At 64.3% G+C, this 47,184-nt stretch carries 33 protein-coding genes and 2 tRNA genes; 14 read left to right on the top strand and 21 right to left on the bottom strand.

Annotated elements, in window-relative coordinates:
- The 4 genes from H7828_RS22020 to rpsL form a co-directional block, all read right to left on the bottom strand.
- A partial coding sequence (locus H7828_RS22020) for a GTP-binding protein (protein WP_240611103.1) occupies positions 1-123 on the bottom strand: 123 nt, incomplete at its 3' end.
- Positions 124-212: 89 nt separating this feature from the next.
- Positions 213-2,330 carry an elongation factor G gene (fusA, locus tag H7828_RS22015; RefSeq protein ID WP_226783229.1) on the bottom strand — a complete coding sequence of 706 codons (2,118 nt, stop codon included), beginning with the start codon at positions 2,328-2,330 and terminating at the stop codon, positions 213-215.
- Between the two features lie 63 nt (positions 2,331-2,393).
- Complete coding sequence (rpsG, locus tag H7828_RS22010) at positions 2,394-2,864, bottom strand: 30S ribosomal protein S7 (RefSeq protein WP_226783228.1); 471 nt, start codon at positions 2,862-2,864, stop codon at positions 2,394-2,396.
- Positions 2,865-2,876: 12 nt separating this feature from the next.
- Positions 2,877-3,248 carry a 30S ribosomal protein S12 gene (gene rpsL, locus H7828_RS22005; protein WP_099826128.1) on the bottom strand — a complete coding sequence of 124 codons (372 nt, stop codon included), beginning with the start codon at positions 3,246-3,248 and terminating at the stop codon, positions 2,877-2,879.
- A 493-nt stretch (positions 3,249-3,741) separates the two neighbouring features.
- Between rpsL and H7828_RS22000 the strand changes: the two genes are divergently transcribed.
- Positions 3,742-4,899, top strand: a complete 1,158-nt coding sequence (locus H7828_RS22000; protein WP_226783227.1) for a Hint domain-containing protein — start codon at positions 3,742-3,744, stop codon at positions 4,897-4,899.
- On the opposite strand, the gene H7828_RS21995 is transcribed toward H7828_RS22000, so the two are convergent.
- The 12 genes from H7828_RS21995 to H7828_RS21940 form a co-directional block, all read right to left on the bottom strand.
- On the bottom strand, positions 4,896-5,789 hold the full coding sequence (locus H7828_RS21995) for a DMT family transporter (protein ID WP_226783226.1): 894 nt from the start codon (positions 5,787-5,789) through the stop codon (positions 4,896-4,898). The genes H7828_RS22000 and H7828_RS21995 overlap by 4 nt on opposite strands.
- Positions 5,790-5,833: 44 nt before the next feature.
- Positions 5,834-7,315: a Na+/H+ antiporter NhaC gene (gene nhaC / locus H7828_RS21990; protein ID WP_226783225.1), complete on the bottom strand. Its 1,482-nt coding sequence runs from the start codon at positions 7,313-7,315 to the stop codon at positions 5,834-5,836.
- Positions 7,316-7,518: 203 nt separating this feature from the next.
- Positions 7,519-11,760 carry a DNA-directed RNA polymerase subunit beta' gene (rpoC, locus tag H7828_RS21985; RefSeq protein WP_226783224.1) on the bottom strand — a complete coding sequence of 1,414 codons (4,242 nt, stop codon included), beginning with the start codon at positions 11,758-11,760 and terminating at the stop codon, positions 7,519-7,521.
- Entirely contained in the window at positions 11,757-12,035 is a 279-nt protein-coding gene (locus tag H7828_RS21980; protein WP_226783223.1) for a hypothetical protein, read from the bottom strand. The genes rpoC and H7828_RS21980 overlap by 4 nt, the downstream gene beginning before the upstream one ends.
- Positions 12,032-16,174, bottom strand: coding sequence for a DNA-directed RNA polymerase subunit beta (gene rpoB / locus H7828_RS21975; RefSeq protein ID WP_226783222.1), 4,143 nt, complete (start codon positions 16,172-16,174; stop codon positions 12,032-12,034). The genes H7828_RS21980 and rpoB overlap by 4 nt, the downstream gene beginning before the upstream one ends.
- 237 nt (positions 16,175-16,411) lie before the next feature.
- On the bottom strand, positions 16,412-16,792 hold the full coding sequence (gene rplL / locus H7828_RS21970; RefSeq protein WP_226783221.1) for a 50S ribosomal protein L7/L12: 381 nt from the start codon (positions 16,790-16,792) through the stop codon (positions 16,412-16,414).
- Positions 16,793-16,888: 96 nt separating this feature from the next.
- Complete coding sequence (rplJ, locus tag H7828_RS21965) at positions 16,889-17,407, bottom strand: 50S ribosomal protein L10 (protein WP_226783220.1); 519 nt, start codon at positions 17,405-17,407, stop codon at positions 16,889-16,891.
- Between the two features lie 394 nt (positions 17,408-17,801).
- Positions 17,802-18,500, bottom strand: coding sequence for a 50S ribosomal protein L1 (gene rplA / locus H7828_RS21960; RefSeq protein ID WP_226783219.1), 699 nt, complete (start codon positions 18,498-18,500; stop codon positions 17,802-17,804).
- Position 18,501: 1 nt separating this feature from the next.
- Positions 18,502-18,951 (bottom strand): 50S ribosomal protein L11, encoded by a 450-nt coding sequence (gene rplK / locus H7828_RS21955; RefSeq protein WP_226783218.1) that lies wholly within the window; start codon positions 18,949-18,951, stop codon positions 18,502-18,504.
- Between the two features lie 124 nt (positions 18,952-19,075).
- Complete coding sequence (nusG, locus tag H7828_RS21950) at positions 19,076-19,609, bottom strand: transcription termination/antitermination protein NusG (RefSeq protein ID WP_226783217.1); 534 nt, start codon at positions 19,607-19,609, stop codon at positions 19,076-19,078.
- A gap of 168 nt (positions 19,610-19,777) precedes the next feature.
- Complete coding sequence (gene secE / locus H7828_RS21945; protein WP_226783216.1) at positions 19,778-19,978, bottom strand: preprotein translocase subunit SecE; 201 nt, start codon at positions 19,976-19,978, stop codon at positions 19,778-19,780.
- 132 nt (positions 19,979-20,110) lie between these two features.
- A complete protein-coding gene (locus H7828_RS21940; protein WP_226783215.1) occupies positions 20,111-20,995 on the bottom strand; it encodes a hypothetical protein in 885 nt (294 codons plus the stop codon).
- A 65-nt stretch (positions 20,996-21,060) separates the two neighbouring features.
- On the opposite strand from H7828_RS21940, the gene H7828_RS21935 reads away from it, so the two are divergent.
- A tRNA-Trp gene (locus tag H7828_RS21935) sits at positions 21,061-21,136 on the top strand.
- A 222-nt stretch (positions 21,137-21,358) separates the two neighbouring features.
- The gene (locus H7828_RS21930) at positions 21,359-22,168 is read left to right on the top strand and encodes a division plane positioning ATPase MipZ (protein WP_226783214.1); all 810 of its coding nucleotides are present in this window, start codon (positions 21,359-21,361) and stop codon (positions 22,166-22,168) included.
- Between the two features lie 2 nt (positions 22,169-22,170).
- On the opposite strand, the gene H7828_RS21925 is transcribed toward H7828_RS21930, so the two are convergent.
- Entirely contained in the window at positions 22,171-23,022 is an 852-nt protein-coding gene (locus H7828_RS21925) for a hypothetical protein (protein WP_226783213.1), read from the bottom strand.
- Between the two features lie 173 nt (positions 23,023-23,195).
- On the opposite strand from H7828_RS21925, the gene H7828_RS21920 reads away from it, so the two are divergent.
- Positions 23,196-23,272: transfer RNA gene (locus H7828_RS21920), tRNA-Met, on the top strand.
- A gap of 58 nt (positions 23,273-23,330) precedes the next feature.
- Positions 23,331-23,759 (top strand): NUDIX hydrolase, encoded by a 429-nt coding sequence (locus H7828_RS21915; RefSeq protein WP_226783212.1) that lies wholly within the window; start codon positions 23,331-23,333, stop codon positions 23,757-23,759.
- A 64-nt stretch (positions 23,760-23,823) separates the two neighbouring features.
- On the opposite strand, the gene H7828_RS21910 is transcribed toward H7828_RS21915, so the two are convergent.
- On the bottom strand, positions 23,824-26,355 hold the full coding sequence (locus H7828_RS21910) for an ABC transporter permease (RefSeq protein WP_226783211.1): 2,532 nt from the start codon (positions 26,353-26,355) through the stop codon (positions 23,824-23,826).
- Positions 26,356-26,485: 130 nt separating this feature from the next.
- Positions 26,486-28,972: a PAS domain-containing protein gene (locus H7828_RS21905; RefSeq protein WP_226783210.1), complete on the bottom strand. Its 2,487-nt coding sequence runs from the start codon at positions 28,970-28,972 to the stop codon at positions 26,486-26,488.
- 286 nt (positions 28,973-29,258) lie between these two features.
- Here H7828_RS21905 and H7828_RS21900 point away from each other — a divergent pair, with 286 nt between their 5' ends.
- Genes H7828_RS21900 through H7828_RS21885 form a run of 4 tightly spaced genes read left to right on the top strand, consistent with a single transcriptional unit; the run spans position 29,259 to position 36,691 of the window.
- A complete protein-coding gene (locus H7828_RS21900) occupies positions 29,259-31,508 on the top strand; it encodes an acyl-CoA dehydrogenase (RefSeq protein ID WP_226783209.1) in 2,250 nt (749 codons plus the stop codon).
- On the top strand, positions 31,505-32,800 hold the full coding sequence (locus tag H7828_RS21895) for an acetyl-CoA C-acetyltransferase (RefSeq protein ID WP_226783208.1): 1,296 nt from the start codon (positions 31,505-31,507) through the stop codon (positions 32,798-32,800). Before H7828_RS21900 ends, H7828_RS21895 begins: the two co-directional genes overlap by 4 nt.
- Entirely contained in the window at positions 32,800-34,872 is a 2,073-nt protein-coding gene (locus H7828_RS21890) for a 3-hydroxyacyl-CoA dehydrogenase NAD-binding domain-containing protein (RefSeq protein ID WP_226783207.1), read from the top strand. Before H7828_RS21895 ends, H7828_RS21890 begins: the two co-directional genes overlap by 1 nt.
- On the top strand, positions 34,865-36,691 hold the full coding sequence (locus tag H7828_RS21885; protein WP_226783206.1) for an acetyl-CoA hydrolase/transferase C-terminal domain-containing protein: 1,827 nt from the start codon (positions 34,865-34,867) through the stop codon (positions 36,689-36,691). Before H7828_RS21890 ends, H7828_RS21885 begins: the two co-directional genes overlap by 8 nt.
- A gap of 23 nt (positions 36,692-36,714) precedes the next feature.
- Here H7828_RS21885 and H7828_RS21880 read toward each other — a convergent pair whose 3' ends face one another.
- Together H7828_RS21880 and H7828_RS21875 are read right to left on the bottom strand one after the other, a co-directional pair.
- Positions 36,715-37,791, bottom strand: coding sequence for a hypothetical protein (locus H7828_RS21880; protein WP_226783205.1), 1,077 nt, complete (start codon positions 37,789-37,791; stop codon positions 36,715-36,717).
- Positions 37,778-38,512: a viral aspartic protease gene (locus H7828_RS21875; protein WP_226783204.1), complete on the bottom strand. Its 735-nt coding sequence runs from the start codon at positions 38,510-38,512 to the stop codon at positions 37,778-37,780. The genes H7828_RS21880 and H7828_RS21875 overlap by 14 nt, the downstream gene beginning before the upstream one ends.
- 661 nt (positions 38,513-39,173) lie before the next feature.
- Here H7828_RS21875 and H7828_RS21870 point away from each other — a divergent pair.
- The 5 genes from H7828_RS21870 to H7828_RS21850 are packed head-to-tail and all read left to right on the top strand — an operon-like array spanning position 39,174 to position 46,858.
- On the top strand, positions 39,174-39,749 hold the full coding sequence (locus tag H7828_RS21870; protein ID WP_226783203.1) for a hypothetical protein: 576 nt from the start codon (positions 39,174-39,176) through the stop codon (positions 39,747-39,749).
- Entirely contained in the window at positions 39,746-42,106 is a 2,361-nt protein-coding gene (gene bcsA, locus H7828_RS21865) for a UDP-forming cellulose synthase catalytic subunit (RefSeq protein WP_226783202.1), read from the top strand. The genes H7828_RS21870 and bcsA overlap by 4 nt, the downstream gene beginning before the upstream one ends.
- A 5-nt stretch (positions 42,107-42,111) precedes the next feature.
- Complete coding sequence (locus tag H7828_RS21860; protein ID WP_226783201.1) at positions 42,112-44,337, top strand: cellulose biosynthesis cyclic di-GMP-binding regulatory protein BcsB; 2,226 nt, start codon at positions 42,112-42,114, stop codon at positions 44,335-44,337.
- Positions 44,334-45,410 (top strand): family 8 glycosyl hydrolase, encoded by a 1,077-nt coding sequence (locus tag H7828_RS21855; RefSeq protein WP_226783200.1) that lies wholly within the window; start codon positions 44,334-44,336, stop codon positions 45,408-45,410. The genes H7828_RS21860 and H7828_RS21855 overlap by 4 nt, the downstream gene beginning before the upstream one ends.
- Positions 45,407-46,858, top strand: a complete 1,452-nt coding sequence (locus H7828_RS21850; RefSeq protein WP_226783199.1) for an outer membrane protein assembly factor BamD — start codon at positions 45,407-45,409, stop codon at positions 46,856-46,858. Before H7828_RS21855 ends, H7828_RS21850 begins: the two co-directional genes overlap by 4 nt.
- Positions 46,859-47,184 lie beyond the last annotated feature (326 nt).

Below are 47,184 nucleotides of genomic sequence, written 5' to 3'. Positions count from 1 at the left end.
GGCCTGGAAATCGCCGAAATACTTCGTGATCGCAGCCGTCAGCGTCGTCTTGCCGTGGTCAACGTGACCGATCGTGCCGATGTTCACGTGCGGTTTGTTACGTTCAAACTTTGCCTTTGCCATGGTGTGGCTCCTTCTTTTCGTGTGGGTGCGGCAGGGAGGCCCCTGCCCTACGGATGGTGGGTAGGGCGGGGTTCACCCCGCCGCCCCGCTTAAGCGTACTTGCTCTGGATCTCTTCGCTGATGTTCTGCGGCACGGGTTCGTAGTGGTCGAACTGCATGGTGAAGTTCGCACGGCCCGAGGACATCGAACGCAGGGTATTGATGTAGCCGAACATGTTGGCCAGCGGCACGAAGGCGTCGATCGCGATGGCGTTGCCGCGCGTATCCTGCCCCTGCACCTGGCCACGACGCGAGGTCAGGTCACCGATGATGCCACCGGTGTATTCCTCGGGCGTCACCACCTCGACCTTCATGATCGGCTCGAGCAGCTTGGCGCCGGCCTTCTTCATGGCTTCGCGCATCCACTGACGTGCTGCGATCTCGAACGCCAGAACCGAGGAGTCAACATCGTGGAACTTGCCGTCGATCAGCTGAACCTTGAAGTCGATGACCGGGAAGCCCGCCAGCGGACCGGAGTCCATGACCGATTTCACGCCCTTCTCGACGCCGGGGATGTATTCCTTCGGCACCGCACCACCGACGATCTTGCTTTCGAACGAGTAACCTTCGCCCGGCTCGGTCGGGGTGATGATCATCTTCACCTCGGCGAACTGACCCGAACCACCCGACTGCTTCTTGTGGGTGTAGGTATGCTCGGTCTCGCGCGAGATCGTCTCGCGGTAAGCCACCTGCGGCGCACCGATGTTGGCTTCGACCTTGAATTCGCGCTTCAGGCGATCCACCAGGATGTCGAGGTGAAGTTCGCCCATGCCCTTCATGATCGTCTGACCCGATTCCAGGTCGGTCTCGACGCGGAACGACGGATCTTCGGCAGCCAGACGGGCCAGGCCCATCGACATCTTTTCCTGGTCGGCTTTGGTCTTGGGCTCGACGGCGATCTCGATGACCGGATCCGGGAAGCTCATGGTTTCCAGGACCACCGGGTCGTTGACCGCCGACAGCGTGTCACCGGTCGTGGTGTTCTTCAGACCGGCCAGGGCGATGATGTCACCGGCCCAGGCTTCCGAAATCTCGTCCTGCTTGTTGGAGTGCATCATCACCATGCGGCCGATGCGTTCCTTGGTGCCCTTGGTCGAGTTCAGGAGCGTGTCGCCCTTCTCCATCTTGCCCGAATAGATGCGGGTGAAGGTCAGGGTGCCCATGTAGGGGTCGTTCATGATCTTGAACGCCAGCCCCGAGAACGGCATGTCGTCATCGGCGCGGCGCGCGATGTTGCGGGTCTCGGTTTCGTCGCCCGGCTTGAAGCCCATGTAGTCGACCACGTCCAGCGGGCTGGGCAGGTAATCGATCACGGCGTTCAGCAGCGGCTGCATGCCCTTGTTCTTGAAGGCCGAACCGGCAAGGATCGGAACGAAGGTCATGCTGAGCGTGCCCTTGCGGATCAGCTTGCGCAGGGTTTCCACGTCGGGCTCTTCGCCTTCGAGATAGGCCTCCATGACATCGTCGTCCATTTCGACGGCCATTTCGATCATCTCGTTGCGCATCTCGGCGGCCTTGTCGGCCAGCTCGGCGCGGATCTCGCGCTGCTCCCAGGAGGCGCCCAGGTCTTCACCGGCCCAGACCCATTCCTGCATGGTCACCAGATCGATGATGCCTTCAAGCTCGTTCTCCGAACCGATGGGCATCTGGACCGGGCAAGGACGCGCACCGGTGCGGTCCTTGATCATGCGAACGCAGTTGAAGAAGTCGGCGCCGATCTTGTCCATCTTGTTGACAAAGACGATGCGCGGAACCTTGTAGCGGTCGGCCTGGCGCCAGACGGTTTCGGTCTGCGGTTCGACACCGGCGTTGGCGTCCAGAACGGCGATGGCGCCATCCAGAACGGCCAGCGAACGTTCGACTTCGATGGTGAAGTCGACGTGGCCGGGGGTGTCGATGATGTTCATGCGGTGCTTCTTGGAATCGGGCTCGACGCCGTTTTCGGTCCGCTCCCAGAAGGTGGTCGTGGCGGCAGAGGTGATCGTGATGCCACGCTCCTGCTCCTGCTCCATCCAATCCATGGTGGCAGCGCCATCGTGCACTTCGCCGATGTTGTGCGATTTGCCCGTGTAAAACAGGATGCGCTCGGAACAGGTGGTCTTGCCGGCGTCGATATGCGCCATGATCCCGAAGTTACGGTAGCGCTCGAGAGGATAGTCGCGTGCCATTTGGGGCTGCTCCTGGAGAGTTTGGATGTCGCGCAGCGCGCCCGTATGGCGCGCCGCAGAATGTTACCAGCGGTAGTGGCTGAATGCCTTGTTGGCGTCGGCCATCTTGTGGGTGTCTTCGCGCTTTTTCACGGCGGAACCGCGGCCGTTGACGGCATCGGCCAGTTCACCGGCAAGGCGTTCTTCCATGGTGTTCTCGTTGCGCTTCTTGGACGCATCGATCAGCCAGCGAATCGCCAGGGCTTCGCGGCGCTCGGGGCGCACTTCGACCGGCACCTGGTAGGTGGCACCACCCACGCGGCGCGAGCGGACCTCGACGGCGGGCTTGATGTTGTCCAGGCACTCGTGAAACACCTCGACGGGCGACTTCTTGAGCTTGGCTTCGACCCGGTCGAACGCGTTGTAGACAATACGCTCGGCGACGGATTTCTTGCCGTCGATCATCAGGTTGTTCATGAACTTGGTCAGAACGCGGTCACCATACTTGGCGTCCGGCAGAACTTCGCGTTTTTCGGCGGCGTGGCGGCGTGACATGCTGAAATCCTCTTATTTCGGACGCTTCGCGCCATACTTGGAGCGGCGCTGTTTACGGTTCTTGACGCCCTGGGTATCCAGAACACCACGCAGGATGTGATAACGCACACCGGGAAGGTCTTTCACACGGCCGCCACGGATCAGGACCACCGAGTGCTCCTGAAGGTTGTGCGATTCGCCGCCGATGTAGCTGATCACCTCAAAGCCATTGGTCAGGCGCACCTTGGCAACCTTACGCATGGCCGAGTTCGGCTTCTTCGGCGTGGTCGTGTAAACACGCGTGCAGACACCCCGCTTCTGGGGGCAGCCCTGCAGGTGCATGGATTTCGAGCTTCGTACTTTCGGCTGCCGCGGCTTGCGGATCAGCTGTTGGATCGTTGGCATTCCGGTCTTATCCCCGTGTTGCAACACATTTAATTACGCGCCCCACTGGGACGACAATGCTTCGCCCGCATCGACCGGGCCTGGTGGGGCGCGCGCCCCGGTGAATTCTCATGCGCCTCACGCGTCCGCAAAACACAAAAACCGCTCTGCTCGCCCTTGCGGGGAACACGCGGTGGGTTTCCAGAGGATCGGGCCGCAAGGGCCGGATCGTGACCACATCAGTTCTGTAAAGCGCAGGCGAAAAACGTAGTTCACCTGCCTTGGTGGGCGCCGTATAGGCCGAGTCTCGGGGGGTGTCAACAGGCTGCGCAACCTCGGCCCGGCGCATGGGCCGACGATGACCCCACGACGCGCGCCACGTTTGCGCCACATTGCATACGCATTGGCGCCGCATTTGCCCCCTAGGCTTGGGCCAAGGCACCGACTGCGGGCAAACCGTGGCGGGCCGGCCCGACAGAACGGGCACCACCCGGGGCAGTTGGGGCGATATCCGATGGCAGATACACTCGCAAGCGGGTTGTTCATCAGCGAAATTCTGGCCGACAACGCCGGGAGCACCGCGATTGACACCGATGGCGACGGCGGCAAGACCAAGGGCGACGAATTCATCGAGTTCCAGAACGCCAGCGCCAGCACCGCTTCGCTGGAGGGGCTTCAGGTCTGGTCACAGAAGAACGGGCTTCTCTATACCTTCGGGCCGGGCGCGGCCCTGGCCCCCGGCGAAACCGCCACGCTTGTCGGCGAATATACCGGCCCCCCGCCCCCGGGGTTCTATAGCGCGGGCATCGCCAACAACGGCAATTTCCTGCCCGATGGCGAGAATTCCAAGTTCGATACGCTCTATCTCTACGATCCGGGCAACAACACCTATATTGCCCTGTCCTATGGCGCCCCGCCCCGCGATGCGACGCCGCCCGCCGGTTTCCCCTCGGGCGCAACCCAGTCGGGCAGCGGCGAATCGATCAACTCGGACGCGCCGAACGGGCGCGCCTTCAGCCGCAACAGCGACGGCAATTTCGTCGAATCCGATCCGACGCCCGGCACCAGTGATGTGGTCTGCCTGGTTGCGGGCACGCAGATCGCGGTTCCCGGCGGAACGGTTGCAGTCGAAGATCTGCAGCCCGGCCAGAAGGTCTGTGTCAAGGACGGACCGGCGCAGGTGCTGCGGGCCGTCGGGCGCACCCATCTGTCGGCGCAGATCCTGGCGCGCCTGCCGATGCTGGCGCCCGTCACCCTGCCCGTCGGTGCCGTGGGCAACGACCGCGCGCTTGCCCTGTCACCGAACCATCGGGTGGCCGTCTCCGGCCCCGAACTTGACCTGCTGTTCGGTGGCGGCGAATTCCTGGTGCCCGCAAAGTGCCTTGCCCCGGCCATATCGCCGCAGGGGCCGCAGGGCGTTCAGTATCTGCACCTGCTGTTTGACGATCACCACCTTGTGCTTGCAAACGGGCTTTGGGTCGAAAGCCTGTATCTGGGCGATGTCGGGGCAAGCTGGGTTCAGGGGCAACGCAACCTGGGCACCCTGCGCGAAGAGAACGCCGCCCACACCGACCGGATCACCCACCGTGCCACCGCCCGCCCCTGCCTGCGTGCCTTCGAGATGGCCGCGCTTGCCGGTCCCGCGCGCGCCCTCGCCCCGCTGGCAGCCTAGGGCATCCGGGGGCGGACGACGCGGCTCAGCTTCTGTTCGCGGTAGAGGGTGAAACCCCCAGTGGCCACGATGATCGCCGCGCCCAGCAGGGTCAGCGGCAGTGGCCATTCGCCAAAGACAACGAACCCCAGGATCAGCGCCGCGATCAGACTGGCATAGCGGAAAGGCGCGATGAAGCCAATTTCACCCACACGCATGGCCATCACGCTGGACAGATAGCCGACGATGATAAAGGCCGTCGCCCCGCCCAGAAGGCCCAGATCACGGCCCGAGATGGCAACCCATGGCGTGAACAGCGCGGCGCAACCGGCCGCCGTTCCGACCCCAAGCGCGGTGAACAGCGCGACGCTGAGCGATGAGACATCGCGCGACAGGCCCCGCGCCGCCAGATCGCGCACCGTCACCGCCACCACGGCCCCGACGGCGTAGAGGGAATAGAGGTTAAACCCCTCGGTTCCGGGCCGCACAATCAGCAGAACGCCGCAGAATCCCACGCCGATGGCCGTCAGCCGACGCCAGCCCAGCGGTTCGGCAAACACCACCGCACTGGCCAGTGTGACCGAAAGCGGCAACACCTGCAGAATGGCCGAGACATTGGCCAGCGGCATCTGGCTGAGCGCGGACATGAACAAGAAGGCGCCGAACAGCTCGGCCAGGGTGCGCAGGGCGATCAGCCAACGGTCGCGGGGCAGCCGTGGCATGCGCAGGCCGCGCAGCGCGATCCCCAGAACAAGCAACAGCACCGAGGTGAAGACACCGCGCAGGAACAAGGCCTGGAACAGCGGAACATTGTCGAGCACCGACTTCATGAAGGCGTCGTTGACCGTGAAGGCGACCATGCAAGTCGCCATCAACAGTGCGCCTCGCATGTTGTCGGTCAGGATACCCATGGCGCCGCCTTAGCACCCTTGCGGGGGCGGCGCCATGGGCTTGATCAGTTGGCCGTCGTGGCGTTGGCCAAGCCGATGCGCTCTTCGCCGTCGGCGTCCCATTTCGCCTCTTCGGCGGCACTGGCCTTGGGCGAGAACAGCCCGCTCCAGGCGTAGAAGATGCCGATCAGCGGCGACAACCAGCAGGCAAAGGCCAGCGGAATGTAGAGCAGGTTCTCGAAGTTGCCGTCGTTGATCCCCAGCGCCAGCGCCGAGATCACGAAGGCCCCGCCCGCGTTCCAGGGGATCAGCGGCGAAATCAGCGTGCCGCCCTCTTCGATCCCCCGTGCGAGGTTCAGGGTCGAATAGCCCATGCCGCGATAGACAGGTGCATACATCCGGCCCGGCAGCGCGATCGACAGATAGGGGTCGCCCGCGACGGCATTGGTGGCCATCGACGTCATGATCGCCGAGGTCTGGATGCCGGCGAAGGATTTCACCCGCGCGATGATCTGGTCGATCACGGCCTCAAGGCAGCGGGTCCGCTCAAGCGCACCACCGAACCCGAGGGCCAGCAGCACCAGGCTGATCGTCCACATCATCGACTGGACGCCACCGCGGTTCAGCAGGCTGTCGATCTCGGCCACGCCGGTATCGATGGAGAAGCCCGAGTTGGCATAGGTGAAGATGGCGCGCAGGCCTTCGCCCTGAAAGAACATCGCCATGATGCCCCCCAGGACTACACCGGCGAACAGCGACGGGATCGGCGGGTTCTTCATGACCGCCAGGATGATGACCAGCAGCGCAGGCAGAAGAAGCCAGGGCGAGATCCAGAAGGTTTCATTCAGCGCGGTGGTGATCGCCTCGATCTGCTCGAACGAGGTATTGCCGCCGTCGATCAGGAAGTAACCGGCGAAGATATAGATCGCCAGGGCCGCCAGCATCGCCCGAACAGTGGTGGGAAGCATGTTGCGGATGTGATCGAACACGTTGGTGCCGGTCACGGCGGGGGCCAGGTTGGTGGTGTCGGACAGGGGCGAAATCTTGTCCCCGAAAAAGGCGCCCGACACGACGGCGCCGGCCGTCCAGTAGACCGGAATGTCGAAACCCGCGCCAATGCCCATCAGCGCCAGGCCGACGGTGCCGACCGTGCCCCAGGAGGTGCCAAGCGAAACCGAAACCACCGAACAGAGGATCATCGCCGCCGCGAGGAAGATCTGCGGGCTGAGCACCAGCAGACCGTAGTAGATCAGCGTGGGTACCGTGCCGCTGGCGATCCAGACACCGATGATCATGCCCACCACGATCAGAACCGAGACCGAGGGCAGCGAAATCTTGATGACGTGGAACACGCCTTCTTCGATGCTGTCCCAGTCGTGGCCGAGATAGATCCCCACCAGCGCAGTGATCGCGATGCCGATGGCAAGCGGGATATGGGGCACGAACTTGCCGAAATAGAACAGCTGAAGCGCAAGCACCGCCAGCGTCAGCAAGATCGGCACAAGCGCAAGCGCAAGTCCGGGTTTGCGGAATTCTCGGGTCGACATGGCATCTCCTCCTCAAGACCTTGGGCGCATGGCCCGAAGCCGTCATGATAGGCGCGCCCCTGCCACTGTGGAATGGCCATTTGTCCGCGAATTCGGCCCAGCAAGGGCCATCTGCCTGAAGATTCGTCTTTTCAAAGGAAAAAGGCCCCACCTTGCGGCGGGGCCTTTTCAAACCGACGATCGGTCGGGGCGTCGCGACGGGCTTATTCGTCGCGGCTTTCCGGCGTCATGACCAGGCCGCTGTCCTGCGCGTCACCACCGATATCCTCGGCCGGGGCAGCCAGGGCTGCGGCGGCTTCGGCTTCGGCCTGGGCGGCCTTCAGCACCTTCAGGTCACGCTCGGCGGCGATGCGGCGCACCTTCTGGGTGGCCCCACCGGTGCCCGCCGGGATCAGGCGGCCAACGATGACGTTCTCTTTCAGGCCCACCAGCTTGTCCCGCTTGCCCTGCACCGAAGCCTCGGTCAGGACGCGCGTGGTTTCCTGGAACGACGCCGCCGAGATGAAGCTGCGGGTCTGCAGCGACGCCTTGGTGATGCCCAGCAGGATCGGTTCGCCCGATGCGGGGCGCCCACCCTTCTTGGCGGCCTTCTCGTTGGCCTCGTCGAACTCGGCCTTGTCGACGTGTTCGCCCTTGAGCAGCGTGGTTTCCCCGCTGTCCAGGATCTCCCACTTCTGCAGCATCTGGCGCACGATCACCTCAATGTGCTTGTCGTTGATCTTCACGCCCTGCAGACGATAGACGTCCTGCACCTCGTCGATCATGTAATCGGCCAGCGCCTCGACCCCCATGACCGCAAGAATATCGTGCGGTGCCGGGTTGCCATCCATGATGTAGTCGCCCTTGTGGACGAAATCGCCCTCGGCCACGGGGATGTGCTTGCCCTTCGGGATCATGTATTCGACAGGCACGCCGTCTTCCTCGACCGGAACGATCGCGATACGGCGCTTGTTCTTGTAGTCCTTGCCGAATTTCACATGACCATCGATCTCGGCGATGATCGCGTGATCCTTGGGACGGCGCGCCTCGAACAGTTCGGCCACACGCGGCAGACCACCCGTGATGTCCTTGGTCTTGGCGCCTTCACGCGGAATACGCGCGACGACATCGCCGGCCTTCACCTCGGCGCCGTCCTCGATCGAGAGGATGGCATCGACCGACATCGGATAGGTCACCGGGTTGCCCGCATCGTTGCGGACCGGTTCGCCATCTTCGCCCACGATGATGATCTCGGGCTTCAGTTCGTTGCCTTTCGGCGCCGAACGCCAGTCGGTCACGATCTTCTGGGTCATGCCGGTGGCTTCGTCGGTATCATCCCGCACCGAAAGACCGGTAATCAGGTCGACGAAGCGTGCCGTACCGGCCTTCTCGGCGATGATCGGCAGGGTGTAGGGGTCCCACTCGAACAGCTTGTCGCCGCGGGCGATCTGGGCGCCCTCCTTGACATGCACCGTGGTACCATAGCCCAGCTTGAAGCTGGCCCGTTCCACGCCGTTCTCGTCCATGATCGCCAGAACCATGTTGCGGCCCATGACAACCGAGGCGCCCGAGTCGTTGTCGAGCAGGTTGGCATTGCGGAACTCGGCAATACCTTCCTGACCGGCTTCCTGGAACGACTGCTGACCACCCTGGGCCACGCCGCCGATGTGGAACGTCCGCATCGTAAGCTGCGTGCCGGGTTCACCGATCGACTGTGCCGCGATGATTCCCACCGCTTCACCCTGGTTCACCAGCGTGCCGCGGGCCAGGTCACGGCCATAGCACTGGGCGCAGACGCCTTCCTCGGCCTCACAGGTGAGGGGCGAGCGCAGACGCGCCGTTGCCAGGCCCGAGGTTTCGATGATGTCGGCCTTGCGCTCGTCGATCAGCTCGCCACGGGCCACCATCACCTCTTCGGTGCCGGGGCGCACCAGGTCCTCGGCCGCGACACGGCCCAGCACACGTTCCCCCAGGGATGCCACGACCTCACCGTCGTTGACGGCGGCCTTGGCGGTGACGGCACGTTCGGTGCCGCAATCGTGCATGCGCACGATGCAGTCCTGCGCGACGTCCACCAGACGGCGGGTCAGATAGCCCGAGTTCGCGGTCTTCAGCGCGGTATCCGACAGACCCTTGCGGGCGCCGTGGGTCGAGTTGAAGTATTCAAGAACGGTCAGACCTTCCTTGAAGTTCGAGATGATCGGCGTCTCGATGATCTCGCCGTTCGGCTTGGCCATCAGGCCGCGCATGCCGCCCAGCTGTTTCATCTGGGTGACAGAACCACGGGCGCCCGAGTGGGCCATCATGTAGACCGAGTTCGGCTCGTTCTCGGCCCCGTTCGCATCGCGACCCGAGGTCGAGATGGTCGACATCATGGCTTCGGTGACCTTGTCGTTACACTTGCTCCAGGCATCGACAACCTTGTTGTACTTTTCGCCCTGGGTGATCAGGCCGTCCATGTACTGCTGTTCGAAATCCTTCACCTGGTCGCGGGTCTCGTCCACCAGCGGCCACTTGGAGTCGGGGATGACCATGTCGTCCTTGCCGAAGGAAATCCCGGCCTTGAACGCCTCGCGGAAACCCATGGTCATGATCTGGTCGCAGAAGATGACCGATTCCTTCTGACCGCAATAACGGTAGACGGTATCGATGACCTGCTGCACTTCCTTCTTGCGCAGCAGACGGTTGACCAGGCTGAAGGGCGCCTTGGCGTTCAGCGGCAGGAGCGCACCCAGGCGCACACGGCCCGGCGTGGTTTCGAACCGCTTGAGAACCTCGTTGCCCTCTTCGTCGATCTGCGGCAGGCGGGCCTGGATCTTGGCGTGCATGTGCACCTCGCCCGCGTCGAGGGCGTGCTGCACCTCGTCCACGTTCGAGAAGATCATGCCTTCACCCTTCATCCCCTCACGTTCCATCGTGATGTAGTAGAGACCAAGGATCATGTCCTGCGACGGAACGATGATCGGCGCGCCGTTGGCGGGCGACAGAACGTTGTTCGTCGACATCATCAGAACACGGGCTTCCAGCTGTGCCTCAAGGCTCAGCGGAACGTGCACGGCCATCTGGTCACCGTCGAAGTCGGCGTTGAAGGCCGAACAGACCAGCGGGTGAAGCTGGATCGCCTTGCCCTCGATCAGGATCGGCTCGAACGCCTGGATGCCCAGACGGTGCAGCGTCGGCGCACGGTTCAGCATGACCGGGTGTTCGCGGATCACCTCGTCCAGGATGTCCCAGACCTCGGGGCGTTCTTTCTCCACCAGCTTCTTGGCCTGCTTGACGGTGGAGCTCAGCCCCTTCGCCTCAAGACGCGAATAGATGAAGGGCTTGAACAGTTCCAAGGCCATCTTCTTGGGCAAACCGCACTGGTGCAGCTTCAGCTCGGGCCCGGTCACGATGACCGAACGGCCCGAGAAATCGACCCGCTTGCCCAGAAGGTTCTGGCGGAAACGGCCCTGCTTGCCCTTGAGCATGTCCGACAGCGATTTCAGCGGGCGCTTGTTGGCACCCGTGATCACCCGGCCGCGACGGCCGTTGTCGAACAGCGCATCGACGGATTCCTGCAGCATGCGCTTTTCGTTGCGCACGATGATGTCGGGCGCGCGCAGTTCGATCAGCCGCTTCAGGCGGTTGTTCCGGTTGATGACCCGGCGGTACAGATCGTTCAGGTCGGACGTGGCGAAGCGGCCACCGTCCAGCGGCACCAGCGGGCGCAGCTCGGGCGGGATGACCGGAACGACGGTCAGCACCATCCATTCCGGGCGGTTGCCGGATTCCAGGAAGCTCTCGACGATCTTCAGACGCTTGATGATCTTCTTGGGCTTCAGTTCGCCGGTCGCCTCTTTCAGCTCTTCGCGCAGACGGTCGGCCTCGGCCTCGAGGTCGATCATCGACAGCATTTCGCGGATCGCCTCGGCGCCGATGTTGGCCGTGAACGCATCCATGCCATAGGCATCCTGGGCGTCCATGTACTCTTCCTCGGTCAGCATCTGACCATAGGTAAGATCGGTCAGGCCGGGTTCGATCACGACGTAGTTTTCGAAGTACAGAACCCGCTCGAGATCACGCAGGGTCATGTCCAGCATCAGGCCGATGCGCGAGGGCAGCGACTTGAGGAACCAGATATGCGCGACCGGGCTGGCCAGTTCGATGTGGCCCATACGCTCGCGGCGGACCTTCTGCAGCGTGACTTCCACGCCGCACTTTTCGCAGACGACGCCGCGATACTTCATGCGCTTGTATTTGCCGCACAGGCATTCGTAATCCTTGATCGGGCCAAAGATACGCGCACAGAACAACCCGTCACGCTCGGGCTTGAACGTGCGGTAGTTGATGGTTTCGGGCTTCTTGATCTCACCGAACGACCACGACAGGATCCGCTCGGGCGACGCGAGCGAGATCTTGATCTCGTCGAACGTCTTGGGGGCCGCCAGCGGGTTGAACGGGTTGGTTGTCAGTTCCTGGTTCATTTCGTTTCCTTTTCGGACTCTTCGCAAACGAAGAGGAAGGTGTAACTGTCATCGGAATAGAGCCGTGTGAAATCTGTCAGTTCGAAGTCACGGCTTGCACACTGGGCGACGATCGCATCGCGAGCGTCGGTCGGACAGGTGAATGCGCCTTTGCATCGGGCTTTGGCCACGATTCCACCGCCCAGAAGCGCGCGTTCTTCGACGATTCTGGTCTGGGTACAGCCGACCATCAGGCCGCTCGCAATCAAACCCATCGTCGACATCCGCCCGATCACTCTTCGTCTTCCTCCGCATCCAGGAGTTCCATGTTCAGGCCAAGGCCGCGCACTTCCTTGACAAGGACGTTGAAGCTTTCGGGCACGCCGGCCTCGAAGTTGTCCTCGCCCTTGACGATGCTTTCATAGACCTTGGTGCGCCCGGCCACGTCGTCGGACTTGACCGTCAGCATCTCCTGCAGGGTGTAGGCGGCGCCGTAAGCCTCAAGCGCCCAGACCTCCATCTCACCGAAGCGCTGACCACCGAACTGCGCCTTACCACCCAGCGGCTGCTGCGTGACCAGGCTGTACGGCCCCGTCGAACGGGCGTGGATCTTGTCATCCACCAGGTGGTGCAGTTTCAGCAGGTACTTGACCCCCACCGTCACCTTGCGGCTGAACTCTTCGCCCGTGCGGCCATCGAACAGACGCGACTGACCCGAGGTGTCGAAGCCTGCACGGCGCAGACTGTCGTTCACATCGGCCTCTTTCGCGCCGTCGAAGACCGGCGTGGCGATCGGCACACCGCGCGTCACCGTGCTGGCGGCATCGACAAGCTGCTGCTCATCCATGTCGTGCAGCACTTCGTTGTGCACGTCGTCACCATAGGCGATCTTCATCGCCTCGCGTACCGGGGTCAGATCGCCGTTGCGGCGGTAGTCGTCCAGCGCCTCGTCCACCTTCAGGCCCAGACCGCGCGCGGCCCAGCCCATGTGGGTTTCGAGGATCTGACCGACGTTCATCCGCGACGGCACACCCAGCGGGTTCAGCACGAAATCGACCGGCGTTCCGTCTTCGAGGAACGGCATGTCCTCCATCGGAACGACCTTCGAGATCACACCCTTGTTGCCGTGACGCCCGGCCATCTTGTCGCCCGGCTGCAGCTTGCGCTTCACGGCCACGAAGACCTTGACCATCTTCATGACACCCGGCGGCAGGTCGTCACCACGGCGCACCTTTTCGACCTTGTCTTCGAAACGCGCATCCAGCGCCTTTTTCTGAATGTCGAACTGGGCGTGCAGCGCCTCGACCTGAGCGGCTTCCTGCTCTTCTCCGAGGGCAAGCTGCCACCACTGACCGCGGGTCAGCTGGTTGTCGAGCAGATCGTCGGTGATCATCGTGCCGGGCTTCACGCCCTTCGGACCCTTCACCGCCTCACGGCCTTCGATCATCGACCGCAGGCGCGCATAGATGTTGCGCTCGAGGATGGTCAGCTCGTCGTCCCGGTCACGGGCCAGGCGTTCCACCTCTTCCCGCTCGATCTGGAGGGCGCGTTCGTCCTTCTCAACGCCGTGGCGGTTGAAGACGCGCACTTCCACGACCGTGCCGAAGTCACCCGGCGGCAGCCGCAGCGAGGTGTCGCGGACGTCGCTGGCCTTTTCGCCGAAGATGGCCCGGAGCAGCTTTTCTTCCGGGGTCATCGGGCTTTCGCCCTTGGGCGTGATCTTGCCCACCAGAATGTCGGCCGGCCCGACCTCGGCACCGATATAGACGATGCCCGCCTCGTCGAGGTTGCGCAGCGCCTCTTCGCCCACGTTGGGAATGTCGCGGGTGATTTCCTCGGGCCCAAGCTTGGTATCACGCGCCGCCACTTCGAACTCGTCGATGTGGATGCTGGTGAACACGTCGTCTCGGGTGATCCGCTCGGAAATGAGGATCGAGTCTTCGTAGTTGTAGCCGTTCCAGGGCATGAAGGCGACGATGACGTTCTTGCCAAGCGCCAGTTCCCCCATGTCGGTGCTGGGGCCATCGGCAATCACTTCGCCACCGCGAACCTGATCGCCCACCTTCACCAGCGGACGCTGGTTGATGCAGGTGTTCTGGTTGCTGCGCTGGAACTTGCGCAGACGGTAGATATCGACACCGGCATCGCCCAGTTCAAGGTCTTCGGTGGCGCGCACAACGATACGGGTCGCATCGACCTGGTCGATGATACCGCCACGGCGGGCCATGATGGCGGCGCCGGAATCGCGTGCCACCACTTCTTCGATGCCGGTGCCCACATAGGGGGCCTCGGCCTGAAGCAGCGGAACGGCCTGACGTTGCATGTTCGAACCCATGAGGGCGCGGTTGGCGTCATCATTCTCAAGGAACGGGATCAGCGAGGCCGCAACCGAAACCAGCTGTTTCGGGGACACGTCGATCAGGTCAACCGAGGCGTTGGGCGCCAGGGTATAGTCGCCCGATTGCCGGGTGCTGACCAGATCGTTGATGAACCGGCCGTCCTCATCGAGGTTGGCGTTGGCCTGGGCCACGGTGTGGCGCATTTCCTCGGTGGCGGACATGTAGTGCACTTCGTCCGTCACCTGGCCGTCCTTGACCACGCGGTAGGGCGTTTCGATGAAGCCGTACTTGTTCACGCGAGCGAAGGTGGCCAGCGAGTTGATCAGACCGATGTTCGGCCCTTCCGGCGTTTCGATGGGGCACATCCGGCCATAGTGGGTGGGGTGCACGTCGCGCACTTCGAAACCGGCACGTTCGCGGGTCAGACCGCCCGGCCCAAGAGCCGAGAGGCGGCGCTTGTGGGTCACTTCCGACAGCGGGTTGGTCTGGTCCATGAACTGCGATAGTTGCGAGCTGCCGAAGAATTCGCGCACCGCGGCCGCGGCCGGCTTGGCGTTGATCAGATCCTGCGGCATCACCGTGTCGATCTCGACGCTGGACATGCGCTCCTTGATGGCGCGCTCCATGCGCAGAAGGCCGACGCGGTACTGGTTCTCCATCAGTTCCCCGACCGAGCGCACGCGGCGGTTGCCCAGGTGGTCGATGTCGTCGATGTCGCCACGCCCGTCGCGCAGGTCCACCAGCGCCTTGATGCAGGCGACGATGTCTTCGCGGCGCAGGGTACGCACGGTATCCTCGGCGTCGAGATCCAGACGCATGTTCATCTTCACCCGGCCGACGGCGGACAGGTCATAGCGTTCGCTGTCGAAGAACAGCGTGTCGAACAGGTTGCTGGCGGCCTCGACGGTGGGCGGTTCGCCCGGGCGCATCACGCGGTAGATGTCCATGAGCGCGGTGTCGCGGCCCATGTTCTTGTCCAGCGCCATGGTGTTGCGCATGTAGGGGCCGTGGTTGATGTTGTCGATGTCAAGGCAGGGAATCTCGGTGATCCCGGCTTCGATCAGTTCGTAGAGCGTGCCGCCCGTGACATCGCCCTGCTTGTCGACTTCCCAGGTCAGTTCATCCCCGGCTTCGACATAGATCGCGCCGGTTTCTTCGTTGATGATGTCCTTGGCCACATAGCGGCCGACGATCTGATCAAAGGGGATCAGCAGTTCGGAAACCTTGCCCTCGTCGATCAGTTTCTTGACGGCGCGCGGAGTCACCTTCTTGCCAGCCTCGGCGATCACCTCACCGGTGGCGGCATCGACAAGATCGTGGCCCGGCCGGGTGCCGCGCACGCGCTCGGGGAAGAACTTGGTCACCCAACCCTTGTTCTTCTCAAGCTTGAAATTGACGGTGTTGTAGTAGGCGTCCATGATCGCCTCCTGGTCCAGCCCGAGGGCATAGAGCAGGGTCGTCACCGGCAGCTTGCGGCGACGGTCGATCCGGCAGAACACGATGTCCTTGGCGTCGAATTCGAAATCCAGCCAGGACCCGCGATAGGGAATGATGCGGCAGGCGAACAGCAGCTTGCCCGAGGAATGGGTCTTGCCCTTGTCGTGGTCGAAGAACACGCCGGGCGAACGGTGCATCTGCGACACGATCACGCGCTCGGTGCCGTTCACGATGAACGTACCGTTATGCGTCATCAGGGGCATGTCGCCCATGAAGACGTCCTGTTCCTTGATGTCCTTCACCGACTTGGCGCCGGTATCCTCATCGACATCGAACACGATCAGACGCAGCGTCACCTTCAAGGGCGCGCTGTAGGTCATGTCACGCTGCTGGCATTCCTCGACGTCGTACTTGGGCTTCTCCAGTTCGTACTTCACGAATTCCAGAACGGCGGTTTCGTTGAAGTCCTTGATCGGAAAGACCGACTGGAACACACCCTTGATGCCTTCGCCGTCCATTGGCTGATCCTGGTCACCGGACCGCAGGAACAGGTCATACGAGGATTTCTGAACCTCGATGAGGTTCGGCATTTCGAGAACTTCACGGATCTTGCCGTAATACTTGCGCAGGCGTTTCTGGCCGAGGAATGTCGATGCCATGTGGCGTCACCTTTCTTTTCGCGGGCAATCCACCGTTGGGCGGCGGCGGATGGCCCTCACGAAACAGCGGGTTCAGATCCATACCTGGCCACCTTCCCACAGGCGACCTCCCGATCCTGAACCGCGGCTTGGGAAAGGCTGACGCATCAGCCCTTCCCGAGACGCGGGCGGCTGGCCCCGGAATACCGGAACCAGCCACTTCGTTTCTGCATTGGCGGACACATGGCCCGCCAAAGATCACTTGAGCTCGACTTCGGCGCCGGCTGCTTCCAGCTTGGCCTTGATGTCTTCGGCTTCGGCTTTCGAAACCTGCTCTTTCACGGCCTTGCCGCCAGCTTCGACCAGGTCCTTGGCTTCTTTCAGGCCAAGACCGGTGATGCCGCGAACTTCCTTGATGACGTTGATCTTCTGCGCGCCGGCAGATTTCAGGATCACGTCGAACTCGGTCTGCTCTTCCGCAGCGGCGCCACCGGCGTCGCCGGCCGGGCCAGCCATCATCACTGCGCCGCCGGCGGCGGGCTCGATGCCATACTCGTCCTTGAGGATGGTTTTCAGTTCTTGTGCTTCGAGAAGGGTCAGACCCACGATCTCTTCAGCCAGTTTTTTCAGATCAGCCATTTTGCTTTCCGTTCTTTCAGATGTGTTCCAACGTGCGTTTTGACAACCCCACGCCGATAGACAGTTGCGTCGCGCCCGAATGGACGCGCCATCGCATCACGCAGCTTCCGCGCGCTCCTCGATGGTCGAGAGGATGCTCGCGATGTTGCTTGCAGGCGCGCCAATGGCACCGGCGATGTTGGAAGCGGGCGCTCCGATGCAACCCACGATCGAAGCGATAAGCTCTTCACGCGAGGGCATTGCAGCGACGGCTTTGACACCGGCAGTATCCAGGGCCGTTCCACCCATGCTGCCGCCGAGAATCTGAAACTTCTGATTCCCCTTGGCATATTCGTCCGCCACCTTGGCTGCCGCCACGGGGTCTTCGGAATAGGAAAGAACGGTCATGCCCGTGAGAAGGTCGGCCATCGCAGCGGACGGCGTTCCCTCAAGGGCGATCTTGGCGAGCTTGTTCTTGGCAACACGCACGGACCCGCCTGCTTCACGCATCTTCGCGCGCAGGTCCTGCATCTCGGCAACTGTCAGACCGGCGTAGTGGGCAACCACGACGACGCCAGAGCTTTCGAAGATCTGGCCGAGTTCCTCGACCACTTTCTCTTTCTGGGCTCTATCCACAGTTTCACTCCAAGTTCTGACGGGCGAACCCGCCGGATGAAGGGTAAACCCCCTCGGCTCAGTACAGCAGACGGGAACGTCCCGCATGCCGGAGTCCTCGATGTACGGGGCGAAGGCAAAAAGCTCCGGGAAATCCCGGAAAAATTCGGCTGTCTCCCGTCTAAGGCAGGATATTAAGACCGGATCACCGGCCACCCACCGTCTCGGACGAAATACGGGATGACCGAATCTCGGACACCCCGCAGCGGCGGTCATAATACGTCGGCAACCGGATGCCAACCCCGATCGGCGCTGTTTCTTCGAAATCGTCTTGACAGATCGAAAATCACGCCCCTTTGAACGCAAAAGGCCCGGCGGTTTCCCGCCGGGCCCCTCATGATATCGCTTGTCGCGCTCAGTTGCCGGTGGCGTTGGCCACGTCGACGGTCACGCCCGGGCCCATGGAAGAGGTCAGGTTGACCGCTTTCATGTAGGTGCCCTTGGCGCCGGTCGGCTTGGCCTTGCTGACCGCATCCACGAAGGCGCGGACGTTCTCGACCAGCTTGGCTTCGTCGAACGAGGCCTTGCCGACACCGGCGTGAACCACACCGGCCTTTTCGGCCTTGAACTGAACCTGGCCGCCCTTGGCCGCCTCGACAGCCTCTTTGACGTCCATGGTCACGGTGCCGATCTTGGGGTTCGGCATCAGGTTGCGCGGGCCCAGGATCTTGCCCAGACGGCCGACGATCGGCATCATGTCGGGGGTCGCGATGCAACGGTCAAAGTTGATGTTGCCGCCCTGGATCTGCTCCATCAGGTCTTCGGCGCCAACCACGTCGGCCCCGGCCTTTTCGGCCTCTTCGGCCTTGGGGCCACGAGCGAAGACGGCTACGCGAACCGATTTGCCGGTGCCGTTGGGCAGGTTCACCGTGCCGCGGACCATCTGGTCGGCGTGGCGCGGATCGACGCCCAGGTTCAGCGAAATCTCGATGGTTTCATCGAACTTGGCCGTAGCGTTGGCCTTGATCAGCTTCACCGCATCTTCGACAGTCAGGTTCGACTTGCCGGCGACGGCTTCGCGGGCGGCGCGGGTGCGTTTTCCGAGTTTTGCCATCTTACTTCACCTCGATGCCCATGGAGTTGGCCGAGCCAACGATGATCTTCATGGCCGCTTCCACGTCCGTGGCGCTCAGATCCTTCATCTTCGCTTCGGCGATCTCGCGCACCTGCTTGACGGTGACGGATGCCACCATCTCGCGGCCCGGCTTGGGCGAACCCTGCGGGCGGTTGCGCTTGCCGACGGGCTTCAGGCCTGCGGCTTTCTTCAGGTAGTAGGACGCCGGCGGAGTCTTGATCTCCATCGTGAACGACTTGTCCTGATAGTAAGTGATGATCGTCGGGCAAGGTGCGCCCGGCTCCATCTCCTGCGTCTTGGCGTTGAACGCCTTGCAGAATTCCATGATGTTGATGCCGCGCTGACCCAGTGCGGGGCCCACGGGCGGGGAGGGGTTGGCTTGCCCCGCCTTGATCTGCAGCTTCAGGCTGCCGACTTTCTTCTTGGCCATCTGGCCTCTCCTTTGTCACGGGTGGATCGTGATCCACCCAACAACGGCCGCGGGGCGCGCCCCTTGGCCCTGGGTTGTCGTGGTTCGGTCAGGGGCCGCGGCCCCCGTGCCTCCCACGCTTGACTCAGGCCCCTTTCGAGACCTGGGTGAATTCCAGTTCGACCGGCGTTGCCCGGCCGAAGATCGATACCGTCACCTTGAGGCGCTGGTGTTCGTCGTCGACGCTGTCCACCATGCCCTCGAAGCCTTCGAAGGGGCCATCGGTGACGGAAACCTTCTCGCCGATCTCGAACGAGATCAGTGTGCGCGGCGCGTTCACGTTTTCTTCGACGCGGTTGAGGATCTGGTTCACCTCGGCATCGCGCATCGGCATTGGACGGCCCTGCGGCCCCAGGAACCCGGTCACGCGGTTGATCGAGTTGATCAGGTGATAGCCCTGGTCCGACATTTCCATCCGCACCAGAACATATCCGGGCATGAAGCGACGCTCGGTCGGAACCTTCTTGCCGCGCCGAACCTCGATCACTTCCTCGGTGGGTACAAGAACCTCTTCGATCTCGTCCTCAAGGCCTTTCTCGATCACCTCGGTGCGAATCTGCTCGGCGATCTTCTTTTCGAAATTCGAGAGCACGCTCACCGAATACCAACGTTTCGCCATGGGGCCATCGCCTTTCCGTGCCGCCGGGTTGCCCCGGATCTGTTCTAGGTTTCAGGCGGTTACCCGCCCCTACTCAACAAAAATCGGCGCGCCTTGCGAATCTAGGCACGCCAATTGTCGGGATTGAAGCATCGCATACCCCCCAAAGCACAGGGGTTCAAGGCGATTTCAGCCGAACATGCCCAGCAGACCCTGAAGCCCGGTCCGGATCAGCAGGTCGACAACGAAGAAGAAGATCGCCGTCAAGGTGGCCATGATGAAGACCATGACGGTGGTCAGCACGACTTCGCGGCGGGTCGGCCAGACGACCTTGGCGACCTCGGCGCGCACTTGCTGAATGAACTGAAGCGGATTGGTCTTGGTGGCCATGGCTGGGTTCCTTGCGTGTTGCGTGGGATTTGCACATCCGGCGACCGGTAATCAAGCCCCAACTGCCCGACACCGGGGAAACGCGGCGCAAATGCCCGCGTCCACGCCATGCCCTTTTCTGCTGAAGGGCGCTCATGGCGGGCCCGAGGGGCGCCGCATTTTCCACGCCACCCGCGCGCCCGGATTGGCGCGCAACCCCGCCTCCATCGCATCGAACCGATGAGAGAGGTTCCACCCCGTCATCACCCGGCGGGTCCGAGCGATGGCCGCGAAAAGCTCATCATCACCGATCCCGCCAATCCGGGCCGCCTCGATCCGCGACGCCGTCATCGGCCGGCGCAACAGGTAGGCGACAGTATCGTTTGGCACATGGCAGAGCCGCTGAAAGGCATCACCAAAGCGGTCCATCAGGGCGCAAAGCCAAGGTTGGGACCAGTGCAGGAAATCCTGCTGCACGACAATCGACCGCCCCGGCACCAGCGCCGGAAAGAAATCGGCCACCATCCGGTCGATCAGCGCTACCTGCTTGAAGGCGTCGATTGCCAGAACCGCGATCGGCCCGCCGCGCCATCCGACATCCTGAATCTCGCCCCGCATCAGAATCGTCCGGTCCCGCCAGGGCGCCAAAAGACGCCTGGCCACGCGAAAGGCATCCTGCCCTTCAAAGGGCGCCACGCCCCCCGGATAAAGCAGACGCGCCTTCAAACGGTCATCGGCGCGGAACCTGTCGTAGGCATAGATCCTGCCGCCACGCCCGGCGATTCGGTGTCCTTCGGCCAGGCGCGCGGTCGAACCTCCGACGCAGGCGCCCAGATCCACCACCGCGCCATCGCCTTCCATCCAGTCGCGGGTCAGCCAGAGATAGAACTGCTGCTCTTCCCCGGCCAGCATGGTGGGCACCCGCAAGACATCCGCCAGCTGCGACAGGTCGATCCGCCGCCAGGGGCGGCCCCTGAACCGCGCACATGCCGCCCTGGCCGTGGCACTGCGCGAAGTGATCGCCGTCTGAAACCCCATGGCCTGTTCCCGTCAATTCATGCCTTGCGTTCTCCGGCAATTGGCCTTACCCAAAGCCGCGACGCAGGGGCTTAGCTCAGTTGGTAGAGCATCGGTCTCCAAAACCGAGGGTCGTGGGTTCGAGTCCCCCAGCCCCTGCCAGTCATCCCACCATTTGCCACCACACCGGTTAAAAATGCGCTAAACGCGTATCTGGCGGTATTTTCGCGCATGGCACATTGTCGGCCACCCCGCGATTAATCCGCCCCGACCACGGGCATTTAAATCGCTTTTGGCCCCCGGCCTGCTTTTCTTGCCCCGGCCCTGCCCATATAGTCCGGCCAAACCGCAACAGGCGGGTGGAACGAAGGGCAAGGGCGGACAGTGGCGCATATTATCGTCGTGGGAAATGAAAAGGGCGGGTCGGGGAAATCCACGACCTCGATGCATGTTGCGACGGCTCTGGTGCGGATGGGCCATCGGGTCGGCGCGCTTGACCTGGACCTGCGCCAGAAAAGCTTTGGCCGCTACGTGGAAAATCGCCGCCACTACCTTGCCAAGAAGGGGCTGGACCTGCCGGTCCCCGAATACCGCGACCTGCCCAACATCTCGCCCGACGCGCTGGAGCCCGGCGAGAATGTCTATGACCGCCGCCTTTCGGCCGCCGTTGCGGGCATGGAGGAAACCAGCGATTTCATCCTCATCGATTGCCCCGGCAGCCACACCCGGCTGAGCCAGGTGGCCCATTCGCTGGCCGATACGCTGATTTCCCCCCTGAACGACAGTTTCGTCGATTTCGACCTGCTGGCGCGGGTGGATTCGGAAACCAACCGCATCCTCGGGCCTTCGGTCTATTCCGAAATGGTCTGGAATGCCCGCCAGCTGCGCGCCCAGGCCGGGTTGAAGCCGATCGACTGGATCGTGGTGCGCAACCGCCTTGGCGCCCAGCAGATGCACAACAAGAAGAAGATGGGCGAGGCCCTGGGCCACCTGGCCAAGCGCATCGGCTTTCGCGTTGCGCCCGGTTTTTCCGAACGTGTGATCTTCCGAGAGCTGTTCCCCCGCGGGCTGACCCTGCTCGATCTCAAGGATATCGGCGTGGGCAACCTGAACATGTCCAACATCGCCGCCCGCCAGGAGCTCCGCGACCTCATCACCGAGCTTCGCCTGCCCGGCGTCACCGCGAATTTCTGACTTCAGTGGCTCTTTTCGCGGCGCCCGAACAGGTCTCGCAACAGACGATCGCGCGGCGTTGCCGGGCGCGTTGGCTGCGGGGCAAGTGGGGCAAGACGCTTGCGCCCCTTGTCGGTGACGGGCTCGGGCACCGCGCCGGGGCGGCGGCGGCCCCGCCGGGCGATGTGATCCAGGCGCCGGTTCTCCTCCCAGCCGGGCCGCAGCCGCGACAAGGCCCCGCCAAAAATCAGCGCGATCATTGCAGCAAGGGCCAGGACATAGCCAGGCAGGCTGCGCTTGGGCTCTGACAGTGCGGCGGCGCGCCCCTCGGGATAGGCCGCGATTCCCACCAGCGAATCGGCAACCTCCCTCCCCCGGGCGCGCAGGATATCGGAAAGCGCCCCATCCAGCGCCGCGATTGCGTCAAGTTCCCCGTTGATGGCGGCGACGGGGCCATAATCGCCCACCTTTTCGTAGGTGGGCATCAGCCGCGCCATGTCCAGAACCTCGATCTCGGTCATGGGCGCGACGGTATAGAAATACCCGACGACCTGCGGCCTCTCGGTCTCCTCCGCCCCGGCGGCAAGGAACGGATAGGCCAGCACCCGCTGTTGCCCCAGGCCATGGGGCAGGATCGCCTGCAACGGCAGGGCCGCGTCGACCTGCGCGATGATCATCACCTCACCCGTCGGCCCGCTGTGCAGGACCGAATCGAACCGCTCAACCTCGACAGCGGCGGGCGGGCCCTGGCGCAGGGCCAGCACCCGCGCCGCCGTCGCCTGGGTATCGAGGTAGAACATGCCAGAGGCCCCCCCGGCCAAGGCCAGGCCGGTCAGGTAGAATATGCTGGGATGAAGGAATCGCAGGTGGGGCATGAAAATCTCGTGGGGCAGAACACTGCCTGCTTGTCGCTGAATTCCTAGGCATCAGTGTGGCATTCTCTTGAAAGGTTTCGGCAGTTTCGACAAATCCGCGCGGTTCGGCAAAATCCTTTGCGGTTTCTGTTTGACACCGGCGTTCAGCAAGGCTAATCGGCCCGCATGTGAATGGCGTGGTAGCTCAGCTGGTTAGAGCACAGCACTCATAATGCTGGGGTCGGCGGTTCAAGTCCGCCCCACGCTACCACATGGCCCCCCGGGCGACCCTCCCTGTACCATTGCCGAGAGTTGCAGGAGGCCGCATTTTGCCCGATCATCCCCGCCTTGCCGCTTTGGCCGTCGTTCTGCGAAACGATAGCGTGTTGCTGGTCCAGCGCCGCAATGCCCCTGACGCTGGGCTTTGGGGTTTTCCGGGTGGCCATGTCGAACTGGGTGAAACTGCCCTGGCCGCCGCCGAGCGTGAGCTGCACGAGGAAACCGGCGTGATCGCCCGCGCCCGCCGCTACCTGGACAATGTCGATGTCATTCAAAGGGATGAGGCCGGGCGCATCCAGTTCCATTTCCTGCTGGCGGCGGTGCTTTGCGATCATGTCGCGGGTGAACCGGTGGCGGCAGACGATGCCCTGGCCGCCGCCTGGGTGCCGCTGGAGGGGCTGCACGCCCTTCCCACCAGCGACAGGGTGGATGCCCTTGTCACCCTCGCCCTCGCGGCCAGGCAAGGCGAACCGGACTGACCGCCCCCCTCCTTCTTGCAAAAAATACTCGCGCCGCAGGCAGCCGCCGCAGGCGGCTTTCCTTCTACTCGGCGCCGCGCAAAACGCGGGCCGGACGCGCCGCAAGGGGGCGCCAGGCAAAGGCAAGCCCCGCCAGCAGCGTGACAAGAACGCCGCCACAGACGATCAGCACCGCCGAAACCGGTTCGAACACGAATTCGGTTTCCATGACGAAGCGGCTGACACCCCAGCCCGCCAGCCCCCCGGCGAGGATGGCCACCACACCGGCGGCCGCGCCCAGCATGGCCGACCGCAGGGCAAAGCTGCTCAGGATGGTCGCCCGCGATGCGCCAAGGGTCTTCAGTACCGCCGCCTCATAGGTGCGCGCCCGCTCACCAGCCGCGGCGGCCCCGATCAGGACGACACCACCGGTGATCAGCGTGGCCAGTGCGCCATAGGTGATGGCGGCGGCGATGCCACCCAGGATCACCGTCACCCGGTCGATGGCATCGCGCACCCGGATCGCCGTTATATTGGGATAGGCATTGGCCAGATCACGCAGGATCGCCGCCTCCGCTACCTGTTGGGCATGGATCGTGGCAATGTGGGTGTGGGGCGCCCCGGCCACGGCGGCGGGGTTCAGTGTCAGGACAAAGCCGATTCCGGCGGTCGAGAAATCGACCTCGCGAAAGCTCGTCACCTCGGCGGTGATGTCTCGGCCCAGGATGTTGACCGTGATCGTATCGCCCAGCTTCAGCCCGATCTCGGCAGCCTCTTCGGCGGCAAAGCTCAGCTGCGGGGGGCCGTCATACCCCTCGGGCCACCAGGTGCCCTCCGTGACCGTGGTGTCGGGCGTTGGCTGCGCGGCATAGGTGATGCCCCGGTCGCCCCGCACGACCCAGTGATCGCCCGCCACCTCGCTTGCGTCCCGGCCGTTGATCCGGGTGATGATGCCGCGCATCATCGGGGCGGTCTGCACCTTTTCCACGCCCGGGTCGTCATTCAGGCGGGCCATGAAACCGTCAAGCTGATCGGTCTGGATGTCGACCATGAAGTATGACGGCGCAACCTCGGGCAGATCGCGGGCGATGGCGCCGCGCAGGTTCGCGTCGATCTGCCCCACCGCCGCCAGAACCGTCAGCCCGAGACCAAGGGACAGAACGACCGAGGCCGCCTCGCCCCCCGGCCCGCCCACCGACCCCAGCGCAAGGCGCAGGGCGCTGTGGCCTTGCACCGCCTTGCTGCGCGCCGCCCCCCGGGCCAGGCGCCGCACCAGCGCCGCCGCCCCCAGCAGGGCCACGAAGGCCGCGCCAAGGCCCAGCGCGGCATAAATCGTCAGCATCGCAAGGCCCGAAAGCCAGGCCGCGACGGAGACCAGCGCCACCAGGATGCCCGCCAGAACCACCATGAAGAAGGGCCGCGGCAAGGTGCCCGCCGCCGCGCCCATGTCGCGGTAGAGGGCGGCAGCGCGGATCTGTTCGGTGCGGGCCAGCGGCCAGAGCGTGAACAACAGCGCGGTAAGCGCCCCGTAAAGCGCGGCCTCGGCCAGGGGGCCGGGGTATAGCGCAAACTGTGTCGGCACCGGCAGCCGCGCCTCGATCAGCGGCGCAAAGACCAGCGGCGCCAGTGCGCCCAGCGTCAGCCCGATCACGATGCCGATGACAGTCAGAACCGCGATCTGGATCAGGTAGACCTGGAAGATCAGCCGCCCCTCGGCGCCCAGCGTCTTCAGCGTGGCAATCACGCCCGTCTTGCCCTCCAGATGCGCCCGCACCGCCGAGGCGACGCCCACCCCCCCCACGGCCAGCCCCGCCAGGCCGACAAGAACCAGAAAGGCCGACAGACGCTCGACAAAACGCGACAGCCCGGGCGAACCGTTGCGCCGGTCGCGCCAGCGATAGCCGGTTTCGTCCAGCCGCGAATCGACCTCGGCTTCGACGGCATCCAGATCGGCCTCAACCGGAAGGCGCAGGCGGTATTCCGTTTCAAACAGCGTTCCGGGCTGGATCAGGCCCGACCCTTCCAGCGCAGCGGTTCGCACAAGGGTGCGCGGGCCAAGGGCAAAGCCGCCCGCGCCGCCATCGGGTTCGGCGTCAAGCACGGCCATCAATGCGAAATCCCGGGTGCCAAGGCGGAAGGTATCGCCCGGCGCAAGGCCCAGCCGGTCCATCAACACCCGGTCCATGACCGCGCCGGGCAATCCGCCCTGCCCGTCCAGCGCCTGCGCCAACGGCATTTCCGGCACCAGTTTCACCGCGCCGTAAAGGGGATAGGCCCCGTCGACGCCCTTCACCTGGGTCAGCCCGCGTTCGGTTTCGCCGGCGCGGGTGACAGTGGCCATGGAGCGGAAATCGACGATCTCGGAAACCTGTCCCAGGGTGTCCAGCCAGGCCCGTTCGTCATCGGGCATGAATCGATAGGTCAGTTCGACCGAGGCATCGCCCCCCAGGATCGACGCGCCCTCGCGCTCAAGCCCGCGGTTGATGCTTTCGCGTACGGTGCCGACGGCGGCAATGGCCGCGATGCCAAGGGCAAGGCAGGCCAGGAAGACACGAAACCCCTTGATCCCGCCGCGCAATTCGCGCCGGGCAATTCGGCTGGCCAGGGTCAGGGTCATCTATCGCGCCTCGCTCTGCGGGGGACAAGCCCCGGTCACTGACCTTCATGTAGGGGCGCGTGGGGAATTCCCACAGGCGCGGGGCGGTTTTTTGAAATGTTTCACGTGACGGCGATGCCCGCCCCGCGCGTCAACGCCGCAGGAGAAGCGATTCGACCGGGCAGGTGAAGTGCCATTCCAACCCGGCGGGCGCATAGTCCAGCGTGACGTCGCCATCCAGGCTGGTGCGGGCCATCTGGTCAATCAGCGTGGAACCGAACCCGCGACGTTCGGGGGCCGACACGGGCGGGCCGCCCCGCTCTTGCCAGTCGATGCGCAGGATGCGCTGGCCCTCGTCGTTGCGCCCGAGGCTCCATTTCAGGTCAACCTCGCCCTTGCCTGTCGAAAGCGCGCCGTACTTGCCCGCGTTCGTGGCCAGTTCGTGCAGTGCCATGCCGATGGCCTGGGCGGCATTGGGTGCCAGCTTGACCGCCGGGCCAGACAGGTGAAGCCGCTTGCCGATCATGTCCTCGAAATGGGCCAGCTGGGCATGGGCCAGATCGTTCAGGTCGGCGTGGTCGCTGGTGCTGCTGACCAGAAGATCCTGCGCCGCGGCAAGGGCGCTGATCCGCTTCTCGAACCGTTCCAGGAAATCGGCGGCGCCGTTGCGCGCGGTCTGGCGGGCGACGATCTGCACGAGGGTCAGGATGTTCTTGGTGCGGTGGTTGATCTCGCCCATGAGGCTTTGAACATGGGTGCGGGCCTCTTCCCGCTCGGAAATGTCAAAGCCCGAGGCGACCAGCATCTGGATATGGCCATCGGCATCGCGGATCGGGGCCAGCATGAAATCGATGGTGATCAGGCGGCCCTCGGCCATCTGCACCACCGCGTCGTGGCGCACCACCTCGCCGCAGGCGGCACGCTCCACCGCCTTCCTCAGGCCCTCGGCGATCTGCGGGTCGTAAGACCACCAGGGCGTTTCCCAGAACGGCTTGCCCAGAACCTGGGACCGTTCAAGATCGCCCGCCACAAGGGCGGTCTGGTTCGCCTCGGTCAGGATGCCATCCAGCGTCAGCACACCGACAAAGGCGATGGTGTTGTCGATGATCATGCGCAGACGGCGTTCGCTGTCGTGCACGGCCAGTTCGGCCTGCTTTCGGGTCGTCACATCGTAGTTGACGCCGATCATCACCCGCGGCGCGCCATTATCGTCGCGGACAAGTTCGCCTTTCGACACCATGTAGCGCGTTTCGCCATCGGGCATCCGCGCGCGAAAATCGACGTCGAAGGGCATGTCGTCCTCGATGGCGGCGGCAAGGGCCCGTTCCACGGCCTCGGCATCGTCGGGATGCACGGCGCGCTGCCAGAGCGTATTCGGGTCTTGCGTCGGATCATCGACGCCGAAGATCCGGAAAAGCTGCGGGGTCCAGTGGGTTGCGCCACTGGCCAGGTCCAGTTCCCATGCGCCCATGTCGGCCGCTTCGTAGGCCAGGCTCAGGCGACGCTCTTTCTCGCGCAGCTCGTTCTCGTAATGGACGCGCGAGGTCAGGTCGTAGAAATGGCAGATCACGCCGAACCGCCCGTCGGCCAGGCGCACCCGATCAATGCCCCAATCATAGGCCTCGACGCCGCGGTTGTCGCTGCGCCGCTCCACCATCGGCGTCGCGCGATAGGGTTCGCCGGTCGACAGGGTCCGGCGGAAGTGCGCGACCGCCTCGGAGGCGAAGGATTCGGGCCACATGATATGCAGTACCTCGGAGAGGTCGCGCCCCAGAAGCGGGTCGATCCCGGCAAAGGCCGCCATGCCGCCCTTGCTCATCCGCACGATGCGGAAATCGGCATCCACCGCGTAGGCCCCGAAGGGCGCGGTGTCGATCAGCGACCAGAACTGATCCTGCGCCGTCTCATGCGCCTCGATCGGGCCTTCGGCATAGGTCATGTCGGTCAGGGTGCCGGTTGCGCGGGCCACCATGCCGGTGTCGGGGTCCAGCGGTGCATGCGCCTCGCCGCGGTCGCGCACGAAGCGGACGGCCCCGTCCTTGTCGAGAATCCGGAAGGCAAGGTCATAGGGCCCCGGCCTGCGCAGGGCCGCGTCCATCGCCATCTGGAACATCGCGGCATCCTCGGGATGCACAAGCTGGCGGGCGTTGGTGGCCGACCTGTCCCGCGTCTTGCCGCGCAGGGTATCGCACCCCAGAAGGCGGCGCAGTTCGGGCGACCACTGGGTGGTCTGGCTGGCCACGTCGAATTCGTAGAAACCAAGGATGCCGGTCTTGGCCCTGCTCTGCGACAGGGCCGCTTCCAGCCTGCGCTCGCGGGTGGTGTCGATCATCAGCCCCTGCACCACCGGGCCGCCGTCCTGGCACTGCTCGTTCAGGGTGACGTGGGAAAAGACATGGCGCACCTCACCGTCCGGACGCACGATCCGGTATTCATGCGACATCGAACCGCCCCGTTCCAGGAACGACGTGGCCTCGCCTTCAACCCGCAGGCGGTCGGCAGGGTGCAGGCAATCGAAGAACCCATCGAGGTCGGGCGCCTGATCAAGGCCGAACAGATCCAGCGCGCGGCGCGAATAGGTGGCACTGTCCGAGGCGACATGCCAGGCGAAGGTCGCCATTTCGGGGAATGCATCCATTCCCCCCGTAGGACGCGCAAGCGAAGGACGGTCTGGCATGATGACGCACAACCTATATCAGAACACACACGAATTAGATGTCGCCCGGCATCGCGCAGGCTCTCGAAGGGCAGCGGGCCTTTTGCGAAACGCCTTCCGGGTGCATCGCCAGCCGAAGATCACTATTCGTCAAACTGCGCCAAACTGTCAACGATCACCGCAGGATGTCCTTGGCCCTGCACCGGCACGGCAAACCGTGATGGAACACAACCACAGCCCCCGGCGTTTCAGCTTCGGAGGTGGCGCAATGAGTGATTTTCGCAAGAAGTTCTTGACCAAACCGATCCACAAGTGGGCCAAGGGCGTTTTGCCCGCCCTGTCGCAGACCGAAAGCGAGGCCCTGACCGCCGGCGAGGTCTGGTGGGAGGCCGAGCTTTTCTCGGGCAATCCCGACTGGTCGAAACTTCACGCGGTGAAGGCCCCCAAGCTGAGCGAGGAGGAACAAGCCTTCTTCGATGGCCCCTGCCAAGAGCTTTGCGGCATGATCGACGACTGGCAGATCAACCGGGAAGACGCCGATCTGCCCGCCGAGGTCTGGCAGTTCATGCGCGACAAGAAATTCTTCGGCATGATCATCCCCAAGTCCCACGGCGGGCTGGCCTTTTCCGCCTTCGCCCATTCCGAGATCGTGCGCTTCATCTCAACCCGGTCGGTCGCGGCGGCAGTGACAGTGATGGTCCCGAATTCGCTTGGGCCGGGTGAGTTGCTGCACCAGTTCGGCACCGACGAACAGAAGGATTACTGGCTGTCGCGCCTGGCGGACGGGCGCGAATTGCCCGCTTTCGGCCTGACCAGCGCCGAGGCGGGTTCGGACGCATCGGCCATGGTCGACGAGGGCGTGATCTGCAAGGGCCAGTGGCAGGGCGAAGAGGTGCTGGGCATCCGCCTGAACTGGGCCAAACGCTATATCACGCTCGCCCCTGTCTGCACTGTTCTGGGCCTGGCCTTCAAACTGCGCGATCCCGACGGGTTGCTGGGCGACACCCAAGACATCGGCATCACCTGCGCCCTTGTTCCCACCGATCTGGAAGGGGTCGAGACCGGGCGCCGCCACCTGCCCTCTTCCACCATGTTCATGAACGGTCCGACCACCGGCAAAAATGTGTTCATCCCGCTGGATCACATCATCGGCGGGCCGGAATACGCCGGGCGCGGCTGGATGATGCTAATGAGCGCGCTTGCCGCCGGGCGAGGCATCTCGCTGCCCTCCATGGGCTGTGCGGCCATCGCGCTGTCGGCCCATACCACCGGCGCCTATGCCCGCATCCGCCAGCAGTTCAACCTGCCCATCGGCAAGTTCGGCGGCGTGCAGGCGCGCATGGGCCGTCTGGCCGCCGATGCCTATGCCATGGATGCCGCCCGCCACCTCACCTGTGCCGGGCTGGACGAGGGGCGCGCGCTTTCGGTGATTTCCGCAATCATGAAGGCCCACGCCACCTTCCGCATGCGCGAGGCCCTGAACGACGCGATGGACGTGCATTCGGGCAAGGCGGTGATCGACGGTCCGTCCAACTATCTTCTGCCGCTTTACCGCGCGGTGCCCATCGGCATCACGGTCGAGGGCGCGAACATTGTCACCCGCAGCCTGATCATCTTCGGCCAGGGATCGATCCGCGCGCATCCCCACATGCTCGACAACATGCTGGCCTTGCAGGAGGAAGACCCCGAAAAGTCGCTTGAGAAGTTCGACAAAAGCTTCTGGGCCCACGTCGGCCATTCCACCCGCACGCTGTTCCGGTCCTGGGGCCGGGCGCTGACGGGCGGGCGGTTTGCCCCGGCGCCCGATGCCGGCAAGGCCACGCCGATCTACCGCGAATTGTCGCGCTGGTCGGCGGCCTATGCCCTGACCGCCGATTTCGCCTTCCTGACCCTGGGCGGTGCGCTGAAGCGCAAGGAAATGCTGTCGGGCCGGATGGGCGACATCCTGTCGGAAATGTACATCCTGTCGGCGGCCTTGAAACGCTGGGAGGACGAGGGACGGCAAGAGGCCGATCTGCCGGTCCTGCAATATGCCGCCGACGATGCCTTCAAGCGCATCCAGACCGCGCTGGACGAGGTGATCGTGAACCTGCCCGCACGCTGGGCCGCAGTGGTGCTGCGCATCTTCACCCTGCCCGGCAAATCGCGGCGCGGCCCCGATGACCGGCTGGTCGAGGCCTGCAGCGACCTGATCTATGAACCCTCGGCCACCCGCGACCGGATCACCGGCCGCGTCTTTGAAGGCTGCCACCGCGACGGGGTGCAGGTGCTGAACGCCTGTTTCGCCAAGGTGGTCGAGATGGCGCCGGTCATGAAACGCCTGCGCCACGCCGGCAAGACCCCGCAAGAGGCGCTGGACGCCGGGATCGTCAGCCAGGCCGAACTGGACAGCATCGAAGAGATGAACGCCCTGGTGTCCAAGGTCGTCGCCGTTGACGATTACACGCCCGAAGACCTTGCCCGCCTCTTTCCCGCCAAGGACGCACCGCAACACCAGCCCCGCGAGGCCGCAGAATGACCCAGACCAACGGACAGCGCGTTTTCCTTGTCGATGGCGCGCGTACCCCCTTCATCAAGGCCCGCAGCGGCCCCGGCCCCTTCACGCCGGTCGATCTGGCCGTGCAATGCGGCCGCCCCCTTCTGGCCCGGCAGGGGTTCGACAGCGCGGCACTCGACCTTGTGATCCTCGGCTGCGTCAATGTCATCGCGGACGAGATGAACCCCGCGCGGGTGGCCGCCCTGCGCCTTGGGCTGGGCGCGCAGATGGTGGCCTTCACCATGCAGATCAACTGTGGTTCGGGAATGCAGAGCATCGACACCGCCTATCGCTATATCCGCGACGGCAGCCACCAGATGATCCTGGCGGGCGGAGCCGAGGCGCTAAGCCATGCACCCCTGACCCTGCGCCAGTCGGCTGTCGAATGGTTCGGCCAGATGTATGCCGCCAAGGGGCCGCTTGATCAGGCCCGGGCCATGTCGGGCCTGCGCCCCGAATTTTTCAAGCCCATCGTCGGGCTGGAACGCGGGTTGACCGATCCGATCACCGAACTGAACATGGGCCAGACCGCCGAGGTTCTGGCGCATCGTTTCGGGATCAGCCGCGAAACCGCCGATCTTTACGCGATTCAAAGCCATCACCGCCTGGCCGCCGCGCAAAAGGAAGGCCGGTTGCAGGATGAGATCATGCCCGCCTTCGACCGCGACGGCACGGTATACGATCACGACGACGGCCTGCGCCCCGACAGCGATATCCCCAGCCTCGCCAAGCTGAAGCCGGTGTTCGAAAAACCCCACGGCAAGGTGACGGCGGGCAATTCCAGCCAGATCACCGATGGCGCAAGCTGGGTCATCCTGGCCTCGGAAAAGGCGGTCGAGGCGCACGGGCTGGAGCCGCTGGCCGAGATCACCGACAGCGAATGGGCCGCGCTGGACCCCGAGATCATGGGGCTGGGCCCGGTGCTGGCCGCCACCCCCATCGCCCAGCGCCACGATCTGTCCCTCGACGATATCGACCTGTGGGAGCTGAACGAGGCCTTCGCGGCGCAGGTCCTGTCCTGCCTTGCTGCTTGGGGCGACGACTCCTTCTGCCGCGAGGTTCTGGGATACGATGCCGCCTTCGGTCATATCGACCGTGACCGGCTGAACGTGGACGGCGGGGCGATTTCGCTGGGCCACCCGGTCGGCACCAGCGGCAACCGCATCGTGCTGCACCTGGCCAATGCCATGCGGGCGCGCGGCGCGAAACGCGGCATCGCCACCGAATGCATCGGTGGCGGTCTGGGCGGCGCAATGATGCTGGAGGCTATGTGATGACGGGTCATGTTCTGAATTTCCTGGGCGAAACCAAGCTGGAACTTGGGGCCGCGCAAGACAGGTCGGGCAACTGGCGCACGGGCCGTGACGATGCGGGCATCCTGTGGCTGGCGCTGGACAAGGTAGGCACCGGCACCAACACGATATCCGAGCCCGTGATCCGCGAGCTTGAGGCGCATGTCGCCGCCGCCGAGGCCGATCTGCCCACCGCCCTTGTCATCCGTTCGGCCAAGACCGGCGGCTTTGCCGCAGGGGCCGACATCGGCGCGCTCGGTGACATGGCGGGCAGCGACGGCGCGGGCCTTCTGCAACAGGGCCACGACGTTCTGGATCGGATCGAGAAGCTGCGCTGTCCCACGATCTGCGTCGTGCATGGCGCGGCGCTTGGCGCGGGGTTCGAACTGGCGCTGGCCTGCGATTTCCGGATCGCGGTGAAGGGCGCCTCCTTCGGCTTTCCCGAGGTTCTGCTTGGCCTGCACCCCGGCCTTGGCGGCACCTTCCGCCTGCCCGCCCTGATCGACCCCGTCGAAGCGATGACCATGATGCTGAGCGGCAAGACGGCCCACACCAAGCGGGCAAAGTCGCTGGGAATTGCGGATGAGGTCGTCGAGGAACGCCATGTCGCCGCGGCCGTCAGTGCCGCCGCCAAGGGCGGACTTGAAAAGCAGGAACAGGGGCTGAAGGCCCGGGCCTTCCAGTTCGAGCCGGCGCGCAGCCTTGCAGCGCGGCAGATGCGCAGCCAGACCGAGAAGAAGGCGCCGATCCGCCATTATCCCGCCCCCCACGCCCTGATCGACCTTTGGGAAGATCACGGCGACGACCGTGCGGCGATGCAGAAGGGCGAGATCGAATCCTTCACCGGGCTGTTGAAGACCGACACGTCCAAGAACCTGCGGCGCGTCTTCTTCCTGCGCCAGCAGTTGCGCGATGCCGGGCGGGGCGACGACGGCATTGCCCATCTGCATGTCATCGGCGCCGGTGCCATGGGCGCCGAGATTGCCGCCGTGGCGGCGATCAGGGGCAAGCGCGTGACACTGGGCGACGTCAAGAACGATCCGCTGGGCCGCGCCATGAAACGCACGGCCGAGATCTGCGAGAAGCAACACCTCAGCTGCACCGAAACCCGCGATGCGCTGGACCGGCTGATGCCCGATCCGCGCGGCTATGGCCTGGGTCTGGCCGACCTGGTGATCGAGGCCGCGCCCGAAGACATGGATCTGAAAGAGAAGATATACGGCGGCCTGAAGGGGCGGTTGAAAGAGGGCGCGATCCTGGCCAGCAACACCTCAAGCCTTTCGGTCGATGCGCTGGCCGGCCATGCCCCCGACAAGGCCCGGTTTGCGGGGCTTCATTTCTTCAACCCGGTGTCCAGGGTCGATCTGGTCGAGGTGATCCGCGGGGCCGAAACCGACGACAAGACAGCCGACCGCCTGGCCGCCTTCTGCGGGGCCATCGGCAAGCTGCCTGCGCGCGTCACCGACTACCCCGGTTTCATCGTCAACCGCGCACTGATGCCCTACCTGATGGAGGCGATGGTTCTGATGGACGAAGGCGTGTCGAAGGAAACCATCGACGCCGCCGCTCTGCGCTTCGGCATGCCCATGGGGCCGATCACCCTGGCCGATCACGTTGGCCTCGACATCGCACTGCACGTTGCCGAAAGCCTGCGTGGCACGTTGGACAAACCCATGCCCGAAATCTCCGACAGCCTGCGCCGCAAGGTCGACGAAGGCGATCTGGGCAAGAAGACCGGCAAGGGTTTCTACGACTGGTCCGATGGCACGCCCCACCCCGACTCTGAAGACAAGGGGCCGAAGGATCTGACCGACCGGTTGATCCTGCCCATGCTGGATGCCTGTGTCGAGGTTCTGCGCAAGGGCATCGCCAGCGATGCCGACCAGGTGGACGGCGCGATGATCTTCGCCACCGGCTGGGCTCCTTTCCGGGGCGGGCCGATGCAATACGCCAAGGCCCGTGGCCACGACGAAATCACCCGGCGGCTGGAGCAACTGGCCAAGGACCACGGGCCGCGCTTTGCCCCCGACAAGGGCTGGTCCGATCTTGGCTGACACCCCGCAAAGGTTCACCGATGCCGATGCCATGGCGCAGGAGATCTTCGACAGGGTCGGTGGCCGGGTCCGGCTGGCCCTTCCCCTTGGGCTGGGCAAGCCTGTCACGCTGGTGAATGCCCTCACGCGGGCGGCGATGCAGGACAGGTCACTGCATCTGTCCATCTTCACCGCGCTGACCCTGCAACGCCCGAGCCCGCAAGAGGACATGGAGAAACGCTTTCTCGACCCGGCGGCGGACCGTCTGTTCGGGCAATACCCCCCACTTCTCTATGCCGACATGATTCAGGGCGATGGCCTGCCCGACAACATCGAAGTGTCCGAGTTCTTCTTTCAGGCGGGCAGCTGGCTGGGCTGCGACTATGCCCAGCGCCACTATATCTCGGCCAACTACACCCACGCCCGCGACGTGCTGATCGCGCAGCGCCCCAATGTCCTGTCGCAACTTCTGGTGCAACGGGACGACCGGTTCAGCCTGTCCTGCAACACCGACATTTCCAGCGATCTTTTCGCCTTCCGCGCCAGGGGCGAGATGGATTTCATCGCCGTGGGCGAGGTGAACGACGATCTTCCCTTCATGGGCGGCCCCGCCACCATCGGCACCGGCGAAATCGCCATGCTGCTGGACCCGCCCGAACGGTTCGATCTGTTCTCGGCGCCGCGCCGCCCGGTCAGCCACGCCCAGCACGCCATGGGGCTGCATGTGTCGCGCCTTGTGCGCGATGGCGGCACCCTTCAGATCGGGATCGGCGCCATCGGCGATGCCGTGGCGCAGGCGCTGTTGCTGCGCGATCGCGGCGCACTTGATCCTGTCTGGCAGGACGCGCCCTTTCCCCTGTCGGGCGACAACACCGCGCCCTTCGAACAGGGGCTTTATGCCGTCACCGAAATGCTGGTGGGCGGCCTTCTGGCGTTGTTCGAGTCCGGCGTGATCCGGCGCGAGGTTGACGGCGCGGCGATTCACGCCGGTTTCTTCGTGGAAGCGCGCGACATGTACGAACGCCTGCGCGCCATGCCCCCGGAACAGCGCGGCCGCATCGCGATGATGCCCGTCAGCTTCACCAACGCCCTTTACGGCGATGAAGCGGCCAAGCGCGCCGCCCGCGTGCACGCCCGGTTCGTCAACGGCGCGATGCAGGCCAGCCTTCTGGGCGATGTCATGTCGGATTCGGCCAAGCCCGGCCAGGTGGTCAGCGGCGTGGGCGGGCAGTTCAACTTCTTCGAACAGGCCTTCGCGCTGGAGGATGGCCGCGCCATCGTCACCCTGCCCGCCACGCGCGAAAGCGGCGGGGCGGTGACATCGAACGTCGTCTGGCAACTGCCGCTGACCACCGTTCCCCGTCACATGCGCGACATGGTCGTCACCGAATACGGCCTGGCCGATCTGCGCGGGCAGACCGATGAAGAGGTGATCCGCAGGATGATCTGCATCGCCGACAGCCGGTTTCAGGACAGGTTGGTGAAAGAGGCGCAGGACGCCGGAAAGCTGGCCCGCGGCTGGCGGGTGCCCGAGGCGCACCGCAACAACACGCCCGAGGCCCTGCGCGGCTGGCTGGCGGGCCATGGCGACGCCCTGCCCGATTTTCCCTTCGGCACCGATTTCACCGAGATCGAAAAGCTGCTGTTGCCCGCCCTGTCGCGGCTGGGCAATGCCGCCGCATCGAAACGGGCGCTGGTGGCGCTGGTCTGGGCCGGGTTCACCGCCCCTGCCCACCCTAACGAGGGCGCGGCCATGGCGCGGATGGGGTTCGACGAACGGCCCTCGCTGGGTGAACCGCTTCAGGCGCGCGCCCTGCGCGGGGCGCTGCGCCGCAGTTGATCGGCCCGCCTGAGGCGGCCCCCTCAGAAACGGAAATCGCCCAGGCGGACGCGGAAACTGGCGCTTTCGTCGTCAAAAAGGTCGGCGGTTGAATCGATGCGGGCATAGCCCAGCTCAAAGGTCACCCCCGGCCGGGCCTGCCAGGACAGGGTCAGCCCCAGCGACCGGTCCTCGCGCGCCAGCCCCAGGAATTGCCCGCCGTTCGACACCGAATGCCAGAGGCCGATGGACACGGGGCGCGCCCCCGCCATCCAGCGCAGGTCAAGGCTGGCGCGGTGATCCAGCACCGTCTGCCCCTCGACCGGCGCCCCGAGGGTCAGCGACATTTCCGTAACGGCATGGGTCCAGACGGTGGCAAGCGACAGCGTTGCCGTGGCCTGATCGTAGGTATCGGCATGGGTCTGCGCCAGTTCGCCACGCAATTCGTGATACCCGACCGGGGTTTCGAACAGGGTTGAAAGGGCCAGGCTGGCCCGGCCCAGGTTGGCCGAGGACAGGCTGCGCGCGTTCGCAGCGCCCAGCAGGCAGCCATCAAGAAAGACCCAGCGCACCAGGTTATTGCGCGAACAAAGCTGCACGGCCCCCCGGTGAAACCCCAGGTCTTCGGTCGGGGCCCAGCCCAGCGCGCCTTCGCCCATGATCTCGACAAGGCGCCCGGTGCCCCAGGCCAGACGGGCCGCGCCGCTTGCCTCGATTCCCAGCACGACACCGGGCAGGGCGCGCAGGGCCGGATCGGCGGTGAAGACGTAATCGCCGAAGGTGAAACTGTCCTGCGCCAGCCCGCCGTTCACGTTGCTTTCGTAGGCGATCAGGGGGGCGGCGCGGAAATCGCGCCAGACAAGGCGCGGGGTGGCGCCATCGTGATAGAACCCCTGCCGTTCAAGGGCGCCGCGCATGGCCCCCACCACGCTGCGCGGCGCGGGGCCGGTTTCAAGCCATTTGCCCCAGGCGAAGGTGCGCAACCGTTCCGAGGCCGCAAGCGCGGCCGTCTGGCCCAGCGCCACGGCCCGGCCCGCCGCCGGATCGGCTTGGGTGGGGGCGGCGCAGAGGGCCGCAATGGCCAGGCAAAGCGCCGCCCCCGCGCAATTACGGAAGCGCATTCGGGTCGACCCCGGCAAAGGCCCCGTCGATGGTGACGGTGGCGCCCTGATCGGTTCCCGTTGCGGTATAGAGGCCCGAACCGCTCAGCCCGTGAATGCTGTTGGAAAAGCCGGGATCGCCGCCGATATTGCCTCGCAGGCTGCCGTCGATGGCATAGACCAGCGGCCCGTCGGGATCGTGGATCGCCACCGTGATCGCGCCGCCGAAGGCGCCGTTCCGTATATTGAACGGCAGGCCGGTGCCAACGACCTCGGTGCGGACCTGGGATGTGCCCGCCACGCCGGTGCGCAGCTGGATGTCGGCCATCCCGGTATCGAAATCCAGCACCAGGTCGACAAGGCCGCGACTGTCGCTGCCCGAAAGGACGGGGCCATCGTCGATCGTCACCCAAGAAAAGTTGTCGCCCCGAAGGAAATATCGCCCCGTGGTGCCCGGCACCTGCGCCAGTGGCGCCTGGTCGGCGGTCAGGCGCAACACCCGCGTCACGGTTTCAGTCGGCCCGCTGCCATCGACCTGGGCGATGACCTCGATGCTGACATCGTCGGAATATGTCGCCTCGTTCAGAGCGATCAGGCTGCGATAGCCGGCGGGCGACTGCGGGTCGGCATCTTCGAACTGGGCAAGGATGGCGGCATCCTGCGGGCCCGACAGGTCGGAACGGACACGATTCGCCCCGTTATGGGCAGTGACATAGGTTTCGAAGGCCGGATCGTCGGGCACTGTCGCCCCTGGAGGCAGTTTGGAACCGCCCGAACAAGCAACGACAAGAAAAAGAATGGCGAATAAGCCGCAAGTTCGATGAGGTGTCATGGAGTTTCCGCAAGATGAGGGTTCGACCCGATTCGGCCAGGGTCACCCCCTTGGGCCATCCGGGCGGGAACAATGGCGAGACTTCGGGACGATCCTCCTTGAACCGAGAACAATTCAGGGTGTCGCATCCGGCATTTCCTTTCATTTTCCCATAGGGCCGCAAGGGCCCTGCAGGGATTGGCGACGCCCCGAACCCTTTCAAAGCGTTGCAAGCACGGGACCGCACCAATAAGTTGCGCATTAGTCCTTAACTCAACTTAAACGTGCACGCCAATCTCATTCCACTTTGCCCCCTGCCTTATGAAGGCTAAATAAATGGGCACACAGAAACCTCGACCTGCAAGGTAAGCACTGCATATGACTGATCGGACAACAGCAGTTCTGGCGCCCCTCCGCCCTGTCGGCGTGGCAGGGCTGCATGGCCTTTCGGCCCGGGGGAACGGGTACGAGGTTCCATTTGCCCGATAGTCGCGCCAGGACCGTGCCCTGCCCCGATGGTGGGCCGCGAAGGATCAAACCGCGCCTGCTGTGGGCGGCCTGCCTTCTGCTTGCCGGTTGCGGTGCCAGAATCATGCTGCCCGGCGAACTGGAAACGGCCATGGCGCAGACTCCCTTCGGCCCCCAGCGGCTGGACAGTGCCTGGATTTCGGTTCCGCAGACGGAGATGGTGCTGGAACGCAGCGTCGGCCCCTATGCCGAACAGCGGCTCTTGCTGGTGAACACGACATCCGTGCGCGGCGACAACGTGGTATACCTGAGGGCGCATGGCGGCGACCTGGCCTTCAATGGCCGGTTTCAACCGGTCAAGCTGATCGGGGATCTTGGTGTCGACATCCATCCTTTCACGGCAGTCGACGATCTCAACATCCAGAGCGAAGAGGACGACCTGGGCATCCTGAACTGGGCCGAATGGACCAACAACGCCGGGCTGACCTGCATTCTGGCCCTGCGCCGTCTGGACAGCGCCAGCCGGGTTCTGCCTGCCAACCGTACCATCATGGACATGGTCGTGCGCAACTGCGTGCGCGGCACCGCCCAGCAGGCCCTGACCCCGGCGCGCCCGACCCAGGCCGGTTTTGCCGCCAGGGTGAAACGGCCTGGTGGCGCGCCTGAGATGCTTTCGCCGCTTGCGGGCCCGTTGCCATGAAGGGCAAGGGGATCATCCCGCGCCTCGGGACGCCGGTGATGGTGATCCTGTGGCTGATGCTGCTGGCGCCGATCCTTTTCCTTGCCTCAGTGCCGACGTCGATCGCGGTTCAAGGGCTCTTGTCGCTGGTGACGCTGGGCCTTCTGCTGATCCTCAAGCCCTTCGTGCCCATCAGCCTGCCCCTGCGGTTCAGCATGCTTGCCATCGCGGGCTTTTTCACCCTGCGGTATTGGCTGTGGCGGCTGACGGAGACCCTGCCCTCGCCGGAAGAACCGATTTCCCTTGCCGCCGCGCTGGTGCTTTTCGGGGCCGAGACCTTTACCGTCGGCCTGTTCTTCCTGACGGCCCTGGTCACCGCCGACCCGACCGAGCCAAAGCCCCCCGCCCGCCTTCGCCTGAAGGATGCGCCGACCGTCGATATCCTGGTCCCGTCCTACAACGAACCCGATGAGTTGCTGGCCGTCACCCTGGCGGCGGCAAAGCAGATCAACTATCCCAAGGACAAGGTGACGGTGGTTCTGTGCGACGATGGCGGCACGGATCAGCGGTGCAACCACTCCAACCCCGATATCGCCCGCGAATCCAAGGCGCGCCGCGTGCGCCTTCAGGCGCTGTGCCGCGAACTGGATGTCGTCTATTCCACCCGTGCACGCAACGAAAGCGCCAAGGCGGGCAACCTGAATTCGGCGATGAAGAACCTGAACGGCGAGCTGTTCCTGGTTCTGGACGCCGACCATGTGCCCAGCCGCGATTTCCTGGCGCGCACCGTCGGGTATTTCGTCGACAACCCGCGCCTGTTTCTTGTCCAGACGCCGCACTTCTTCATCAACCGCGACCCGATCGAACGCAATCTGGCCCTGCCCGAGACCTGCCCCTCGGAGAACGAGATGTTCTATACCACCATCCACCGGGGGCTTGACCGGCTGGGCGGTGCGTTCTTCTGCGGCTCGGCCGCCCTGCTGCGCCGCCGCGCGGTTGACGAGGTGGGCGGCATCTCGGGCGAGACAATCACCGAGGACGCGGAAACCGCTCTCGACATCCATTCGCGCGGCTGGGAAAGCATGTATCTTGACCAGGCGATGATCGGCGGGCTTCAGCCCGAGACCTTCGCCTCGTTCATCCAGCAGCGCGGACGCTGGGCCACGGGCATGATCCAGATGCTGATCCTCAAGAACCCGCTGTTCCGCTCGGGCCTCTCGATGACGCAGCGGCTCTGCTATCTGAACTCGATGAGCTTCTGGCTGTTTCCGCTGATCCGCATGACCTTCCTGCTCAGCCCGCTGTTCTACATGTTCTTCGGGCTTGAGATCTTCGTCGTCTCCTCGACCGAGGTGCTGGTCTATATCCTGCCCTACCTGCTGATCGGGTTCCTGATCCAGAATTCGCTGTTTTCCAACGTCAGGTGGCCACAGATATCCGAGGTCTATGAAATCGCGCAGACGCCCTACCTTCTGCGCGCGATCATCGGCACGGTGCTGCGCCCGCGCGCGGCCTCGTTCAAGGTGACGGTGAAGGAGGAAGAGCTGGACCATGCCTTCCTCTCGCCGATCTTCCTGCCGCTGCTGGGCCTTGCGCTGCTTATGCTGGCCGGGCTGATTGCCGGGGCCTACCGCTGGGTCGCCTTTCCCGGTGACAGGACGGTCGTTCTGCTGGTGGGGGGGTGGAATCTCTACAACTTCGTGCTGACGTCCTATGCGCTGCGCTCGGTCTTTGAACGCCCCTGGCGCCTTGTGAAACCGCGCACTGCCGTTTCCGTGCCGGCAACGCTGAACGTCGACACCGGCGACGCGCGCACCAGGCCGCTGAGCGCGACCATCGTTTCGGCGGGGTCGAAATCCATGGTGCTCAGCCTTGAGGGCGACACCCGCGATTCCGACGGCAAGGTCGTGCTGAACGATACCAGCATCGGCAACGCGATCGAAATCTGCCCATCGCTGCCCAATGCGCCGGACATGGAACGCCCCCTGCCCGCCACCGTGTCGTCGGTGAAAAGCGGGATCGACGGAATGACGCTGACGGTCGACATCACGCGCAAGAACATGATCCCCGCCAGCCGCCTTGCCGCCTATGTCACCTATGGCGACAGCAGCCGCTGGACCTATTTCCGCAAGGGCCGGACCAAGCGGCGCGGGCTTGTGGCGGGGCTGGCCTTTGTCCTGCACCGGGGCATCCTGTCGATGCCGCGCAACATCTTCGACCTGCTGAGCGAACCCGCCCGCCGCAAGGCCGAGTTGCAAATGGATACCGATCTGCCGATCCGCGAATCCTCGAACGTTGTTCCGGTGCGCGAACAGCCCGCCGACCCGGCCGCGAAGACCTCGGACGACGAGGAAGGGTATCTCGAGGTCGGGAGTTAGATCGAATGTCGCGTTTGACCCGCCTCCTGATTGCCGCACTGCTTGCCTTTCCCGTTCTGTCGGGCGGGGTTGAGGCCCAGCAGATCATCCTGGAAGGGCTTGAGGAACCGGCCGAGCCGGACCGCGACCGTTCGGGCGTGCCCGAGCAGCCGGAAAAACCGCGGGTGATGCATGGCAAGGGGGCCGACGATCAACCCGCCGCCGCCATACAACCCACAACCACGATGATGCCGCTCAGGCCCATGCGCGCGCAGGTCGGATCATCCGGTCACTTTCGCCTTCAGGGCCAGTACGCCAAGGCCGAGTTCCTGTTGTTCCTGCCGCGCGATCCGGGCGCGACGACATTCCAGCTGAAGACGCAAAGCGCGATCAACGTCCTGCCCGATCAATCCTCGATCGAGGTTTTCGTCAACGGCACCTCGGTGGGCCGGATCCAGCCCGGCAATTTCGACCGGGAAGGTGTGGATGAGCTTGAGGTGCCTGCCGGTCTGTTCCGCGCCGGGCGCAACCGCGTTTCGCTGGTGGCGCGTCAGGTTCACCGGGTCTTCTGCGGGCCTGAAGCCTCATTCAGTCTCTGGACCGACATCACCCTGATCGACAGCGGCGTCCTTGTGCCCACCACCGACCTGACGCCCGACCCTCTTGGGTTTCTCGCGGCGACGGGGGCGCAACTGGCGCGGGGCGAACCCTTCTCGATCCGCATCTCGGGCGCCGAATTCTCGCTTGGCGATGCCGCCTCGATCATCGCGCGGGTCGAGGACATCTTTGGCGGCACCCCCCCGAAAATCGACTTCGAGGATTACTATGCCGTGTCCCCCACCCCGCCCCAACTGGCGCGGGTGACGGCGCTGCCCCCCGACCAGCTTTTGCCGGACGGGCCCGAATTTCACCGGGGCGGCGATGGCGCGATCGTCCTGCTGACCAACAGCGGCAAATATGCCGAGGTCGGGCGGCTGTTGTTCGGCGCCATGAAAGACACCCTACCCAGCGAATTCACGCCCCTGCTGACGCCGGGACAACGCACCGCCCTGGCCGACATTGGCTCGCCGACCATCGAAGGCTACGGGCGCTATTTCCGCGCGCCGGTGTCGTTCCGCCTGCCGCGAGACTGGCTTCTGCTCGCCTCGCAGGAGGCCGCGCTGGAACTCGATTATCAGTTCGATCACCAGTTGCCCGAGGGTTCGCTGCTGCTGGTCAAGATCAACAACACCACCGTCCGGCTGCTGCCGCTGGACGATGCTGAAAGGGCCGGTCGCCCCCTCAGAACGCTGCGCATTCCCTTCGCCGCCAATCTTCTTCAGCCGGGGGTGAACCGCCTTACCTTTGAATCGCTGGTGCCCGGCGATCCGCCCGACCAGGCCTGTGCGCTCAGGACGGCGCCGATCTTCCAGGTTTCGGGAACCAGTGCGCTTTTCGTTCCCGGCTCTCCCAGCATGACGCTGCCGGGGATCGACGCCGTGCTGGGCGTGATCGGGCCCGGTTCGATCCGGATGAGCGAGGCTGCCCGCTCCTCGATCCCGCTGGGGCTGCTGCCTCAGCTGGCGGCCGTCTATGCCAATGACCCACCGCCCGACATGGCCGCACTCGACAGATCGGGCTACGAATTGAAGGTGGGCGTTGCCGCAGATCTCTCGACGCTTAGCGGCGATGTGGTGGATGGCAATACTGCGGCCCTGCAATCGGTCCTGTTGAACACGATCCAGGAAAAGCCCGAGGAGGTGGACCCCTGGAAGAGTGTCGATGGCGGCCCCTGGTGGCGCGCCTTCTACGACCTGGGCGAGGCAAGCTCGCTGCCCTCGCGCCTCTTCGACAGGCTGGTCACGATGTGGCACGGCCCCGAGATCGACCTGCCAACATGGCTGGCCGGACATGCGGCCGAGGCAATGCTGATTCAGCCCGACATGGCCAATCCCGAAAAGACCTGGCTGTTCCTGCGCTCACGGGCCGATCCCGCGCGCATCATCGCCTCGCTTGCCGCGACCCACCAGGAATTCGAAGGCCCCCATGGGCAGGTGTCGCTCTATTCCTCGGAAAACGGCTGGGTCAGTTGGAATTCCCCCAACCGGCCCCTGTCGCTGAACGAATCCCTGACCCTGGGCAACATGCGGGCCGTCGTCGGGAATTACGTCACGATAACTCCGGCCAGATACATCGTTCCGCTGTTCTTATTAATTCTCTGTTCTGCAATTGTCGCTATCGGAATTGCCATCCTGACGAGGCGGAAAAGATGATGAAGCGGCGTGAATTCCTGACGGGCCTCGGCACCTGCGCCGGGATGGCAGCCCTGCCCGGGCTGCCTGCTCTGGCGCAGGAAGCCGACCTGGAAATCAACCTTCAGGATGTCTGGGCCGCCTGGCAGAAGGCGCATCTCGATTCCTCGGGCCGCGTGATCGACCGCATCCAGCAGAACGCCAGCCATTCCGAAGGCCAAGCCTATGGCATGTTCCTTGCCGCAACGGTGGGCGACCGGCGTACCTTCGACCGGATCGAAACCTGGACGAAGGTCAACCTTGCCATCCGCCCCGACAACCTTCTGGCCTGGCGCTGGCTGCCCGACGCGCCCGAACGGGTGCCCGACACCAACAATGCCAGCGACGGCGACCTGTTCCGCGCCTGGGCGCTTCTCAAGGCCTCGCGCAAGTTCTCGGTGCCCGAGTATCGCGATCTGGCGCAACGCATCGCCACCGACCTTGTGGACAGCTGTATCGTCGAAATCCCCGGCGCGGGCGGCATGCCCCTGATGTTGCCGGCGGCCCATGGCTTTCACACCGAAACGGGCTTCATCGTGAACCCCTGCTATTCGATGCCGCTGGCCATGACCGAACTGGCGACGGCCTTCGATCTGCCCGACCTTGCCCGCGCGGCGCGCGGTGCGGTCGACCTGCAAAGCAAACTGGCACGCGGCGGCGTGGTGCCCGATTGGGTGGCGGTGAACGGCGGCGACATCAGCGCGGCGCCCGATTTTTCGTTCAATGCAGGATACGAGGCGATGCGCATCCCCCTGTTCCTGATCTGGTCGGGCCTGAAGGCGCATCCCGCCGTGTTGCGCTATGCCGAAGCACAGGCCCGCGCGCCCGAAGGCAGCGCCGCCACCGTCATCGACCGCCAGAGTGGCGAGATCATCGAAACCAGCGGACAGGCCGGATACAAGGCCGTCGCGGCACTTTCCATCTGTACCGCACAGAACCATGTCGGCTCTGCCCTGCCGCCTTTCGTTCCCGAAGATCCCTATTATCCAGCAACCCTTCAGGTGATGGCCATGATCGCACAAGCCCAAAGCGCCCCGATGTGCTTCCCGCTATGAGGCACCGTCTGAAAATCCTCGCGGCCTGCCTGCTGTTTCAGGCGCTCGGCACCCTCGCCGCATCGGCCCAGACCCCCACAGAAAGCGATCTGCTCGCCCTTCGATTCTACATGGCCGAGGGGAATGAGCAGGCCGTCGAATCCGAGCTTCGCCGCCTGCAACTGCAATACCCCGACTGGACCCCCACCGAAGACCTGACCGAAGTTGCGCGCGATGTGCCCGCCGATACCATCGACAGGCTGTACCGCATGATCGAAGCGGGCGATTACAACGGCGTGCGCACATTGATCGACAGCACGCGCCAGTCCTTTCCCGATTGGTCGCCAAGCGAGGAACTGCTCCAAACCCTAGCCGTCGCCGAGGCGCAGACCCGCTTCACCACCGCCGTCGAAACGGCAGATGCCGATGCAGCCATCCGCATCGCCCGGGGCAACCCGGCCCTTCTGCGCTGCGAGAGGGTGAACAACGCCTGGCTTCTGGCCGAGCAATACCAAAGCCTGGGCGAAGACAACTCGGCCCTCGCCGTCTATCGCAGCGTTCTGCGCAGTTGCGACACCACCGATGTCCTACTGGCCACATTGGAGAAATCCGCGGCCATCGCGGATGTGCCAACCCTTGCCGAGTTTGCGGGCCTTGCGCGCACCACGGCGCCGGAAGCCGCCGGTCAGATCACCACCACCGAGAACCGTCTTCGCGCCGGGATGAACGCTGCCCCCGTGGCACAACCCTTGGCAACCGAAACCGCGCCAAGCGAAGGGGTGGATGAAACCATCGATCCGACACTCGCCATGATCTCCAGCCCCAAGCCCGCCCCGCGTCCCGCCGATCTCGACACGCGGCGCCCTACGCCCGCTCCGGCCCCCGCCCGCACGGCGCCCCGGGCCTCGGGCGACAGTTCAACCCCGGCGCCGGCGTCCTCCGGCCAGGCCGCGGCAAGGGGCGACTGGCAGGGTTGCCTTGCCTCGGCAAGGGGGCAAAGCGGGGACGCGCTCTCTCAGCGCGCTTGGTGCGCCCTGAATGCCGGGCGACCAATGCAGGCGCTCAACGATTTCAAAAAGGCCACGGCCATCGGTTCCACCGCCCGCACACGCCGCGATTCCGCCTTCGGCATGGCCCTCGCCATGTTGCAGCTCGACATGGTCGATCAGGCGGCACAGGTCGCAGCCACAACCCAGTTCGACCGCAAGCAGAGATTGGACATCGAAAGCCAGATCCTGGACAAACGCGGCGTCTTCGCCTTCAATCGGGGCGACTACGCCCAGGCAATCGCATACTTCAACGAACTCGAACGCCTGACCGGCCGGATGCGCCGCGACCTGTCCCTCCTGCGCGGCTATGCCTACCTGAACTCAGGCCAACGCCCCGCCGCAGTCGCTGAATTCCGCCGCGTACACGAACAAATGGCAACCCCAGCCTCCCGCCGCGCCTTGTCCGAAGCCCTGAAATAACTGCCCCGGTTACTCGCGGGACTGACGTTTCACAGGATTTCCCTGCAACCTTGATTGGGGCCTGTCCAATCGTGAGGGCAAACGAGGATGCGAGCGATATCCACAGATTGAATAGCCCCTAGATATGTAGACGCCTTGCTTGGGAATTTTGGAAGCAAGGAGAACGACATGTCCGGAGCTAAATTCACAGACGAGTTCAAGCGCGATGCTGTCGCGCAGGTTGAGGATCGGGGCTTCCTGCAGGTCCCGGAGCTGCTTCTCGTATTGCTCGCGGATATCGAGCGGGTTGGCGCGCAGCGAGTTCTCCATGCCGCGCTTCGCTTCCT

The sequence above is a fragment of the Oceaniglobus trochenteri genome, assembly GCF_020529025.1.
Taxonomy (GTDB): Bacteria; Pseudomonadota; Alphaproteobacteria; order Rhodobacterales; family Rhodobacteraceae; genus Oceaniglobus; species Oceaniglobus trochenteri.
Note: the sequence above shows the minus strand (reverse complement) of the source record. Positions and strands in the feature narration are given on the sequence as shown.

What these genes read in the sequence shown, in the direction of transcription:
- H7828_RS21855 (WP_226783200.1), top strand. Translation starts at nt 44,334, where the DNA reads ATGATGAAGCGGCGTGAATTCCTGACGGGCCTCGGCACCTGCGCCGGG.
- rpoC (WP_226783224.1), bottom strand. Translation starts at nt 11,760, where the DNA reads ATGAACCAGGAACTGACAACCAACCCGTTCAACCCGCTGGCGGCCCCC.
- rplA (WP_226783219.1), bottom strand. Translation starts at nt 18,500, where the DNA reads ATGGCAAAACTCGGAAAACGCACCCGCGCCGCCCGCGAAGCCGTCGCC.
- rpoB (WP_226783222.1), bottom strand. Translation starts at nt 16,174, where the DNA reads ATGGCATCGACATTCCTCGGCCAGAAACGCCTGCGCAAGTATTACGGC.
- H7828_RS21900 (WP_226783209.1), top strand. Translation starts at nt 29,259, where the DNA reads ATGAGTGATTTTCGCAAGAAGTTCTTGACCAAACCGATCCACAAGTGG.
- nusG (WP_226783217.1), bottom strand. Translation starts at nt 19,609, where the DNA reads ATGGCGAAACGTTGGTATTCGGTGAGCGTGCTCTCGAATTTCGAAAAG.
- fusA (WP_226783229.1), bottom strand. Translation starts at nt 2,330, where the DNA reads ATGGCACGCGACTATCCTCTCGAGCGCTACCGTAACTTCGGGATCATG.
- H7828_RS21850 (WP_226783199.1), top strand. Translation starts at nt 45,407, where the DNA reads ATGAGGCACCGTCTGAAAATCCTCGCGGCCTGCCTGCTGTTTCAGGCG.
- H7828_RS21995 (WP_226783226.1), bottom strand. Translation starts at nt 5,789, where the DNA reads ATGGGTATCCTGACCGACAACATGCGAGGCGCACTGTTGATGGCGACT.
- rplK (WP_226783218.1), bottom strand. Translation starts at nt 18,951, where the DNA reads ATGGCCAAGAAGAAAGTCGGCAGCCTGAAGCTGCAGATCAAGGCGGGG.
- H7828_RS21905 (WP_226783210.1), bottom strand. Translation starts at nt 28,972, where the DNA reads ATGGATGCATTCCCCGAAATGGCGACCTTCGCCTGGCATGTCGCCTCG.
- rplL (WP_226783221.1), bottom strand. Translation starts at nt 16,792, where the DNA reads ATGGCTGATCTGAAAAAACTGGCTGAAGAGATCGTGGGTCTGACCCTT.
- H7828_RS21910 (WP_226783211.1), bottom strand. Translation starts at nt 26,355, where the DNA reads ATGACCCTGACCCTGGCCAGCCGAATTGCCCGGCGCGAATTGCGCGGC.
- secE (WP_226783216.1), bottom strand. Translation starts at nt 19,978, where the DNA reads ATGGCCACCAAGACCAATCCGCTTCAGTTCATTCAGCAAGTGCGCGCC.
- H7828_RS21925 (WP_226783213.1), bottom strand. Translation starts at nt 23,022, where the DNA reads ATGCCCCACCTGCGATTCCTTCATCCCAGCATATTCTACCTGACCGGC.
- bcsA (WP_226783202.1), top strand. Translation starts at nt 39,746, where the DNA reads ATGAAGGGCAAGGGGATCATCCCGCGCCTCGGGACGCCGGTGATGGTG.
- H7828_RS21860 (WP_226783201.1), top strand. Translation starts at nt 42,112, where the DNA reads ATGTCGCGTTTGACCCGCCTCCTGATTGCCGCACTGCTTGCCTTTCCC.
- H7828_RS21880 (WP_226783205.1), bottom strand. Translation starts at nt 37,791, where the DNA reads ATGCGCTTCCGTAATTGCGCGGGGGCGGCGCTTTGCCTGGCCATTGCG.
- rpsG (WP_226783228.1), bottom strand. Translation starts at nt 2,864, where the DNA reads ATGTCACGCCGCCACGCCGCCGAAAAACGCGAAGTTCTGCCGGACGCC.
- H7828_RS21895 (WP_226783208.1), top strand. Translation starts at nt 31,505, where the DNA reads ATGACCCAGACCAACGGACAGCGCGTTTTCCTTGTCGATGGCGCGCGT.
- H7828_RS22000 (WP_226783227.1), top strand. Translation starts at nt 3,742, where the DNA reads ATGGCAGATACACTCGCAAGCGGGTTGTTCATCAGCGAAATTCTGGCC.
- H7828_RS21940 (WP_226783215.1), bottom strand. Translation starts at nt 20,995, where the DNA reads ATGGGGTTTCAGACGGCGATCACTTCGCGCAGTGCCACGGCCAGGGCG.
- nhaC (WP_226783225.1), bottom strand. Translation starts at nt 7,315, where the DNA reads ATGTCGACCCGAGAATTCCGCAAACCCGGACTTGCGCTTGCGCTTGTG.
- rpsL (WP_099826128.1), bottom strand. Translation starts at nt 3,248, where the DNA reads ATGCCAACGATCCAACAGCTGATCCGCAAGCCGCGGCAGCCGAAAGTA.
- H7828_RS21890 (WP_226783207.1), top strand. Translation starts at nt 32,800, where the DNA reads ATGACGGGTCATGTTCTGAATTTCCTGGGCGAAACCAAGCTGGAACTT.
- H7828_RS21870 (WP_226783203.1), top strand. Translation starts at nt 39,174, where the DNA reads ATGCTGCCCGGCGAACTGGAAACGGCCATGGCGCAGACTCCCTTCGGC.